We start from the raw sequence: 57,671 nt of genomic DNA, 5'->3' as shown, positions 1-57,671 counted from the left end.
CGCCCGCGCCTTGCCACCACCTATCAGGCGGGTGCCAATCTGGCGTGGACGCCTTCCGACCGGTTGACCGGCACGCTTGATTTCTCCTGGTCCAAGGCGAAGGACGATACCGGCGGCAACCAGGCGTGGTTCGAGAGTAACCTGGCGACGCCCAGCTATTCGCCCGCTGCCGTGAAGTTCGCGATCGGGCCTGCGGGCATGCCGGTTTATACGGGCCTCGGCAACATCCTCGACACGTCGAACGCGAAGGCCGGGTTCCTGACCTATGAAGGCGTCAGCGTCGAGGACGAGATTTATCAGGGCAATGCGAACCTAAAGTGGAACGTCGACAGCGGCATCGTCCGGCGGATTTCGGGGGGCGTGAACGTTTCCGACCGCAAGAAATCGCGTTTCTCGTTCAAGACGCCCGATGCGCTGCAATGCCTGTATTGCGGGGCAGGCGTGTCGATCCCGTCGAGCGTGTTCACCGGGACGGCGGATGCCACCAACTTCCTCGGCACCGGCATGTTCGACAGCGCCTATCCGACCTATTCGGCCGCCGATCTTGCCAAATATCTGCTGAGCGATGCGGCGATCAACCAACTGGCCAATCCGGCGGCGGCGCGTGCGGCGCTGGCGGCGAATGGCGGCGGGTTCGGCGTCATTCCGGTGCCGGGCAATAGCGGGTCGGCGCAGGAACGCACCATCGGCGGCTATGTCGAGGCATCGTTCGGTGGCGACTTCGGGTCGCGGCCATGGAGTGGCAATATCGGGCTGCGCTATACCCGTACCGACGTCACCTCGCGCGGGGTCGGGCAGGAGATACTCGACATCACCACGCCGCAGGGAGGGGGCGATCCGATCGTGAACCTGTCGAACCCGCAGCCGATCACGGCCAAGGGGTCGTACAGCCAGTGGCTGCCCAGCTTGAACTTCAAGCTCGACGTGGCGCAGGACCTCGTGTTCCAGGCGGCGGTCGCCAAGACGCTGACCCGCGCGACGCTTTCGGACCTGCTGCTCATCCGCAACATCAACCCGCGCCCGCGCGAACGGGCGATCACCGACGGCAATCCGGGTCTGGAACCCATGATCGGGTGGAATTACGATGCGGCGCTGACTTGGTATCTCGACCGGTCCAGCTATCTGAGCGTCGCGCTGTTCGCCAAGGATTTGAGCAACATCTCCGAATCGACCACGACCACGATCCAGTTGCTGGGCCTCGATTTCCGCCGGACGCGGCCGGAAAATATCGGCAGCCGCAGCTACAAGGGTATCGAGTTTTCGGGGCAATATACCTTCACCGGGCTGCCCGCGCCGCTGGACGGGCTGGGGGTGCAGGCGAACATCAGCTTGGTCGATCCCGATGCGACGACCTACAACGCAGTCGCCTTTTATGAAAAGGGACCGCTCCAGGCGCGTATCGCGTATAATTACCGCAATGCGTACCAGCAGACCGAACAGGGCAATCGCGGCCAGCCGGTCAATGTCGATGCGTATGGCATCTGGGACGCGAGCATCAACTATGCGCTGAATGACAAGGTTACGCTGTTCGCGCAGGGGCTCAACCTGTTCAACGAAAAGACGTTTCTCTATTCGGTCTACAAGGAGCGGGTGATTTCGTTCGAAACCTATGGCCCGCGCTATGCGCTGGGGGTGCGGCTCAACTTCTGATCGGGCGGCGCGCGGAGAAACCATAGCGCCAGCAGGCACCCCGCGACCGGTAGCAGCAGGACGCTGCCCGCCAGCAGCGACCGGTCGTCGGAACCTGCCATCGGGGACGCCGTCATCGTGACGATCGTCGCCGAGAGCAGGTTTCCGACCGCGGCGGCCCCTTTCAGCACAGCGAGGAACAGGCCGACCGGGGTGGCTTCGTCCGCGGCGGCTTCCCCGGCGGGGCGGTGTACCGCAAGCGTCAGCATCGCCCAGATCGCGATGTTTATCGCGGCGAGCGCACCACCGAGCAGCAGGAGCAACAGCGTCCCGGCGATGCCGCGCGATCCGATCATCAGGCCGACCATCGCGACGACCGCCACGCCATGCCCGATCCGCGCGATCGCAGCCGGGGGCAGGCGGCGGGACAGCGCCATCCAGCCGGGCAGCGACAGCGACTGGCCCAGCGTGATCGTCGCGAGCGCAGGGCCCGCCCAGCCCGCATCCTGATGGACCGCCTGTCCGAAGAAGGGGAGCGTGCGCAGGAACAGTGGTACCAGCCCGGCCTGCACCGCGACGACCAGCAGCGTCCCGCGAAACGGTCGGTGGGCCCACAGCCCGCGCAGCCTGACGAGCGGTGACAGCGCGTGTGGCGCACGAGTCCGCCCGCCCAGATGCCGCGTCGCGACCAGCGCGGCGGCCAGCGTCATGGCATAGAGCGCCCCGCCGATCACCGCGCCGCTCGCAAAGGCGTCCTGCTGTGCGGCCGCACTGGCCGGCGCGAGGCTCCAGGTGGATGCAAGCGCGACGAGGCCCGCGCCGCACGCGCTGAAGATCAGGCGGTAGCCCGACACCGACGTCGCATCGGCGGGCGTCCGCGCCACCCGCACCAGCAGGGTATTGTGCCCGACGTCGCACAGCGAATAGCCGATGCGGCACAGCAGGATCGCCCCGGCGATCGCCAGCGGCCGGTCGAGGGCGAAGACCAGCCAGAACCCGATCGCGCACATCGGCGCACCCATGACGATCAACCGTCCCAACCGGTCGCCGCCGCCATGCGCATCGGCCCATAGCGCGATGCCGAGGTCGAACAGCGCGTCCCATAGCATCGCCGCCGCCAGCAATCCCCCGGCCAGCAGTGGTGGCAGCCCGGCGATGGTCACCAGGTAGAACAGCATGAAATTATCGAAGCTGGTCCACACCACGCTCTTGCCCAGATTGCCGAGGCTGTACCCGATTTTGGTCGGCAGGGACGATCGGGAAGGGGCGGCGGCGCTCTGCATGGACCCGGCCCCTACTGGCAGGCGATTTCATTTATTTGACACGCTGCAACTATATCGCGGCCGGATGACCCGCCCAAACCGACCGCCGATCCCGCTGAGCGAGCCGCAACGTCGCCTGTTGATGCAGTTGCGGATCGAAGGGGCTGCGCCGCGCACCCGGCTGGCACAGGCGCTGGGAATGAACGGGGCGTCGGTAACGCGATTGACGCAATCGCTGCTGGCGCTGGACCTGATCGAGGAACTGGAGACGCCGGAGGCGGTGGCGCGTGGCCGGCCGATGGTGCCGCTGACCGTGTCGGGGCGGGGCGGCTGGGCGATCGGCGCGACGCCGCATCTCGGCTGGCTGGAACTGGTGCTGGTGGATTTCCGGGGGCGGCCGCTGGTCCACGACACGACGCCGTTCGACAGCCCCGATCCGCGTGTCTTTGCGCAGGTCGTCGAGACACGGTTGCAGGCATTGGCAGCGACGCACGGTTTCATGCGCGGCAAGTTTCTGGGGCTGGGGGTCGCCGTGCCGGGCTATGCGTTGCCGGGCGATCGAAACCGCCGGGCGGTGGTCGACCGGCTGGCGGGGTGGGACGATGTGCCGCTGGCCGACATCATCGGCGACGCGCTGGGCATGCCGGTCTGGATCGAGAACGACGCGAGCGTTGCGGCGCTGGCCGAATATTACCAGGACGGGATCATCGGCCGCTATCGATCGGTGCTGACGCTGTTTCTGGGACATGGCGTCGGCGGCGGGTTGATCGCCGAGCGCGACCTGTTCCTGGGCGAACATGGCAATGCCGGCGAGGTCGGTCGGCTGTTTCCGGGGCAGGACGCGCGGCCGTCGGGGATCGACCTGCTCCGGACCCTGCGCGAGGCGGGGATCGACGTGGATTCGCTGGCGGACATCGACGCGCTGATGGAGACGCACCGCCCGGTGATCGACCGCTGGACCCGGCGGGTGATCGAACAGCTGGAACAGGCGGTGCTGAGCGGTATCGTCTGGCTGGACCCCGGCGCGATCATCCTGTCGGGTGCCTTGCCACTGCCATTGCTGCAGACCATCGCCGCGGGGCTGGACGAGATCGGTCGGCACCGCGACGAAAACTATCGCGCCGCGCTACCGCCGGTGCTTGCCTCGCCGATCGGGAGCAAGGCGGTGGTGATCGGCGCGGCGATGATCCCGATCCACGCCGTCACCGCGCAACACACCCCGGTGTGAGCGGGCGATTTAATTGCGTGTAAGCAAATAAAACTGTCATGCAACGCGACCAAGGGGCCTCCATCGAAATGACCGGGGGTTTACCAATGCACACCAGTTTCCACGGGGGCGTCGCGCTTATCGCGCTGCTCGTCAGTACCCAGACCGCCGCCGCGCAGACCGCGCAGACCGCGCCGGCGGCACCGACCACCACGGCCGAAGCCGCCGACAATGCGCCGCCTTCGGACATCATCGTCACCGGCTCCGCCCGCCAGCAGCGCCGGTTCGACGTATCCTATGCGGTCAATTCGCTTAGCCAGGCCGAAATCCAGAAGATCGCGCCCAAGAGCACGACCGACCTGATCGGCACGCTGCCCGGCATCCATGCCGAAGCGACCGGTGGCGAAGTGCAGAACATCACCCGCGTGCGCGGCATCCCGACCGATCGCGGGTTCCTGTATTACCAGCAGGACGGCCTGCCGCTGTTCCAGGAACTGGACGGTTATTTCTTCAACCAGGGCGACGGCATGAACCGCCTCGACCTGATGACCGACCGGATCGAGGTCGTTCGCGGTGGTCCGGCGCCGATCTATGCCAGCACGGCGGCGGCGATCGCCAATGTCATCACCGTCACCGGCACCGCGACCACGCGGGGCAAGGCGCAGCTGACGCTGGGCGATACCGGCCTTTACCGGCTAGAGGCCTATCAGGCGGGGCCGGTGTCCGACGACACCTATTACGCGGTCGGTGGTTTCCTGCGTCATCATGACGGCTATCGCGACTCGGGCTTTCCGTCGGATCGCGGCGGGCAGATCCGCGCCAATATCCGCCATGACCTGTCCAACGGGTTCGTGAAGCTGTCGGGGCAATATACCGACGACCACAATGTCTTCTACCTGTCGATCCCGACCGCCGATCCGCGCGATCCTTCGGTCAGCCTCGACAAATATATCGACTATTTCAACGGCACGTTGAACAGCCCGTCGTTGCGGCAGGTCAACATCAAGTATCGCGACGGCGCGGGCGTGATCCAGAACCAGCGGGGCGACCTGGCCAATGGCCGGCACCTCCGCTTCGGCAATGTCGCGCTGAATTACGAGGGTGATTTCGGCGACTGGCATGTGTCGGCGAAGGGCGGCGTGACGCAGGGCAAGCTGCATTTCGACGCCTTTTATTCGACGTCTAACCCGGTCGACGCGACGACGTTCGCCAACAACTTCCGTGCGGCGGCAACCACCGCTTTCGGGGCGAACGTCAGCCGGCTGGGCTACAGCGTCGCTGTGACCAACGGTGCGTCCGCCTATGATCCCGCCGCCGATTCCGGGCTGGTGATGCAGGCGCAATATCGTTCGATCGAAAACGATTTCCATTCGACGCAGGGCGACCTGTCGGTCACGCGCAAGGTCGACACCGGCTTTGGCAGCCACGACCTGCGCGCAGGCATCTACACGTCTTTCTGGGGCCAGAAGACGTTCAACGCGTATCAGAATCTGCTGGTCGAGGTGAAGTCGCGGCCGCGCACGCTGGACCTCGCCGCCTATGACGCCGCCGGCAACGTGCTGGGCTTCGTCACCGACAAGGGCGCGTTGGCGGAAGCATCGACGCTGGGCGGCGGCGCGGCCGACGGGCAGTTGATCGCGCTATACGGCACCGACACGTGGGACGTGACCGACCGGCTGCGCATCGATGCCGGGCTGCGGCATGAATGGTACAGCTATGACGGGTTCGGGCGGATCGCGGCGAACTATAATCTGGGCGATGCCACCACGCTGGCCGACAACAGCACCCGCGGGTTCACCGGCGCGATCGGTACGCTGAAGCTGAAGCAGCAGGCGACCAACTGGACGATCGGCGCCAATTACGACGCGACCGGCAACATCGGCGCGTATCTGCGCGCGTCGCAGCTGGAGGTGCCGCCCAACACCACCATCACGCTCACCTATCCGACGGCCGCGATCGTATCGACCAAGGCGAAGCTGTATGAGGCGGGCGTCAAGTTCGCGGCCGGGCGGTCGTACCTGTACGTCACCGGTTTCTATACGAAATTCGATCCGCTGAACGCCAGCTTCGCCGCGTTCAACCCGGCGACCGGCCGCGCAGATCAGGTGACGAACTTCATCGGCACCGCCGAGACGAGGGGGCTGGAGGCCGATGGGCAGCTGCGCGTCGCCGGGCCGTTCTCGCTTGCCGGATCGGTCACGTTCCAGAACCCGCGCTACCTGAACTTCAGCAGCAATACCGGCGCCGATGGCAGCCGGGCGAGCGGGAAGCAGATCATCCGCGAGCCCAAGCTGTTCCTGAACGTCCGTCCGACCGTTGACCTCGACGTCGGTGGGGCAGCGGTCAGCGTCTATGGCCGCTACGATTATGTCAGCCGGCGCTACACCGACTTCTTCAACAGCACCGCGCTACCCGCTTATGGCGCGTCCGGCCTTGGTGCGACGGCCACCAGCGGCGATTGGCAGGTGCAGGTCGTCGGCGACAACATCACCAACGCACATGGCTTTACCGAGGGCAATACGGCGGGCGACCGGTTCGGACAGGGCGTGCCGACCGCGATCTTCGGCCGGCCGCTGTTCGGGCGCAATTTCCGCCTGATCGTGAGCCGCAAGTGGTGATCCGGTCGCTGATCGCCACGCTGGCTGCCTGTATCGTCGCTTCGGCGGCACAGGCGGCCCCGGCCGACACCATGCGCCGCATCGGTGACCCCGGGGGTGGGATCATCGCGATCGCGCATCGCGGGTGCCATGCCGCGGCTCCTAGGCGCGGCCTTGGCACCGCGCCCGAAAATTCGCGGGCGGCGCTGCTGCGCTGTGCCGCGATGGGCGTCGAGGTGATGGAAACCGACGTCCGGCGCACCCGCGACGGGTATCTGGTGATGGTCCATGACGAAGGCGTCGACCGCACGACCGATGGCAAGGGGCGGGTCGCCGACCTGACGCTGGCCCAGATCCGCGCGCTGCGGCTGCGCGACGATGAAGGCGGCGCCGGCGCGCGGCTGACCGACGAGCGGGTGCCGACGCTGGACGAACTGCTGGCGCTGGCCAGGGGGCGGGTGGTCCTGAACCTCGACGTCAAGGACGCGATCTATGCCGAGGTGGTCGATGCTGTCCGCCGGGCGGGCGCCACCGACCGGGTGATCGTCAAGACCTTTGCCGGGATCGGGTCATCGCCGCTCGCGCCGATGGCGCCGTACGATAGGGTACCCTTTGCGATCATCCCGATCACCGGCGCCCCCCAGGCGGGCGACGTGCCGGCGATCATCGCCGCGCAGGCGCGAGGGCCGCGCAAGCCGATTGCGGTCGAACTGCCCCGCCTGCCGCTGGCGACGTTGCCCGCCAGCGTGGCGGCGGCGCGGCGGGCCGGCGTGACGGTGTGGGTCAACACCCTGTTCGAAGGCTTCGTCACCGACCTGGGCGGCGATGTCGAGGCGGCGCGCGATCCCGACGCGATATGGGGTCGGCTGGCGGACAGCGGCGTGCGCCTGATCCAGACCGACGCGGTCGAGGCGTTCATCGACTGGCGGCAGCAGCGGAGCCGATCGCCGCGCCGATAACGACGCCGGACAGGGGCGTCCATGCGGCGTCCCTGTCTTTTCGCCACGCCCACCGCGCGCTACGCCACGTATCGCCCGGTGGTTCGAAAGGCGAAGACCCATGTTGATGACCCAGACGATGCGGTGGTTCGGGCCGAAGGACCCGGTTCGCCTGCGCGACATTCGCCAGGCCGGCGCGACCGGCATCGTCACCGCACTGCACGACGTCCCGAACGGTGCGATCTGGGAACGCGACGCGATCGCTGCCCGCCGGGCGATGATCGTCGCGGCCGGCCTGGAATGGCGGGTGGTCGAAAGCCTGCCGGTCGCCGAGGGGATCAAGACCCGCTCGGCCGACTGGGACCGGCTGATCGACCATTATCGACAGAGCCTGACCCATCTGGCGGCGTGCGGCATCGATGTCGTCACCTATAACTTCATGCCGCTGCTCGACTGGACGCGCACCGACCTTGGCTGGGAATTGCCCGATGGCGCGCGGGCGCTGCGGTTCGATCCGGTGGCGGTCGCGGTATATGACCTGTTCATCCTGCGCCGGCCCGGCGCGGCGGCCGATTATCCGGAGGCGATGCGTGCGGCGGCCGAGGCCCACCATGCGGCGATGGATGCCACCGCGCGGGAAACGCTGGAGCGCACGATCCTTGCCGGCCTGCCGGGCAGCGAGGAGGGGTTCACATCCGCGCAGTTCCTGAGCGCGATCGAAACCTATGCCGGGATCGATGCCGCCCGGCTGCGCGACAACCACGTCGCATTTCTGGAGGCGGTATGCCCGCTTGCCGATACGCTGGGCATCCGGCTGGTCGTCCATCCCGACGATCCGCCGTTCCCGATCTTTGGCCTGCCGCGTGTGGTCAGTACCGAGACGGACGTCGCCGATCTGTTCGCGCGGGTGCCCCATGGATCGAACGGGCTGTGTTTCTGCACCGGATCGTTCGGCGTGCGTGCCGACAATGATCTGCCGGGCATGGTCGACCGGCTGGGTAGCCGGATCGGTTTCCTCCACCTGCGATCGGTCCAGCGCGAAGCGGGCGGTGCGTTTCACGAGGCGGAGCATCTGGACGGCGATGCCGACATGGCGGCGGTGATGGCGGCGGTCCACCGGCTATCGCTGCGCGAGGGGCGCAGTATCCCGATGCGCCCTGACCATGGCCACCAGATGCTCGACGATCTGCACCGGATCACCAATCCCGGCTATTCGCTGCTCGGGCGGATGCGCGGGCTGGCGGAGTTGCGCGGTCTGGAGCGTGGCATCGCCTATCGGGGCGGGTAGCCGGGACGCCCCGGCCGTCTGCGCATCGCGGCGCCTGGGGCAGCAGCTTTTCATAGGACGCGGCGGATTGCTTCGCTACAGGCGGGGAAAATCAAGGCAGTCAGATCGAACCATGGCACGACGTTCCAAGCAGGACCCCTACGACCATCTCCCGCAGGAGGACGACGCACCGCCCGCGCCGGTCCCGTGCTGGCTGTGCGGCCGCCCGACCGGCAAGACCATCGTCTGGCACCACCCGGTGCCCAAGAGCCGTGGTGGTCGCGACGTCGTGCCGATGCATCCGATCTGCCAGCAGACGGTGATCTCCAACTTCACCAATTCCGAATTGCAGCGCCATGGGATGGACGTGACGGGCCTGCTGGACAATCCGAACGTCCGCAAATTCGTCGATTGGGTGGCAAAGAAGGACCCGGACTTTACCGCGACGATCACCAAGAAGCAGCGCTGATCGCCCCCTTGGCATTCCGCCCCGCCGCGATAGGATGTATTATCTTATAAAAAGGGGCGGGGATGATGATCGGTCGAATGGCACAAGCCGCGTTGCTGGCGGGCGCGATGCCCGTGGCGATGGTCGGCGGGGGCGTGGCATGGGCCGCGGCGGCGGTGACGGCACCGACCGGACTGGATGTGAACGGCCATCCCAACGCCGTCCCGACCCTGCCATCCGGTGCGTTCGGCCATGTCCGGCTGCAAAACGGCGTGCAGCTGCGCGTGAACGGGGTGGTGAAGACGATCCTGTTCTATGGTCCGGCGACGGTGCGGATCAACAGCAATACCGGGCGCAACCACTGGACCGCCCGCAGCCTGGTCGTGCTCCCGCGGCCGGCAGACGTGCCGTTCACCGTGACCGAGGCGGCGGGGACCCTGACCATCGCGACCGCCAGATTGCGGCTGTCGGTCGACAAGCGCAGCGGCGCGACCAGTTTCTTCGATGCGGGTGGCAAGCTGTTCACGCGGGAGGATGCCGCGCAGCCGCAAACGGTGAAGCCGGTCACGATCGCCGACGCGCCGAGCTACGAAGCCGAAAACCGCTTCACTTTGCGCCCGGACGAGGCGATCTATGGCTTCGGCTTTACCGACGATGCGACGATCAATCGCCGGGGCACGGCGCTCGACCTGGTGCAGACCAATATCGGGATCATCATTCCGGTGATGGTGTCGAGCCGCCGATACGGCGTGCTGTGGGACAGCTATTCGCACATGCGCTTCGCCGACGACGCACGTGGCACGCGGTTATGGGCGGAAAGCGCGCCCGGCGGGGTCGACTATTATTTCATGGGCGCCGATACGATGGACGGGGTGATCCAGTCCTATCGCGCGCTGACCGGTGCCGCGCCGATGGTGCCGAAGCAGGCGTTCGGGCTGTTCATGAGCAAGGAACGCTATCCGACGCAGGACCGGCTGCTGGAGGTGGCCGAGACGTTTCGCCGCGAACGCTTCCCGCTCGATTACATCGTGCAGGACTGGCAATATTGGGGCGGCAACGACGGCAGCTGGAGCGGGATGACGTGGGACAAGACCCGTTTCGCCGATCCGGAACGCACCATCAAGCGCATCCATGACCTGAACCTGAAGCTGATGGTGTCGATCTGGCCATCGGTCGGCAACGATACCGCATTGGGCAAGGAACTCGACCAGCACGGGCTGCGCTTCGCACCGCTCCATTGGATATCGAAGCAGGCGCGGATTTATGACGCGTTCAGCCCGCTTGGCCGGCAGATCTATTTCAAGCATGCCAAGGCCGGGCTGCTCGACAAAGGCGTCGATGCGCTGTGGATGGACGGGACCGAGGTGGAGGTCAGCACCGCCATGCACGATGCGAAGGCGGCAGTGACCGATATCAAGTCGCTGGGCCGAAACACGCTTGGCAACTTCTCGCGCTATCTGAACGTCTATTCGCTGATGACGACGCAGGGCACCTATGACGGACAGCGCGCGAGCAGCGACAAGCGGGTGCTGACGCTGACCCGATCGGCGTGGGCGGGGGCGCAGCGGACCGCCGCCGCGTCGTGGTCGGGCGATACGCTGGCCAGTTGGAAGACGCTGCGTCACCAGGTTGCGGGCGGGGTCAATGTGACGGTGACCGGCAACCCTTATTGGACGCAGGATACCGGCGGCTTCTTCGTCGGGGGCTATGGCGGCGGGCATCGCAACCCGATCTATCGCGAGCTGTTCGCGCGCTGGTTCCAATATGCCGCGTTCAACCCGCTGATGCGGGTGCACGGCACCGACATCGAACGCGAGCCGTACCTGTTCAAGACGCTCGATCCGCAGGTCTACGCCTCGCTCCTTGGCGCGGTGAACCTGCGCTACCGGATGCTGCCCTATATCTATGCGAACGGCTGGCAGGTGACGGCCAACGGCTACACGCTGATGCGGCCGCTGGCGATGGATTTTCCCGACGATGCGCGGGTCCATTCGGTCAACGATGCCTTCATGTTCGGCGGGGCGCTGCTGGTCCATCCGGTGACGCGGGCGATGTACCGACCCGAACCCGAACCGGCGACGACCGTCCCGGCGAGTGCGCTGACGACGCCCGACGGGCAGCCGGGGCTGGCCGGCACCTATTTCGCCGACACGGCCTTCGAGAAGCCGGTCGGCAAGGTGATAGATGCGACGATCGACAAGCGCTGGCCCGCGCCGCCGCTGGAGGCGATGCCGCCGGGCCTTACCAGGCTCGACGACTTCTCGGCCCGCTGGGAAGGGATGCTGGAGGCGCCGGAGGATGGCGATTATGAGCTGGGCCTGCAGGGCGACGATGGCGTCCGCCTGTATGTCGACGGCCGCAAGCTGATCGAGGACTGGGCCAGCGGCCGCTCGCGCTACAGCAGCGCGAAGGTGACGCTGCGCAAGGGGCAGCGCGTGCCGGTCAGGATCGAATATTATCAGGGCACCGGCGAGCGTGACCTGCGCTTCGCATGGCGGCGGCCGGCGGAGCTGCGCGCGGCGGCGGCGAAGGCCAGCGGCGGGCCGGACCTGTCGGTGCGAACCTATCTGCCCGCCGGGGGCTGGTATGATTTCTGGACCAACGAACGCCTGTCCGGGGGGCGTGACGTCGCGCGCAACGTGCCGCTGGATATCGTGCCGCTCTATGTCCGGGCCGGGGCGATCCTGCCGCTGGGGCCGCTTCAGCAATATGCGACGGAAAAGCCCGATGCCGCGTATGAAATCCGCGTCTATCCCGGCGCGAACGGCGCGTTCACGCTGTATGAGGACGATAACGAGACTTATGCCTATGAGCGCGGCGCGCGTGCGACCTACACGCTCGACTGGAACGATGCGCGCCGGACGCTGACGATCGGTGGCCGACAGGGCAGCTTTCCCGGCATGACCGCCACGCGCCAGCTGAAGCTGGTCCTTGTCCGACCCGGCACGCCCGGCGGAACCGCCGACATGCCGGCGACGCGGACGGTGACCTATACCGGGCAGCCGATGACGGTACGATTCTAGCGCTGCCGGACGGGGCAGCGCAGGCAGCCGTCTGGGATTGCCGGCCTGCTCAGGGCAGGATCGTCCATTCCCAGACGCCGGCCCCGCGATCCTCGGTACGAAGCCGCAGATAGCGGGCGGTAACGGCGTGATCGAGCGTGATCGGCGATCCGCTGCGCGTCGCGGCCGCGACGATCGGTCGCCAGCGGCGGCCATCGTCGGACGCATCCACCGCGAAGCGATAGGGCCGGGTGGCATATTCGGGCCGGACCAGCGACCGGGCGACGGCCCGGCGCCGACCGAGATCGGCAATGACCTGTCCCGAGCCATCGGCAGGCGCGCGCCACAGCGTCGCGTAATTGTCGTCGGCGGCGCGGGACGGTGCGTTGCCGGGCGTGGTCTTGGTGCCGCTCGCCCGCCATGCCAGCCCGCGCGCACGGTGCGCGGCAAAGCCCACGACCGGCCCGCCATGGCCGGGCGTGACCCGTGCGATCGAACCATCGGCACGCAGCTCGATCGGGTCGACCGCGACCTGGCGCAGCACCGCATCGCCGCTTTGCGGCCATGGCAAAGCCTGTCGGTGATACAGGATGTAGCTCTGTGCGCCCGAACGGAAGATCGCGTGGTGACCGGGACTGACGATATCGCGCTCCCGGTGTGTTTCGAGGATCGGGCTGTTCGGGCTTTCGGTAAACGGGCCGAACGGCGTGGTACCGACCGCATAGCGGACCTTGTAGGTGTCCTTGGTCGTGTTGCCGTCGCTATAGGTCAGCAGGTAGCGCCCGCCGGCCTTCACCATGAACGGCGCCTCGAAATAGCCGCGCGGGGTGACGTCGCGCGGCGTGCCGTCGAACGTCACCATGTCGGGCTTCAGCCGCACGACGAAGCAGTGGCCGTTGACCCAGTTCAGTCCCGATCCCCAATAGAGATAGGCCTGTCCATCGTCGTCGACGAACGCTTCGGCATCGATCATGTGATAGGCCGGCGCAAAGTCGCGCGCGATCAATGGCTTGCCGCCATTCGCGTCGCGCCACGGCCCGGCGGGCGAGGGGGCGGTGCCGACCCACACCTCGCTGCCGACGGAGACGTACATGTACCAGCGTCCATTGGGCGCCTTCACGACCGAGGGGGCCCAGACCTTGGCATCGCCCGAGGTCGGACTGGTCGCGGCGCGCTTGGTCGGCCAGTCGGGCATCGAAAAGCGCCAGTCGCGGCCATTGTCCGATGTCCATAGGCCCAATCGGTCGTCGCCCCACGGATCGATCGTGGCAAAGACATACCACCGCCCGTCATCGTGCACGATCGAGGGATCGGCGAAATAGCCTGGCAGCAGCGGGTTGCCCGCGCCGGCCGCGTCCCAGCGCGGCACGTCGGCGGCCGGTGCCGCCCCGCCGAGCAGCGCGGCGGCCAGCACGATCAGGCGGCGGCGCATCATTCCTCCCCCGTCGCGCTGGCCGGGCGGGCCTTGTCGGGCGTGGTGCCGGTACCGGCGAATGGCGTCAGGAGGAAGGCGACGCGGGTCGGCACGGTGCCGATGCGATAGGCGGGCAGCGGCTTGCCGAACTCGCTCCACTGCGTATCGCCGCCGACGCCCCACTGCGCGGAATCGACCAGCAGCGTGACCTGATCGTGCGGCACGATATCGGTCGACTTCCACGTGCCCGGCGCATGACGATCGAGATCGGCATAGGGGAAGGCGAGCGCGTTCATCATCAGCGGCCGATCGCCCTGCACCCGCAGCCCGCGCCCGGCACCCGACAGCTCCATCCAGCGGACATCGACCTTGTTGCCCGTTTCCTGCGGACGGATGAAGTCGTGATTCTGTTCGGCGATGCGCCCGCGCCACAGCCCGATCGGGGCCGAATCCTTGCGGTCGACATAGCTTTCATGCGGCCCGCGGCCATACCATTCGACATCGGTGATGTCGGTCGGCAGGGCAAAGGCGAGCCCGACGCGGAACGGCGGGGGCAGGTCGGCCTTCAGGGGGGTCAGCGTGCCGTCGATCGCGACCGATCCATCGGCGGCCATCGCGTAACGCGTGTCGAACTGCGCCGCGCCATCGCCCAGGTCGTAGCGGACGGTGACCGTGCCGGCGTCGCGATCGGCGCGGATCGTCGCGACGCGGCGGGTGTCGCTCATCGCCTTCCACACGGCCAGCTGCTTTTCGGTGCCGATGCCGATGTCGTTGTCGGTCACCGCCCGCCAGAAATGGGGGGTGCCCCCGGTCGCCAGCGCGCGTCCGTCACGGGCATAGCGGCGGATCAGCCCGGTCTTGCGATCGATCTCCAGCGTCGCCGGCCCGGCGGTCAGGACAAAGGCGTCGCCGCTCTGGCGCAGCGCCGCGACCCCGGCGGGTGGCGCGACGGCAGCGGGGGTGGGCGAAAGCGCGAATTGTTCGAAACCAACCAGCGTGTTCGCCGGCACCAGCGGCACCGCCCCGTCCTTTGTCCGCACGTTGACGGTCACGAAATATTCGGCGTCCGCCCGGCGCGGGATGGCCGACAGCGGCAGGGCGATCGTCTCCGCCCGGCGCGCGGCGGTGGTGAGCGCGGGCATCACGCCCTTCGCGATCGACACGCCATTCTCGGTCACGTCCCAGTCGAGCACGAAGCCCGACAGGTCGCGGAAATCGTGGCGGTTGCGCACCGTGACCCGGCCGGTCGCCGGATCGAATCCGTCCAGCTGGACCGGGGCATAGGCTTTCCGGAGTTCGTACAGCTGCGGATTGGGGGTACGGTCGGCTTGCAGCAACCCGTCGCCAAACTCGATTTCACCCCCTGGATTGGGGCCGTATTCGCCGCCATCGCCCCAATAGCGACGACCGTCCTTGGTATAGCGGTACATCGACTGGTCGACCCAATCCCACACGAAACCGCCCTGCAGCTTTTCCGGATAGGCGTAGATCGTGTCCCAATATTCCTTCAGGTTGCCGCCCGACTGGCCCATCATATGGCTGTATTCGCACTGGATCAGCGGCTGTTTGAAGTTCCAGTTCCGCGCATAGTCGGCGAGCTTCACCGCCGGATCGTACATCGGCGCATAGATATCGGCATACCAGTTGGGCCGGTGGTCGTGGATGCCGTCCCACGTGCCCCAGCCGAGATAGCTGACCAGCCGGTTCGGGTCGCGCGCCTTTGCCGCTGCGGCGGCAGCTTCGAAATTGGGGCCGATGCCCGCTTCGTTGCCCAGCGACCAGAAGATGATCGAGGGGTGGTTCTTGTCGCGTTCGACCATGTTGGTCACGCGGCTGACATGCGCGTCGCGCCACGCCGGATCGAAGCCGATCTGCAACCGGCCGCGTTCGTCCGGATGCTTGTTGGCGTAATCCATGTACGCGTGGCTCTCGATATTCGCTTCGTCCATCACGTACAGGCCATAACGGTCGGCCAGTTCGTAGAGATACGGGTCGTTCGGATAATGCGAGGTGCGGATCGCGTTGATATTGTTGCGCTTCATCAGCCGGATATCGTGCTCCATCGATTCCCGGCTGACGACGTGGAAGGTTTCGGGGTCGTGTTCGTGGCGGTTTACACCGCGGATCGTGATCGGCTTGCCGTTCACCGATACCAGCCCGTTCTTCATCTCGACCGTGCGGAACCCGATCCGGCTAGAGGTCGACTGGAGGATCCGCCCTTGCGCATCATATAGCTCGACCAGCAGCGTGTAGAGATTGGGCGTCTCGGCGGTCCACGGCTTCACCCCCGGCACCTTTCCGCTGAGGGTGACCGTACGTTCGGTCTTGCCCGCGGGCACCGCTGTCCGCCCCTCGATCACCGTGCGATCGCCGTCGAGCAGGACATAGCGCGCGCTGGTCGCCGCCCCCGGCGTCACCGCCAGATCGACCGCGAGCATGCCATCCCGATAGGCGGCATCCAGCCCGGCATGGACGAAGAAGTCGCGCACCCGCGTGGCGGGCGCCGCCATCAGATAGACTTCGCGCTCGATCCCCGACACGCGCCAGAAATCCTGGTCCTCCAGATAGCTGCCGTCCGACCAGCGGATGACCTGGATCGCGACGACGTTCCTGCCCGGCTTTACGAACCGGGTGACGTCGAACTCGCTCGGCAGCTTCGAATCCTCGGCGTATCCGACCTTCTGCCCATTGACCCAGACATAATAGGCCGCACCCGCCGCGCCGATATGCAGCACCACGTCGTCGCCGGCCCAGCCCGCCGGCAGCGTGATGTCGCGGCGGTACGATCCGACCGGATTGGTCGCATGCGGGATCAGCGGGCGATTGGCGGGAAAGGGATAGGTGATGTTGTTGTAGCGCGCTTGGTCGTACCCCTCGGTCTGCCACATGGCCGGCACCTTGATGCTCTTCCACTGAGACACGTCATAGTCGGGACGTTCGAACCCGGCGGGCACGTCGGTCGTGTTGGGCGAGAAGGCGAATTTCCAGTCGCCGTTCAGCGACAGGAACCGTTCGGACTTGGGACGGAGCCCGACCAGCGCCTTTTCCCGGCTTTCGAACGGGAAAGCGGTCGCCCGCGCCGGCATCCGCCCGACATAGTTGACCGCCGGATTTTCCCAGTCTGGGCGGCTGGCATCGACCTGTACCGGATCGACCCGCGGCGCGTCGCTCTGCGCCGATGCGGACCCGGCAACGGCCATCGCCACGGCGGCGGCACCGATCCTCAACATGGTACGCATCGACTTCTCCCCATTTTCGAACATTATGCAGGTCATGGCGTCACGCGCGCTGCCCGGTGGCGGCGGTGCAGTGGCGGGCGATAAAGGCTTCGTGCGGCGGCATCTGTGCGGCGGCGGCGGCGACGACCGCGCCGATCCGCTGCAACCGCGCGGCGGCGGCATCGATCGGCATGGCATCGGCCAGCGGATCATGGGTCGCTGCGGTCAATCCCTGTCCGTCCATCACCGCCAGCCAGCTCGTCTTGGTGAACAGTTCGTCGCCCTCGCGATAGACCCGGCCGGTGCGGGCATAGATGGCGAGGCGCTCTGCCAGCGTGTCGGGGATCGGGCGCGCGGCCTGATCGCGCCAATAGGCGGTGTCCCGCCGGGCGCTGGCATGGAAATGCAGGATCACGAAATCGCGTACCTGATCGAACTCGGCCGCCATCAACCGGTTGTAGCGCGCGCTGTCGGCCAGGTCGCAGGCCCGCGTCGGCAGCATTTCCAGCAGCCGCGCGATGCCCGCCTGCACCAGATGGATCGAGGTGGATTCGAGCGGTTCGAGGAACCCGCCCGACAGCCCCAGCGCGACGCAATTGCCGATCCAGAACCGGTCGCGCCGTCCGGTGCGGAAGCGGATGGGACGGGGATCGGCCAGCGCCTTACCCTCTAGCCCGGCGAGCAGCGTCGCCGCCGCCTCGTCATCCGACACATGCGCGCTGGAATAGACATAGCCGTTACCGGTGCGATGCTGCAGCGGGATGCGCCATTGCCATCCGGCATCGCGCGCGGTCGATCGGGTGAACGGGCTGGGCGGGCCGACATTGGCGCTGGGCACCGCGACGGCGCGGTCGTTGGGCAGCCAGTGGCTCCAGTCCTCGAACCCCGCGCCCATCGCTTCGTCGATCAGCAGGCCGCGAAAGCCCGAACAGTCGATAAAGAAGTCCGCCTCGACCCGGCCGCCATCGGCGAGCACCACCGCGTCGATGAAACCGCTCGCCCCGTCGCAGACGACCTCGACGATCCGCCCCTCGCGCCGCACCACGCCTGCCGCCTCGGCACGGGCGCGCAGGAAGCGGGCATAGAGTCCGGCGTCGAAGTGAAAGGCATAGCCGATCTGGGCGAGCGGCGTGTTGCCCGGCTGCGGTCGCTGGAACCGGCCCGCGCGCGCGGCGGCGGTGCAGATCGAATAATCGGCCAGCGGCCCGGCCTGTCCGGCGGCACGCAGGCGACGCCACATCGCCTCGAACGGGACCGCACCCGCATCGATGCCATAGACGCCGAACGGGTGGAAATACCGGTGCCCGACCTGGCCCCAGTCGTGGAAGTCGATGCCGAGCTTGAACGTCCCCTGCGTCGCCCGGACGAAATCATCCTCGTCGATGCCGAGCATCGCGTTGAACGCCTGTAGCGGCGGGATCGTCGCCTCACCCACGCCGATGGTGCCGATCTCCTCGGACTCGACCAGCGTGATCGCCGGGCCGTGCGGCCCCAATACGCGCGACAGCGCGGCGGCGGCCATCCAGCCGGCGGTGCCGCCGCCGACGATTGCGATCCGGCGCAACGGGCCGTCGGCGCGCGCGCTCATGCCGGGGTCCGGCATTGCAGGAAGAGGTTGCCGGTCAATCGCCCGCATCGCGGATCGGCGGCATCGGCCGGCAGCGTGGTGATCGCGCCCGAATGGAGCAGCGCCGCGCGGTACAGGATCAGCCGGTCGGGGGCGGCGTCGATCGTGTCGATCGCCTCGAACGGACCATCTTCGCCAGCCGGATAGACAGCGGGCATCGCGGCCAGTTCAGCATCCAGCGCTGCGCGATAGGCGGGCAGGCGATCGGCATCGATCGTCTCGAACCCGGTCGCGCGGTGGCGGAAGAAGCGGGTGCCGTCGCCATTGGTCGCCGACAGGAAATGGACCGTCGCGAATTGCAGCTGGTCGGCGGAATCGACATGCGGCACGCGTTGGTCGGGGACCAGCGCCTCGGGCGGCAGCGTGACGAGCGAAAAATTGCCTCGCGCGCGGGCGGGCCGGACCGGCGTGCCGGTGAAATGCGCGGCGATCAGCGGCAGGACCATGCGGACCATCGCATTGACATAGGCGGTCGGCGCGGGACCGAGCAGGCCGGGATAGAAGCTGCCGACGCTATCCGCCGGCGCGAAGGTGGATCGGGTCGCAGCGAAATCGACCAGCGCGTCACGTTGCCCGGTCGCGCGATCGATGACGACCACCGGCTCGCGTTCGCGGCCGACATGGCGAACGGTGACGACGGGCGGGGCGATGGCGATCGGAACGGACGACATGCAATAACCGATAGACCAAAAAGGGCCGGCGTGGCGAACCACGCCGGCAGGGAGGGACAGGGTTGGCGACGGGACGCGACAGGTGTCCCGCCGCCCGATCCTCAATAGGTCGCGCGCAGCGACAGGCCGAAGCGACGGTCGTTCAGCTGATACTGCAGCGGCGCCGATGGCGTGCCGATATAGAGCACGTTCATGCGGTTGTTCAGGTTCACGACGTCGGCCGACACTGCGACATGTTCGTTCAGATTGACGCTGATCGACGCATCGAGCGAGGCATAGGGCTTGGCGAACTGCCCCTGCCCATTGGCGCCGCTGCCCGTCGTTTGTTCGAGGTAGCTCGACCGGCCGTTATAGGCGAGGCGGGCGGTCACCGGACCCTTTTCGTACAGGCCGATCAGATTGTAGCTGTGCTTCGACAGCTTCTCGAGCGGCAGGGTCGAGGGCAGGTTGTTGCTCGACGACGAGAACGGATTTTCGACGTTGGAGTCGACATAGGTGTAATTCGCCTGGATGCCGAAGCCGCTGAGCAGTCCGGGCAGGAAGTCGAAGAACTGCTGATAGCCGGCTTCGAGACCCTTGACCGTGCCGTCACCCGAATTGAGCGTTGAATTGACGTTGTACTGCCGCCCGCCATAGGTGCCGATGAAGCGGCCGCTCGACAGGAAGCCGTTGACCTTCTTGTAGAACAGACCTGCGGTCAGCGATCCGGTCGGTGCGAAATACCATTCGGCGGTCAGGTCGAAGTTATCCGACTTGATCGGCCGCAGGAACGGGTTGCCCGAATTGGCGAAGGGCAGTCCGTTGTTCGGATCGACCTGGTTCGGGTTCTGCAGCGTCACGTTGGTCGACAGCACGTCGAAGTTCGGCCGCGCCACCCCCTTCGAATAGGCGAAGCGCATCTGGAACTGGTCGGTGAAGCGGGCGCGGATGTTCATGCTGGGCAGGACATTGGTATAGTCGTTGCCGAGCGAGATCGGCGTGAAGCTGCCGTCATTGTTGAACTGCGTACCGACCGACGTGGTGCGTGTCTTGACGATCCGCACGCCGGCACCGCCGTCGAAGCGAACGCTGCCGAGTTCGAAGGCGTAGTCGGCGATGCCCCATGCGGTATAGGTCTTCTCCGTCTGGCGATTGAGGTCGCCCGGCGTGAATGCGTCCTTCGTCTGGGCACCGAACAGGGCGTAGAGCGCCTTGGTCTGTTCCCACACGCCCTTGCCGGCCGGAAATGCCGGATAGAGGATGCCGCCGGTGACCGAGTTGCCGTCGAACCAGTTCTTCGACGGCCCCTTCATCGCCAACTGCGGGAAGCGGCTGAGCGGGATCAGCGCCGCGCCGGCGGGCACATCGCTGGCGCCCGGTGCATAGTCGCGAAACAAGCTGACGCCGTTCCACGTCCCGCGCAGGTCGATGCTGTTGTCGGAATAGCGCGCACCGCCACGCAGCTTTTCGAGGAAGCCGCCTTCGAAATCATATTCGATGTCGTACGCGAGCGCGAGCGTTTCGGCATCGTTGCGCTGAAGCGAGTCGGCGATGAACGGCAGCGAATAGTTCGCCGGGTTGTTGAGTACCGACGGGTCGGTGACGTTCCAGCGCGGATATTTGCCGCGCAGGTCGAACACGACGGTCGACGGGTGCGGGGCGACGGTGCCGCCATATTGCCCGGTCGCGTTCTGGTTGGTGCGGTTATACAGCGACAGGACGTGGCCGTTGCGGTCGGCATTGTAATAGGACGTCAGATACTGGACGTCGAAATTGACCTTTGCCCGGTCGGTCGCCTGCCAGCCGACATTGAACGTGTAGTTCTGGCTGGCGCTCCACAATTCCTGGTCGAAACGGCCGGTCTCAAAGGTCTGCGGCGACAGCGAGCCGCTGGTCGCATAGCCGTCCTTGTTGAAGGTGAAGGCCGCACCCGGCGTCGGCAGCGTATTGTACTGCGTTACCTGACCGGCAGAATTGTACTGGTTGCCCGGCAGGTTGTTGAAGTCGTAATAATAGGCGCCGGTACGGTTGAACCAGTATTTCGTGCCCTGATACTGCGCGGTGACCAGCACGGCATCGCTTGCCTGCCACTGCACGGCGGCGGCGATGCCGAAGCGCTTGCGGTCGCCCTTGTCGTCATAGACTTCGAAACCATACGGGATCTGCGCATTGCTCGGCGCATTGGCGATCGACCCCGGGCGCGATTCACCGAACGGCCCGGCCAGCAACCCGTCCTGGCGATAATGGCTCTTCGAATAGACCGCGTTCACCAGGAAACCGATTTCGCCGATGCCGGTGTCGTAGCGGTTGCTATACAGGCCCGAAACCGCATAGCCCGGCTTGTCGACGCGGTCGTAATAGTTGCCGCGCGCGGTCATGCTGATGACCTGGCCCGCCGAATCGAACGGCCGACGCGTGCGCAGGTTGACCGCGCCGCCGACGCCGCCTTCGATGATGTTGGCCGGCGCATTCTTGTAGACGTCGATGCCCGAGAGCAGTTCGGGCGGAATGCCTTCGAGGTCGAAGGCGCGGCCGCCCGATGCCGAATAGACCGCGCGACCGTCGAGGAAGTTCTGCACCTGCGTCAGGCCGCGCACGGTGACCGCCGGCTGGGTACGGTGATCGAAATCGGTGGCGCCTTCGCCATAGCGGCGCTGGATCTGCACACCGGTGATCCGCTGCAGCGCTTCGGTGGTGTTGACGTCGGGCAGCTTGCCGATGTCCTGGGCGCTGACCGAATCGACGATCTGGTTGGAATTCTGCTTGATCGCCTGTGCCGAACGCAGCGAGGCCCGAACGCCGGTGACGACGATATCGTCCCCGTTCTGGGCGGCGTCATCGGCCGGCTGTGCGGCGGCCGTCTGTGCCGAAGCGGTCGCGGCAAATCCGCCGACCGACATGACCGAAACCCCCGCCAACAGGGCGCACCTGATCGCTTTCATATTCCTCTCCCCCTTGTCTGTGCCCTGAATCGAGCCTTGTCTGACATATTACCGTATATCATTTGACTGACAATATGAAATCGAACGGTCGACGGACGCGATGCTTTCGGCCAAGATCGCCGAAACAAGGGAGAGGCGCCGACATGGCGGTACGTAAGGGTGGGCAGCCGGCGAACGTCGCGCTGGCACGCAGGATCGGCGTGGCGATCGTCACCGGCCGGCATGAACCGGGCAGCGGACTGCCGGGTGAGATCGACCTGGCCGAACGGTTCGAGGTTTCGCGCAGCGTGATTCGCGAGGCGCTGCGGATGCTGGCGGCAAAGGGGCTGGTCGAAAGCAAGCCCAAGGCCGGGACCCGCGTCCGCGAGCGGCAGGCGTGGAACCTGCTCGATCCCGAACTGCTCGGCTGGATGTTCGAGGGGGAGCCGCCGCCGCTCGCCTTTGTCCGCAGCCTGTTTCAGTTGCGGATGATCGTGGAGCCGGCGGCGGCCGAACTGGCGGCGGTATCGCGGACGTCGCGGCAGTTGACCCGCATGGGCCACGCACTGGAGGAAATGGCGACGCTCGGTCTCGACAGCGAGGCTGGTCGTGCGGCGGACCAGAGTTTTCACGCGACGATTCTGGAGGCGACGGGCAACGAACTGCTGGTCAGCCTGTCGGCAAGCATCGCCGCGGCGGTGCGCTGGACCACCTTCTTCAAATATCGCGCCGGTGCGCCTCGCGATCCCGTTGCCGAGCATCAGGCACTGTTTGAGGCGATCGCGCGCAGCGATGGTCCGGAGGCACGCGCCGCAACTGAAACGCTGGTCGAACTGGCGCGTCAGGATACGGAGCGGGCGATGGCCATCGCGACCGGTGATGAAAATATGTCGGGCAAATAGGGTCCGACACCGTTGTCGGAACGATCAATCACTTTGAATGCGGCTTCTTTTCTGCAATTGTCTGACAAGATAAACAGGGGAGGAGTCGATGATGTTCGTCGATCAACGCGTGCAGGGGCGCCGTATCAACGCCGCCAGGCGCGATGCATGGCGGCCGGTTTGGCGCATATTGGCCGGATGCGCCGCAGTGGCATTGTCCTGCCCCGCGTCTGCGCAGCACAGCCGGATGGTTGCGTCGAACAACGGCTCCAAGCCGACGCTGGAGGTCGATGGCGCGCCCTATCTCCTGCTCGGTATCCAGCTGAACAATTCGAGCGGCTTTCCGGCCGAGTTCCGACGGCTCGCCCCCGCCATCGCGCGCAGTCACGCCAATACGGTGATGGCCCCGATCGGCTGGGAAACGGTCGAGCCGGAGGAGGGGCGGTTCGACTGGAGCGTCGTCGACGGCCTGATCGCCGAGGCGCGCACGCAGAATGTCCGGCTGGTGCTGTTATGGTTCGGCACGTGGAAGAACGGCAATATGAGCTATGTCCCCGCATGGGTGAAGCGCGATACGGCGCGCTTTCCACGGGTGATGACGGCGGACGGGCGGCCGATTGAGGTGCTGTCGCCGATCGGGGCGGCCAGCCGCGATGCCGATGCCCGTGCCTTTGCCGCGCTCATGGCGCATCTGAAGGCGGTGGACGCGGCGCGCGGCACGGTCATCCTGGTGCAGGTGCAGAACGAGGCGGGGACGCTGGGCGCCGACCGCGACCATTCGCCCGCCGCAGAGGCGCTGTTCCGGGCGCAGGTGCCCGCCGACATGCCGGGCGCGGAGTCGGGCGAATGGACCGCCAACTATGCCGAACGCGCGCCCGAGGCGTTCATGGCCTATCACACCGCGCGCTATGTCGGCGCGGTCGCGGCGGCGGGGAAGGCGGCCTATGCGCTGCCGCTCTACGTCAATGTGTGGCCGCGCGAACAGCCGGGGCTGTTGCGACCGGGAGACAGCTCGCCATCGGGCGGGGCGGTATCGTGGCTGTTGCCGCAGTGGCGCAGGCTCGCCCCCGCGATCGATGTGGTTGGGGTCGATAATTACGACACCAACATCGCACCTTACACCGAGATCGCCGAGGCCTACGACGTGCCGGGCAACCCGCTGTTCGTGCCGGAGACAGGCGGAAGCATGGCGCACGCCCGCAACGCCTTCTGGACCGTGGCGCGGCCCCATGCGCTGGGCATCGGCAAGTTCGGCATCGGTCCCGATTTCGGGATGAAGGACGGCAAGGAGAGCGTGGAGCCGATCGCGCTCGATTACCGCCTGCTGGGCGATGTCGCGCCGCTGCTGCTGCCGCTGCGCGATGCGGGCCGGGTCCGGGTGGCGATCGAGCAGGATGGCATGGCGAACGTCCCGATGGCGTTTCCGGGCATGGAACTGGCCGCACGGTTCGGTGCGGTGCGCGACGGCTATGGCGGGCCACGGGGGCAGGGCAATGCCGACCTGTCGGGCCGGGTCATCGCTGCGCAGGTCGCGCCCGACCGCTATCTGCTGACCGGCGCGGGTACCAATCTTCGCTTCGCATTGCCGCTGGGACAGGCCGGGTCGGTGCAGTTGGTGACGGTGGAGGAGGGCCATGTCGATCGCGGCCGGTTCGTGCGCGATCGGCTGCTCAACGGCGACGAAACCGCGTTTGGATTGATCCTGCCGACGGAGGGGCGGACATTGATGGTGACTGTGCAGGTGAACCGGTGATGCGGTTCCGTCATTCCGCCGCCCACCGGGGCTTTGCGGGCGCGCTCCTCGCGCTGGGCATCGGCATCGCCGCGCCTGTCCAGGCACAGCGGGTCGAGCAGGGCGAGGTTGCGATCACCCTGCGTCCGGCGGTCGATCGACCGTCGACGGTGTTCGAGGGGTGGGGCACCGCGCTTGCCTGGTTCGCCGATGTCAGTGGCGGCTGGCCGGATGCGGAGCGACGCCGATTGGCCGATCTTTTCTACGGTCCCGACGGGCTGGGCTGGACCATCGCCCGCTATAACATCGGCGGTGGCAATGCGGCGGGCACGCCGCCCTATCTGCGTCCGGGCGGGGCGGTGCCGGGGTTCTGGCGACAGCCGCCGGGCGTGACCGGACGCGATTGGTGGCGGGCGGATGATCCGGCGATGTGGGACTGGTCGCAGGACGGGCGGCAGCGCTGGTGGCTCGACGCGATCCGTGACCGGGTGAAGACGCCGATCTTCGAAGCGTTCTCCAACTCGCCGCCCTGGTTCATGACCGTTTCGGGCCGGGTGTCGGGTGCGGAAAAGGCGACTGACGACAATCTGCGCCCCGGTTTCGAACGGCCGTTCGCGACCTATCTCGCGCGGGCCGTCGCCGAGTTGCAGCGCCGCCACCGCATCACCTTCCGCACGCTCTCGCCGGTCAACGAACCCAATACAGACTATTGGTTTGCCGCGAACAAGCAGGAGGGTGCGCACTGGAGCCCGGCGCGACAGGCGGCGATGATCGACGCGAGCGATGCGGCGCTGAAGGCGCTCGGCCTGAAGACGGTGATCGCCGCGCCGGATGAAACCAACTCGCACACCTTCCTTGCCGACTGGGCGGGCTATCCGGCGGCGACGCGGGCGCGGATCGGTCAGCTGAACGTCCACAGCTATGGCGCGATCCACCAGACCGGCGTGCGCGACGTCGCGCGGGCGAGCGGCATCCGGTTGTGGATGAGCGAGAACGATGCTCCGCTGGCGGGCGATCCGGAGGCGGTTGATGCGATGGAGAGCCCGCTGGCCTTTGCCGAGCATGTCGTGCTCGACCTCAAGCGGCTGGAACCGGCGGCGTGGATATTCTGGCAGGCGGTCGAGGATTGGAGCGCGCGCGGTGGTAACGCCGGGTCGAACTGGGGGCTGGTGAAGGCCGATCTCGCCGCCGGGCCGACCGCGCCGCATCGCATTACCGTCACCCGCAAATACTGGGCGATGGCGCAGTTCAGCCGCTATATCCGCCCCGGCTATCGGCTGGTGCCGGTCGATGATCTCGATACGGTGGGAGCCATTTCGCCGGATGGGCGGACGATGGCGCTCGTCCACGTCAATCCGGCGCCGGTCGCGCGGCGGATGACGTTGCCGGCGGGATGGCGGGCGCGGATGATCGTGACCGACGCCACGCGACAGGCTGCACCAGTGGCCGGCAGCGTTGTTCCAGCCCGGTCGATCGCGACCCTGATCCTCGAGCGCTGATCGCAACTGTCTGCCCCGCGCGCCGCATCGGGCGCGCGGGGCGGAAGGGTTCAGGTCAGCGGCCCGTTGGCGACCGGAGGATCGAACTGCGGCACGCCCGCCGCGTCATAGCGGATCGGCTGGACACGGGTGTGACGGTTCGGATCGAACAGTGGGTCGCCGGTGATCTTTTCGTAATCGCGGGCATGAAACACCAGCATGTCGCGGCCGCGTTCGTCGACCGTGAAGCTGTTGTGGCCGGGACCATAGATCTTGTGCGCGACCGACGTCTGCATCACCGGTACTGGCGATTTGGTCCATGCCGCCGGGTCCATAATGTCGGCATCGTCGCGCGCCGTCAGCATGCCCAGACAATAGCGCGCGTCGGTCGCGCTCGCCGAATAGGTCATGAACAGCCGGCCGTTCCGCGCCAGTAGCGCGGGTGCCTCCGCGACCTTGTACCCGCGCACCTCCCACGGCAGGGTCGGGACGGTCAGCCGTGCCGGCTTTGCGGCCAGCGTCAGCGGGGTGGCAAGCGGCGCGAGATACAGGTTGGAATTGGTCTCGATCCCCGGCTCGCGCTGTGCCCAGGCGAGGTAGCGGGTGCCACGATGGACGAAGCTGGTGGAATCGAGGTTGAAGCTGTCCCACGGCGTCTGCAACTGCCCCAGCACGGTCCAGCGGCCGGTCATCGGATCGGGGCCGTCGCACACCACCGCATAGGTGCGGATGCGGAACACATCCTCGCCGCCGCCGCTGGGGCCGGCGGCGAAATACATGATCCACCTGCCATCGATCCAGTGCAGTTCGGGCGCCCACAGGAACCCGGACATCGGCCCCTTCGCCTCGTGCCGCCACAACACCTTCTCTGGCGCGTTGGTCAAGCCGCCGATGGTCTTCGACCGGCGGAGCACCAGCCTGTCATATTCGGGCACCGATCCGGTCAGGTAATACCAGCCATCGGTGTGGCGGAAGACCTGCGCGTCGGCACGGTTCTTCACCAGCGGATTGACGATCCCCCCCGCCTGCGCGCGACGCTGGGCCAGCGAGGGCAGCGCGGCAACCGTGCCGGTGGCGGCAAGGCCGCCGAGCAGCGCGCGGCGCGACATAGGGTCGTTCATCGGCATTCTCTCCTTCATTGCGCCACCGGCCAGCCATCGGCATCCCAGGTCAGCGACTGAATCTGCAGCGTCGGCGCACCGTTCCGTTCGCGGTCATAGGCGTGATAGACGATGTGGTCGCCGGTCGTCTCCTGCAGCACGGCGACATGGCCGCGGCCGACATAGCGCGCGTTGGTGCCCTGTCCCGATGCCAGTACCAGGGTCCCGCCGCCGTCCAGCATCGATTTGCCCGCCTTGTCGACATAGGGCCCGGTCGGCGAGGCCGACCGTCCGACGACGGTGTTATAGGTGCTGTCCGCGCCCTTGCAGCAATTGTCGAACGAGGCGAACAGGTAATAGAAACCGGCGTGGCGGACGACGAACGGCGCCTCGATCGCGGTAGGGGCGGGGCGCGACGCCAGCGCATAGATTGTCTGGTCGCTGGCGAGCCGCAGGCCCGTGGCGGGATCCAGCCGCACCATCTTGATCCCCGACCAGAAGCTGCCGAACGCCATCCATTCGCGCCCGTCCGCATCGGTAAAGACGGCAGGATCGATCGCGTTGAAATTGTCGCTCGTGTTCGACTGGATCACTGCGCCCTTGTCGGTCCAGCCGCTGGACGGCGTATTCTGGTTCAGCGCGTTGCTGGTCGTCAGGCCGATTGCGGAGCGGTTGGAGCCAAAGGTCGAGACCGAATAATAGAGGCGATATTCGCCGCCACGCTTGACGATATCGGGGGCCCAGATGCCCGACGTGCCGGGCACCGCCGCCGTCGCCCATGCCGGCAGCGCGGTATAGGCGGGCCCGCGCCACGTCCACGCCTTCAGATCGGTCGAGGTGCGGGTGGCGAGCAGGCCTTCCTTGTCACCGACCGCGCCGGTGGTGAACAGGAAATAGGTGCTGCCGTCCCTGATGATCGCCGGGTCGTGGACCGGCATGGTGTCACCGGTGAGCGCGAGGCCGACCGGGGTTGCGGCGGCAGTCGGCGTAGGGGTCGGCGTCGGGGTGGGGGCAGGGGCGGCGGGGGCGGCGATGTTGCCGCTCGCCTCCCCGCCGGAAATGCCGCTGCAACCGGGAAGGGACAGGGCAAGCGCGACGAACGGAAGGGTGAACCGGGTCATGGATGGTCACTCCGAAAAGGGGATCGGGCAGTCGGCGGGAGGGGACGGGACATGATAGCCCCGCCCGGCACCGGATCAGTCGAGCGCGAAGCGCACCCCGACGGCGAAGGTCCGCGACAGCAAGGTGGTGCCGAGGTTGAACTGCTCGGAATTGCCCGCGTCCTGGAAGCGGTAATAGTTCTGCTGCGTCTGGTTGGTCAGGTTGACCGCATCCAGCGTAAGGCCGAGCCGGTCGGTGATGCCCCACGTCAGCTGGAAATCGAGGCTGCTTTCGGCGCGTCGCCATACGCCGATCGGGTTTGCGAACAGCCGCGCTTCGTTGTTCGCAAGGAACGGCTTGCGCCAGACATAGGACAGGCGTGCGCCAAGGCCGCCTTTTTCATAGGCCAGCGTCGCGTTGTACGACAGGTCGGACACCCCGAAGAAACCGGATTCGGTTTCGCCGACGATCTGCCCCGTCTGGTCCGAGATCGGGATATTCTGCTGGGAGTCGAGCAGGGTCAGGCTGCCCTGAAACCCGAACCCGTCGAGCAGCGAGGGCAGGTAGGTCGGGAAATAGGTCAGCCCCAGCTCCAGCCCCTTGAGCACGCCGTTCGACGCATTTTCCGGACGCGTGACGGCGAACCGATCGGTATTCAGCCCGGTACCGGGGATCACCAGCAGCGAGGTGAGCGGCACGACCAGCCCGTCGATCTCCCGCCGGAACAGCGTGGCGTAGATCGCGCTGTTGCGTTCGAAAAACCATTCGGCCGACAGGTCGTAGTTGCGCGAAGTGGTGGGGCGCAGATTGGGATTGCCCGATCCGCCACTGCCGCGCCCGACCCCGGTCAGATCGCCGACCAGATTGGGGTTGGGGTTCAGGTCGCCGAACGCCGGACGGCGCAGCGTTTCGCCGTAGTTGAAGCGCAGGCGAACATCGTCGGTGATCGCATAGCGCAGCGTGGCGCTGGGCAGGAAACGACTGGTGCCGTTCGACGCGCGCGACACTGTGCCGTTATAGCGATCGGTGAACACGAAATCGGTGTCGACATCGACATAGCGTATCCCGGCCTGCACATCGAGCGGTCGCCCGAACAGGGTGATCTGCCCGTCGGCCATCGCATAGGCGGTCATGGTGATTTCGTTGATGTCGAACACGTCGGTCAGCGCGAGCTGGTCCGACAGCTTGAAGTTCGGGGCGACGCTCCCCTTGTACAGCTGCCGGATGGCGTCGACATTATCGTAGATATAGCTGCCATTGGGTACCAGCCACGACGTCGGGACGCTGGCGCGCCCGTCGAAGAAGTTCTTGTTGGTCAGCTGCAGCCCCGGATCGAGCGTGGAGAGGCGCCGGCCAAGCCCGCGCGCATCCTGCGACCGCACCGAATCGGTCGCGTTGCGATCGTCGATGCGAATGCCCGCCTTTACCCGGCGCAGGAAGCCATCGTCCCACTTGTTTTCGCCATCGAGGTGGAGCGTGATCGCATCCCCCTTCGACCGGTTGGCATTGTCGTAGAATTCGCCGACATTCCACTGGGTCGGGTCGGTCAGCAGCGCATTGTTGTCGAAGTTGTACGCCGGGATGCCGTTGCGGGTATTGAAATCGACGTCGATCCGCTTTGCCACGCGGTCGATCCGCATTGCCAGGAATTGGGTGTCGAACTGGCTGTTCTGGTATGACAGGTCGGCGGTGATGCGGCCATTGTCGCCGACCTTCCAGTCGCCGTTCAGCGCGTAGATATAGCTGTTCGTCTTCGACCGGGTATAGTCGCCGCTGTTGAAGCCATAGACGTCACCGACCGACCGCGCCTTGATGATATTGGTGCCGGGATACAGCTCGAACGTCGACTTGGGGTTCGCACCCAGCCCGCCCCACCAATCGACGAAGCTGAAAAACAGGCTGTTCTGCGTGGTCGCGCTGAACTGGTTCCAGAAGAATTCGGCGGTGTAGGTCGAGCTGTTGTTCGGCGACCACTGCACCGCCGCGTTCACCGCCGGGCGTTCGCGCGTGCCGCTGACGTCCGGGCTGAACACCGCGTCGCGCGAGAGATAGTAGGGCACCTGCCGGCCATCGAGGAGGAACGTCGAGCCGGCAGCGGTCGGCAATCCGCGCTCCCTTCCCGGCTCCCAAGCCCCGGTTTCGGGGAAAACGCGCTGCAAGGGGGTGTAGCCCGGCGGCGGATTTTCCGTGACGAACGGCACCATCGCGCCCGACGTCACGCTCATGTCGCGGAACTTGGTGCGCGAATAGCTGCCGCTCACCAGCACGCCGATATCGCCGATGCCGGTTTCCCAGCGGTTGCTGATAAGTGCCGACACGTTCGGGTTAAACGAATCCGCCTGCTCGTTGTAGATGCCGCGCGCCACGCCCGAGATCGCGAACCCGTCGAAATCGAACGGGCGGCGAGTGAATACGTCGATCTGCCCGGCGATGCCGGTTTCGATCTGGTCGGCGGCGCGGGTCTTGTAGACGTCGATCCGCTTGACGAGGTTCGCCGGAATGTCGGCCAGCGCAAATGCCTGCCCCGACGCGGTAAAGATGTTCCGCCCGTTCATCGTGGTCAGCGCATCGGGAAGGCCGCGGATCGAGATGCCCGCCGCCTCGCCGCCGGTGCGGTTGGTCACCTGTATGCCGCTGACGCGCTGCAACGCCTCGATCACGTTATTGTCGGGCAGTTTGCCGACATCCTCTGCAACGATAGAGTCGACCACCTGCGTCGAATTGCGCTTGATGTTGAGCGCGCCGAGGATCGATGCGCGCACGCCGGTGACGACGATCTCGTCGTCTTCGGCAACGGTGCCGGCAGGACTGGCGCTGGACGGTTGCACTGCAGGGGTGGTGCCGTCGGGCTGATTGCCCGGCGCTGTCTGCGCCTCCGCCGCTACGGCGCTCAGCAACGAGCAAAGTGATACCGACGCCAGGATGGCGGTTCTGCTGAACACGATTTGTCCCCTCCGACGAACCCCTTCCGGGTTCTTATACTCGGACAAATATCGCGATATTCAGAACACGCAATTGGTAATTGTAGGAGTTATCGCTAACATCGAAAAAATTCTGGGGCTCAGCCGTGGCGGGGGTGGGCTCGACGGATGTGCCCGCCCCCGACAGCCTGTCCGATTCCCGAACCTACCAGTTTAGTCCAGCCCGGACATAGAGATAGCGGCCGTTGAACCCGAATGGCGAATAATAGGGGAAGCCCAGGACCCCGGTCGAGTTGTTGGCGGTCGGGGTCGCGCGGGGATAGACATCGAACAGGTTGCTGACGCCGAACCCCAGCTGCGCGCCCTTCGGACCGCTATAGCGCAGTTCGAGGTCGGTGATCGCGCGGTTCCCGGTCAGCACGTCGGCGGCGGGGGTCGTGCCGGGCTGGTTGACGTTCCCGTAATAGGTGACGCGGGCGAGCGCGCCGAGCCGGTCGAGCGACCAGTCGATCGTGCCGGTCACCTTCTCGCCCGGCGTTCCCTGTTCCAGCGTCAGGATACGGCTGCGCGCGAACAGCGTCGGCGCGGGATCGAGCGTGGCGGTGGAGGTCGGCACGCGGGTCACGTCGACCTTGTTGATGTTGCCGGCGACGGTGAAGTCGAAGGTGCCAGCGGCTGCGGTGCGGGTCCGGTAATGGGCGACGGCATCGATCCCCTGCGCCGTGCTGGCCAGCCCGTTGATGAAGAAGCGCGCCGCACTCGCCCCGGTGTTGGTCGCGGCAAGCAGGTTGCGGATCTGGGTCGCGACCGCCGCCGATCCCGCCGTCGCCGCGCTGATATTTTCGGACAGGCCGATCTGGTTGCGGATGTGGATGCGATAGGCATCGACCGTCAGGTCGAACCCGCCCGACCGGATCACGGTGCCGACCGACAGGTTCGTCGACTTTTCGGGTTCGAGCGGCAGGCCGCCAAGCGCCGATCCCACCGTGCTGACCGACGGGACGGTGCCGGTCAACACGGGCACGCCGTTGGTCACGACCGATGCGACCTGCGTGAAATATTGCTGTTGCAGCGACGGCGCGCGGAACCCGGTCGACGCGGTGCCGCGCAGCGCGAACCAGTCGGTGACGTCGTAGCGGGCGGAAACCTTGCCCGTCGCGGTCGATCCGAAGTCCGAATATTTCTCGCCCCGCGCGGCGAGGCCCACGAGCAGGCGATCAGTCACCTGCGCTTCGACATCGGCATAGATGCTGCCGCTGCGCCGGCTGCGCTGGGTGGCGTTGAGCGGGCTGAACCCGCCAAAGCCCTGCGCGCCGGGTGCCGCCCCGGTCGCACCGGTTACGGGATAGTCAAAGGATGCGCGCTCGCCCGGCGAAATCGTGTAGCCCTCGCGGCGCCCCTCGATCCCGAAGGCGACGTTCAGCGACTGGAACACGTCGAACTTGCGCGTCACGTCCAGCCCGGCGACATATTGGTCATAGGCGACCTGCCCGTCATAGAAATTGCGCGGGGTCGCGGCGCCATAGGCATAGTTGGCCGAATTGAGCGTGCGGAAATCGACGGTGTTGCGGCCATAGCTGAACGACAGGTCGACCTTGTACCCGCCAAAATCGCCGCGCAGCCCGACTGCCGAATTGATATCCTTCGTCTTGGTGTTGATGAGCGGCAGGAACCCGTTGGGATAGCCCGCGAGCGTCGTCTGCGCGCTGGCATTGCGGGGGAAGGCGGCACTGCGCGTGTCGCGGTCCTGATAGCCACCGAAGGCATACAGGCTGATGCTATCGGTCAGCGACGTGCCGGCGTTGATGAAGCCGGTATATTGCTCGACCGCCGGATCACCATAGCGGCCGGTCACGCGGTTGGGCGTGACGCGGCGATCGATATCGGCGCGGTTGGTCGGTTCCCGCCTGGTATATTCGCCCGACACGGTGACGAAGCCGTCGCTGCCGAAGCCGAACCCCTGCCACGCGGTCGCGGTGACGACCGGTTCGCCGGTCACGCTGCGCCGGTTGGCGGCGGTGTCGACCTGCGTATCGTAGAAGCCGTAGGTGACCCCCGCGCCGCCGCCCGAGCGGGCTTCGCGCAGGCGCAGGTTGACGACGCCCGCGATCGCGTCGGAGCCATATTGCGCCGATGCACCGTCGCGCAGCACCTCGATCCGGTCGAGCGCGGAGGTCGGCACGGTGTTGAGATCGACTGCCGCCGACCCGCGCCCGACCGTGCCGTTGGTGTTGAGATTGGCCGAGCTGTGCCCGCGAATGCCGTTGATGAGCACCAGCGTCTGGTCTGGCGCCAGGCCACGCAGCGTCGCCGGGCGGATCGCATCGGTCGCGTCATTGGCCGAGGGGCGGGGGAAGTTGATCGACGGGGCGACCGTCGCGAGTGCTGCAGCAAGTTCGGTCGTGCCCTGGCGTTGCAGGCTGGCACCGCTCAGCACGTCGACCGGCGAGGCGCTGTCGAGCCGGGTCCGGCCGGCGGTGCGGGTGCCGGTCACCACGATCTCGTCGCCCGTGTCGGCGGCGTCGGCGGCCGGCTCGCCCGTCCCGCCCTGCGGTGCCTGGCGTGCAAAGGCGGAGGTCGCGGCCAGCGTGAGCAGCGACGCGCCGAGAAGGGCGATGGTACGGCCCTGAGTCATTCCCTGAATTCCCTGTTCGATTCCGCACTGCGGAACGGTGCAAGGTGCCTCCCTATTCCAGGGAAGCGGAAAGGAAGCCAAAGAAAATCTATTAAGTGAATAGGAATTGCTCGGGGCCGCGATGGTGGTGCGAACGGGCAGGGCAGTCATCGTATTCTGGCGGCGGCGGGGATACCGCACATGCCCTCCCGACCGGCGCTATTGGACGTCGGCAAACGGCTTGGCCCGGCCGGTTTCATCGACCGAGACCATCGTGAACAGCGCCGTGGCGGCGTGTCGCCGCTCGCCGGTAATCAGGTCCTCCGCGCTGAGGTCCACGCCGATCCGCACCGAGCTGCGCCCGGTCATCCGCACCTCGGCGGTGAGTTCGACCATTTCACCCTCGCGAATGGGCGAGACGAAGTCGATCCGATCGGAGGCAGCCATCACCATCACCGCCCGCGCATGGCGGGTCGACGCGATGAAGGCCGCCTTGCCCATCATGCGCAGCGCATCGCCGCCATAGAGCGTGCCATAATGGTTGGTCTGGTTCGGGAAGATCATGTCGACCATCCGCAGCGGCGCGGCGGCATCCGGCTGAACCGCCTCCGCCATCGGCGGCAGCGGCTGTTCGGTGCCGACCGCGACCAGCGTGAAGCGGCCCCGTGTGCACAGACGGCGTTCGCCCGAAACGGGCACTTCGGCGATCAGTTCGACCTCGACGTCGAGCGATTTTCGCCCGACCCGCACGACCCGGCCCGTCACCTCGACCACATCGCCGATCCGCGCCGGTGCCGCAAAGTCGATCTTTTCCGAAGCGGCGGTGACGAAGGATGCGCGGCCATGACGCGACGCGGCAAGGAACGCCACCTTGTCCATATGCGCCAGCGCCACGCCACCGAACAGCGTTCCGTGGTGATTGGCGTCACCGGGGAATACCATGTCGACCAACTGGATGGGGGTGTGACGCGCGTCGTGTGGCATTCGGGTCCTCAATCATTCGCGGAGGATATCCAGACGCCAGAGGCCAGCGGGAAGAAGGCACCTCCTCCCCACAGCGACGCAGCGGCCAGACCGGGCACCCCGCCGGTGGTCGTTATGGCGTCGAAGGCAGGTCTCCTGGCTCGCGGGTCGTCATGGAAATCCCGGCCTTCCCGGTGCCGAAGCACCAGTGGCACACCAGGGGAAATCCACTCGCCGCTTACAGTTGCGGGGGCAGCATCGGCATCGCACCGATTTCCCGTCTTAGCCTTCGACCATGGGGCGAAGGAACCTTGACCGGACGGCGGTCGCAGAAAGTGGCCCGTCCCGTCAAGGCCGGCGTCGCGCCCCGCCGACCGCCGCACGGCATGCAATCACGCTACGATACAGCATATAAAGATATCTTTATATATGTGTGTTGACATGGGCAGGGGGATGATGTTGAAGGGCCAGGTCGAGGTTCCCCATCCCATGCAAGGCGATGGGGCTAAGACGGGAAGCCGGTGGTGTCCTTCAGGGCAGAATCCGGCGCTGCCCCCGCAACTGTAAGCGGCGAGCGGCGGCTCCATTTCGTGTCACTGGGTTCCCGCAAGGAGCCTGGGAAGGCCGGAGCCACCGCGTTGACCCGTGAGCCAGGAGACCTGCCTTTCGACGCCATAACGTTCCTCGGACGGGGGTTCCTCCGGTGGATCGCGCTTGATGTGTGCGGTCCATGGCTCGATGCCGTTCGGGCCCGTCCGTGCCTTGCGCGCTTTCGCCTGACTTCCCGCCCGCAAAGCCTGGGTGAGTCATGACGAATAGCGGCTTCACATTCTCGATCAGCAGCCTGCCCTTCGACGAGGAATATCGTCCGGGCGACAACACGCGGATCACCACCAACTTCGCCAATCTCGCACGCGGGGACAGCCGCCGGGAGAATCTGCGCAACACGTTGTTGATGATCGACCACCGCTTCAACGCGCTGATGCACTGGGACAATCCCACGGGCGATCGCTACGCGCTGGAACTGACCATCGTCTCGGCCGCGCTCACGCTGGGGGATGGCGCGGAGGCGGAGGCGTTCCCGCTGATCGAGATCCTGCACACCACCGTCACCGACCGGACCAGCGGCGAGCGTAGCGACGGGATGATCGGCAACAATTTCTCGTCCTACATCCGCGACTATGACTTCAGCGTGGTTCTGCCCGACCACCGCAAGGCCGGGGGTGCCGACGCGCCGGAGGGCTTCGGCGACCTTCACGGCAATCTGTTCAAGCATTTCCTGGCGTCGAGCGCCTACCGCGACAATTTCCGCAAACCCCCGGTCATCTGCCTCAGCGTATCGAGCAGGGAAGTCTATCGCCGCACCGCCAACGTCCATCCGATCCTCGGCGTCGAATATCGCAACGACAATTTTTCGCCGACCGACCGCTATTTCGCGAAGATGGGCATGAGGGTCCGCTATTTCATGCCGCCGCACAGCGTCGCGCCGTTCGCCTTCTATCACATCGGCGATCTGGTCAGCGATTACACGAACCTCGAACTTGCCAGCACGATCGCGACGATGGAGACGTTCCAGAAAATCTACCGGCCGGAAATCTACAACGCCAATTTGGTCGCGGCGGAGCAATATCAGCCGAGCCTGACGTACCAGGACTATTCGCTGACCCGCATCGTCTATGACCGCGAGGAACGCAGCCGCCTCGCCGCGGAGCAGGGCAGGTTCGCCGAAGAGCATTTCATCAAGCCGCACGGCGACGCGCTGCAGCGCTGGTCCGCGACCTGCGGCCTCTGACCCCCACGCCTACGAAGGTATTCCCATGACGATATTGTTGCCGACGACGACCGCGGGTAGCCTGCCCAAGCCTTCCTGGCTCGCCCAGCCCGAGACCTTGTGGTCACCGTGGCGGCTGGAGGGTGAGGAGCTGGTCGCGGGCAAGCGCGACGCGCTGCGCCTGGCGGTCGACGACCAGCGGCAGGCCGGGATCGACATCGTGGGCGACGGCGAACAGACCCGCCAGCACTTCGTCACGACCTTTGTCGAGCATCTGGACGGCGTCGATTTCGAGAAGCGCGAGACGGTGCGTATCCGTAACCGCTACGACGCCAGCGTGCCGACCGTCGTCGGCGCCGTCTCGCGTCCCCGATCGGTGTTTGTCGACGATGCCCGGTTCCTGCGCGTGCAGACCGACCAGCCGATCAAGTGGACGCTGCCGGGCCCGATGACGATGATCGACACCCTGTACGACGCGCATTACCGCAGCCGCGAGAAGCTGGCCTGGGAGTTCGCCTGTATCCTGAACGAGGAAGCGCGCGAGCTGGAGGCAGCCGGCGTCGATATCGTCCAGTTCGACGAACCCGCCTTCAACGTGTTCTTCGACGAGGCGAACGACTGGGGCATCGCCACGCTGGAGCGCGCCGCCGAGGGGCTGAAGGCCGAGACCGCCGTCCATATCTGCTATGGTTACGGCATCAAGGCCAATACCGACTGGAAGAAGACGCTCGGTTCCGAATGGCGCCAGTACGAGCAGACTTTTCCCAGGCTGCAAAAGTCGACGATCGATATCATCTCGCTCGAATGCCGCAATTCGCGTGTGCCGATGGACCTGATCGAACTGATCCGCGGCAAGAAGGTGATGGTCGGCGCGATCGACGTCGCGACGGACGCGATCGAAACGCCGGAACAGGTCGCCGACACGCTGCGCAACGCACTGCGCTTTGTCGATGCCGACAAGCTCTTGCCCGCAACCAATTGCGGGATGGCACCGCTGTCGCGCGACGTCGCCCGCGGCAAGCTGGCGGCGCTGGGGGCCGGCGCGGCGATCGTTCGGGGCGAACTGACGGCCTGACCCGGTCGCCGTGCCCACCCATTCACGACCGGGCACGCACGGCGTAGGGGGGCGCATGGACAAAGCGGAAGATCGATTATGAACGCCATCCTCCGTCGGCTGAGGATCGACATCTATATCCTCGCGATCGTCGCCATGGTGGCGGTCGCGGCGATCGTGCCTGCGCGGGGTATTGGCAAGAACGTGCTCGACGTCGTGGTATACGCCGCGATCGCGCTGCTGTTCTTCATCTATGGCGCACGGATTTCGCGACAGGCGATCTGGACCGGTATCCTGCACTGGCGGCTGCAATCGCTGGTATTCGCGACGACATTCGTGGTGTTTCCGCTGCTGGGCCTCGGGATCACGGCGCTCCTGCGCGGGCATCTGGACGACGGACTGGTGACCGGGCTGCTGTTCCTGTCAATGCTGCCCTCGACGGTGCAGTCGTCGATTGCCTTCACCTCGATCGCGCGGGGCAATGTGCCTGCCGCGCTGTGCTGTGCGTCGCTGTCGAACCTGGCGGGGGTGGTCATCACGCCGCTGCTGGCAACGCTGTTCCTCAGCGCCGGTACGGGCGGCATGTCACTCGATTCGGTACGCGACATCGCGCTGCAGATCCTGCTGCCGTTCGTGGTCGGGCAGTGCGCGCGGCCCTTCATCGGCGACTGGCTGAACCGGCAAAAGACACTGACCATGCTCGTCGATCGCGGTTCGATCCTGCTGGTCGTCTATTCCGCGTTCAGCGCGGGTGTCGTGGCCGGTATCTGGAGCAGGGTGACGCCGCAAAGCCTCGGGCTGGTCATCGTGCTCGACCTCGTGCTGCTGGCGGTCGTGCTGATCGCCACCACGGTGGCGAGCCGCCTGCTGCGCTTCACCACCGAGGATGAGATCGCGATCGTGTTCTGCGGATCGAAGAAGAGCATGGCGAGCGGGCTGCCGATGGCGAACATCCTCTTTCCCGCCGGCGCGGTCGGGCTGATCGTCCTGCCGCTGATGCTGTTTCACCAGATGCAGCTGATGGTCTGCGCCGCACTTGCCCGGCGCTATGCCCGGCGGGTCGCAGACGGTGTTGCGGTTGATCTGGCGGTTGGGGAGCACAAGCGATGAACGTGTTGACTCCCATGGGCGACGAAGCCGACCTGCGCCGCGTGTTCGGTCGGTTCCCGACCGGCGTCACCGCGCTGTGCGCGATCGATCGGGGCACGCCCATCGGCATGACCGCCAGCGCGTTCGTCGCGATATCGATCACGCCTCCGCTCGTGTCGGTTTGCATCAGGCATGGTTCGGCGACGTGGCGGCAATTGCGCGGCCTCGGCCGGATCGGCATCTCGTTCCTCGGCGCGGGGCATGCCGCCACGGCGCGGCAGCTGGCGCAGAGGGGCGACGATCGCTTCCGGGGGCTGGAATACGAGACGACCCCCGACGGCGCACTTTTTCTCAGCGATGCCGGTGCTTGGCTGGACTGTACGGTCGAGCAGGAGATCGCGGCGGGCGATCACGACATCATCCTGTTCTGGCTCCACCGCGCAGCGACCGCCGATGCGGTGATGCCGCTGATCTTTCACGCCAGCGGCTTTCACACGCTGATGCCGATCGGGCAGCGCTGACAGCTGGACCATCAGGCCATCATCGCCGAATGATAGGGCGAGGTGACGACCAGCTGCCGCACCTCGGTCGAGGGCACATCCTGTCAAACGACCGCATGGGGGCAGAGCGACCCGCCGACCCAAAATGAAATGAGACAACATATCATTTGACGATGTTACGTCATATCGTCATGGGACGCTTTCGATCGGCGACAGGCCGGCGGGGAAAAGGGATCTATGACGAGGCGTTCGATGATGCGTGGGATGCTGCTGGCCGGGGTGGTGCCGCTGGTGCTGGGCTGCGGAGGCGCAGCGGCGCAGGTGGTTGCCTCCGATCCGGCCGACGGCGCCCGCGATCCGGCACAGGACATCGTGGTCAATGGCGTGCGTCAGGCCTATCGCGGCGACTTCGCGCTGTCCGAAATTCCGCAGGCGATTGCGCAGATCGACGCCAGGACGCTGGAAGCCAACAACCTCCTGCGGATCACCGATGCGCTCGATCTCAACGCGTCGATATCGCGCCAGAACGCGCTGGGCGGACTGTTCGACAGCTTCGCGGTGCGCGGCTTTGCCGGCGATGAGAATATTCCGACCGGCTATCTGGTCAACGGCTTCAACGGCGGGCGTGGCTTTGGCGGGCCGCGCGACGTCGCCGGGATCGAGCGGGTCGAGGTGCTGAAGGGACCGGCAGCGGCATTGCTCGGGCGGGGCGAGCCGGGGGGGACGGTCAACCTCGTTACCAAGCAGGCGCAGCTTGGCCGCACTTTCGGGTCGGCGTCGATCCAATATGGCAGCTTCGAACGCGTCCGGTCGGAAGGGGACCTGAACCTCGCCATCAACGGTGGATTGACCGCGCGCCTGATCGCCTATGCCGAGTCCGGCGACACGTTTCGCGATACGGTGCACCAGCAGCGATGGGGGTTCCTGCCGTCGATCGGCCTGGCCTTGGGCGACCGCACCCGGTTGACCTACGACCTTGAATATACCCGCACGGAGGTACCCTTCGACCGGGGCATCGTCGTGCTGGGCAATGATTTCCGCACCGTGCCACGCGAACGGTTCCTGGGGGAGCCGGGCGACGGCGATACGGTGGCACGCGCGACCGGGCATCAGCTGCGCCTGCAACATGATTTCAGCGATCGTTGGAGCATGCTGGTCGGGGCGACGCTGCGCGATACGCTGCTGACCGGCTTCTCGTCGGACGCGGAGCTCGCCACGGCGCGGCAGAAGCTGTTCGTGGACGGCCGATCGCTATCGCGGCAGCGCCGCTCGCGCCGCTATGATTCGCGGCAATGGGTGATCCGGGCCGAGCTGTCGGGCCGGTTCGATACCGGCGCGCTCGAACACCGGGTGCTAATCGGTGCCGATCACGACGTGTTCGACAACGACCAGCAATTCGGCCGTGTCCGCCCGGCGGTGGTGACGGGGACGACGACCGACCGGGCGGGCAACGTCATCGATATCGCCGCGCCGGTCTATGGCCGCTTTCCATTGCCGGTGCCGGCGGCGCAGAACGACCGGCTGGACGTGCAGCGCTCCACCGGAGTTTTTGTCCAGGACCAGATCCGCCTGACCGACCGGTTGCAGGTACGGCTCGGCGGACGCTACGACGACGTCCAGCTACGCACCGACAACCGGCTGACAAAGGTTGAGAGCCGCCGTCGCCGCAGCCGTTTCAGCCGGCAGGCGGGGATCGTCTACGAACTGGCCGATCCGGTGTCGCTCTATGCCGCCTATGGCGAGGGGTTTCGCGCCAATATCGGCACCGACGTCACCGGCGCGATCTTCGATCCCGAAACCAGCAGGTCGAAGGAAGTCGGCATCAAGCTGACTGCGCTCGGCGGGCGCCTGAACGGCACGGTTGCGGTGTTCCAGCTCGACAAGTCCAACGTGCTGGCAAGCGACACCAACAATCCCGGCTTCTCGGTCGCGATCGGCAAGGCGCGCAGCCGGGGCGTCGAGCTGGACCTGACGGGGCAGCTGCCGGGCGGCGTGGAGATGCTGCTGAGCTACGCCTATATCGACGCAGAGGCGCGCTCCAGCGTGCTCGACCCCGGCTTCTCGGCCCAGATCCGGCCGGGCGATCCGCTCATCAACATTCCGGAACACAATATCAACGTCCAGCTGGCGAAGCGCTTGTCGGTGGGGAAGCGGGCCGGGCAGGTCGGTGCCGGCGTCCAGACCGTCGATCGCCGCCTGGGGGAGACGGGCACGAACTTCTTCCTGCCGTCGCACACGCTGGTCCGGGTGTTCGGCGATATCGACGTGACGCCGGGCGTCACCGCCTTTGCCGCGGTGCAGAACCTGTTCGACGAACAATGGTATGCCAGCAGTTATGCGCGGCTGTGGGTGCAGCCGGGAACGCCGCGCACCGCGTCGGTTGGATTGCGCGCGAGCTTCTGAGCGGCGACCACGATGCCGGAGCCCGCACGGCTCCGGCGCGATGGATCGGATCAGCCGGTCGTCAGCGGATCGAGCGTCAGCACGAGGCGGCGTTGGCCGTAAGGTCGAGCGACACGTCGTCCACCGTGTCGAGGTCGAGTGCCGCAAGCGCGGTCGCAAGCGGGTCGGCCAGCGATCGCCACCAGATCGCAAGCGCAGCCGCGGGCCGGGCGATCGGGTCGAGCGACGCCCGGTCATAGCCAAAGGCAACCTGGTCATCGAGCATGGCGAGGCTCATTCGGCGGCCTCCGTCTGACGTTCGCCCCACGCCGGCAACGGATCGCGCAGGTCGTTCGACAGCGTCGGCATGAAGGCGGCGGCGTGGACGAGGCAGGTATCGAGCTGCCAGCGGATGCGGGCCTCATCCATGCCGATGCCGATGAAAACCAGCTCCTGCCGCCGGTCGTCCCAGATCCCATCCCAATGCTTTGCGACGAATTGGTCGAACCGGCCATCGCCTGGCCAGTGATGCTTGGGCAGCGCCGCCCACCATTTACCCGTGCGCGCGGCCATCGTCCGGTTGCCCGCCACCCCCAGCTTGCCGACATGATCGAGCCCGCCATCGGTCAGGAATGCATGCAACTTCGCCGGATCGAACGGCATCCGCGCACGCTAGACGAAGCTCTCGATGCCATATTCCTCCATCTCCGGCTGATGATGGGCCTATCCGTACAGCTCCTTGACCCAGAGCGGATGGCGCGCGGCGGTTTCCTCGTCGAACAGCCCGGTGGCGAGTACGCGATCGAAGTCGACCCAGCCATGGTCGGTGGCGACGATCACCGTGCCGTCGGTTCCGGCGCTCACGCATCGGCGAACAGAGGGCTGATGTCGCACGGGCGATCGAACGTCGCCGCCAGCGCTTGTGCCAACGCCGTGACGCCTTCGGGATCGGATGACTGGGTCAAGAACAGCGTCTTGTCGGGCACATCGGGACTTAGCGTCCGGCACCGGACCTGCAGATAGGATCCGCCCGGCCCTTTGGCGCGGTGCAGTCGTGTGATCGTGAAGCTCAGCACGTCCTCTCGCGGCACAACGAACAGCTGGTGGGTGCAGAAGATCAGCGCGGCGAGGTCCGGCGGATAACCGATCCTGCTCGCGATCCGGGTCACGTGCTTGCCGGGTTCCCGCGCATATTCCAGTTCGGTTTCGCCCGGCGCGATATCAGCAATACGATCCTGTGCGACCGTCCGTTGCGGATCTATCGTCGCGACCGGCTGGAACGCTTCTAGCCATGCCTCCTCGCGCGCGGTCAGGGGCAGGCGGAAGCCTGTCGTCGCGGTAAGATGGACGGCGGTGCGCAGTCGTGGTTCGCGTGCATGGGCGTCGTTGGACAGGCCGGGCGACTGGCGCGCGGGCGGCCAGGTCGTCATTTTCAACCCGGCGGCGCCTGCCTGCCACCGGCACACCTCGGTATTATATTCCGCCCCGATCGGTGCAGGGCCGATCCACTTGGCTACATGCGACGCGATCTGGCGCAAATTACCCTCCGCATCGTCGCATGTCCAGGTGATCGCGCTGAAACGAACGATAGGCAGCGTGGGGGCAAAGCGGTCAGAGACCCCCGCATTCCACGGTTGCAACACACCGGGCAGCGCCGCAGCGCCCGAAACGAGCATGGTGTCCCAGTCATATAGCGGATCGCGGCGAATGCCCTCGCGCGCTTCGACCGCCGCGCGCGGCTCACGCCACGGCAGGCCCCACGCGTCGAATAGCCGGTGCAGTGGATTGCCCTCTTCCGTCATCTCGAGCCGCGCCGGCTGCGGGCCGGGCGCAGCGACAGGAGCGGTCGCGGCCGGACGACCGCGAACAGCCATTTCAGCATGCCGCGTCGCCTTCCTTCGCAGCGGTGGCATGGCGCGCCATCGCCTGCCGGATGAACACATCGGTGCGGATGTGGTGCTCGCGGTCGAATGCCAGCAGATAGGCCACCAGCGCATCCTCGGACCCATGCAGCACCCTGTCGATCAGCGCTTCGAAGCCGGTTTGGGTCGCCGCCGGATTGCCGGCTACCGACGACCGCTGGAACACGGTATGCGTCACCACCTCCAATACCGCCCGGCGATAGGGATCGGACAGCAACACATCGACGTCGGATCGGCGGATCGGAAAGTCGATGCTGAAGGTGGCGTGGCCCGATGCCAGTGGAAAGGCATAGACATACCGCCCGGCGACCGCTTCGACATGCGGCTCCCATCCATCCCCCAGCAATCGTACCGGCGGCGGGAAGTAGCGGTCGTAATCGTTGATCGCATCGGCAAGGTCGGCGGGCGGATCGCCCCATGCCGCCACCACGGCGCGGAACATGGCGATGCTGCGACGCTGGTCCGCGACATAGGTGCTCCAACCCGGCGCGGTCAGCCCGCCGGGATAGCCCCCGCGGCCCTTTGCGATCCCCGCACTCACCAGTAATCCATGGATTTGACGCAGCAGCTGGGTCGCTGAGGTTGGCAGCGGCGGCCTGATCCGCCGTCGCAATTCGGCCTGCACGTCGTCAGGCAGGGGAGCCAGCAACGCATCGAATGCGGGGTTGGGGGCGGCGGGTTCCGTATCCGGTACCGGGGTTGGGGTCAGCCGGATCGCGATCCAGGCGGCGAGGCCGCCCAGCGCGAGCAATGCGCAGGCCAGCACCGTTCCTCCGACCAGGTAGACAGCCATTGCCATCCCCGTCGCGTCGATTTCTCCCGGTTTGGCCGGACCAAGCATCGCAACACCGACCGCCGCTGCGACCATCGCGGCGAAGGGTGCCGGCAGGATCACCGTCCAGAACACCCGCCGTCGCGACCATGCCGGGCGATACTGCAGCACCAGCGCGACCATGCCGCCGACCGCAACGCCGTACAGTAGCAAGACCAGATAGCCGATCACCTATGCCTCCCGCCGGTGTCGATACGATAGCGTCCGCGACGCCGCCCGGTTCCTCCAGCGACCGTCATCTTGCCGCAACATATTCCTACTATTGTAATAGGACATGGAAACGAACAGCCCCGCGCATCCGGCGCGAAGGGTCCTCATCGGGAGGATCGAAACCCTGGCTATCGGCCAGACCGACGCAACGCTCGGCTTCGAAGGGAGGCTGGCCGCAGAGAATGGCTGGAGCGAAGCCTTTGCGGCGCGGGTCGCGGTCGAATATCGCCGCTTCCTTGCGCTGATCGCCACTGGCGAGGAACCGCTCACCCCATCCGATGCCGTGGATCAGGCGTGGCACCTGCATCTGGCCTATACCCGCGATTATTGGCAAGGGCTGTGCCGCGATATCGTGGGGCACGCGATCCATCACGAACCGACCAGCGGCGGCCCCGATCAATTGGAACGGTATCGCGACTGCTATGCCCGCACCCTCGACCGGTATCGCGCTACCTTTGGCGAAGTCCCCCCGATAGATATCTGGCCCGACCCCGCCGAGCGCTTTGCCGGACGGTTCGTCCGCGTCGACATGACCCGGCCGCCCCATCCGGCTGGGGCGATCCCGACGGCGATCGGCGCCGGGGTGATGGCGATGATGGTGATCGCAGGGCAGCATCTGGTCGTCGCAGCGCTGCTGGCCGTCATCGCGGTCGTCGCGCTGTGCCGGTCGCTTGGCCGGTTTCGTCACGGCGACGGGGACGGGTTCGAATGGGACTTCGGCGGGTTCGACGGATCGGATGGCGGCGACGGTGGCGACGGTGGCTGTGGTAGCGGCTGTGGTGGGGGCTGCAGTTGAGCGAGCACCTGAGGCGACAGCCCAGCCCGGCCTAGCGCGCTTCCTCGTCGAGCGCCGCCGCACGGCGGGCATCGGCGGCAGCCTGCTCCGACTTGCCGAGCCGGGCCTGGACGATGCCGCGATAATGATAGCCGCGGCCATCGCGCGGGCTGCGCCGCACCGCCCGGTTCAGATCGGCGAGCGCACCCGCATCATCGCCGGCCGCCATCCGCAGCAGCGCACGGTTGACCAGCGCGTCGGCCGTCGCCTCGACCGCGATCGCCCGGTCCAGCGTCGCCAGCGCGCCGGCACGGTCGCCCTGCCACGCGCGCAGCACCCCGTCGCCGGTCAGCGCCTCCGCCCGTCCCTTCACCCCCGGCTTGGCCAGCCCAAACCGGGCACGACATGCGTCCATCGTGCGTCGCGGGTCCTCGACCGTGCACCGGGCCCAATCGTTTCGCACTGGCTCTCGTCGGCGCGCCACCCGCGCACCGGTGACCACCACGTCCTCCGCCGGCATCGCCGCCATCTGCTGTGGCGCGGCCGGAGCAGGCGGCGGTGGAGGCGATGGCAGGGGGGCGTAGACGGGTGGGGGCGTCGTCACCGATTGCACGACGACCGGCGGCGCCGGGGCGGTGCGGGCAGCCATCACGGCCTGGGGTGGGGGAGCCGACGTTTCGGCCGCCGCATCCGGTTTGGCGGCCGGGGAGGGTTCTGCTCCCTTGGCCACAGCGGCGGCCGGTGTGGCGACAGGACGAGCGACCTCGACACGCGGCGGTGGCGCGGCGGCGACCCGATCGCTCGCAGCGGCCGTGGTCGGTCGCGGCGCGGGCGTCTCGATCGTGCCCGACCGCCACACCGGCAGGCCGATGACGACGACCAGCGCGGTCGCGGCAACGGCCCCGATCGGCGGCCCGATCCGTGTCCAGCGTCGCCGTGGCGGGATTGGGCGGGCCGGTGCCGCCTCGCCCCTGAAGCGGGCGACGGCGGTGTCGATCGCTGCCTCACGCCGGTCGGGCCGGGGCGGCGGGGGATCGGGCAATTCCCGGCCAAGGTCGCGATCATCCGCCATCAGCGCATGCCCCGCCGCGTCGCCGCAGGGGGCGACAGGGTTCGATCGAGGGGCGGGCGGCTGGCGGACATCGGTTCCTTATACCTGCAACGCTCGGCGGGTCGACCGTTGCCGATCGACCCGCCCGTGCGGCTATCGTTCGAGGGGGGTGAGGCCGGGCGCGGTCCTGGCAGCGCGGACCATCTGCACCAGTTCCGAGCGATAGCCATAGGGATCGTCGCCGCGCGCGCCGTTCACGATCGCCAGCACCCGGTCGTAATCGATCGACCCGCTATATTTCCCCCCGCGCAGCAGATCGGCGAACGCGGCGACACCGGTCGCGAACCGGGCATCGCGCGGCGCGTCGGCGAACCGGGCCACCTCCCGCGTCCGGTCGATCGGGGTCGACAGCAACTGGCTCTTCGCCGACTTCGGCAGCTTGTAGCGGATTTTCACGAAGCCATATTCGCCGGTGCCCCGTGCCGCCGCCTTCGCCGGGGCATAGCGCAGCGGGCCAGCCGTGCCGGGGCCGCCTGCGGGCACGATCTCGTACAACGCCGTCACAGACTGGCCCGATCCCACATCGCCCGCATCGACCCGATCATTGTCGAAATCCTCGCGCGCCAGCATCCGCGTCTCGTAACCGATCAGCCGATATTCGGCGACGGTCGTGGGATTGAACTCGACCTGGATCTTCACATCCTTTGCGATCGGGATCAGCGTGGCCGACGCCTCCTCGACCAGCGTCTTGCGCGCTTCGCCGATCGTGTCGATGTACGCGGCGGCGCCGTTGCCGTTCTGCGCCAGCACCTGCATCAGCGCGTCGTTATAATTTCCCATCCCGAACCCCAGCACCGACAGGAACACCCCCTTGCCGCGTTCGCGTTCGACAAAGCCCTTCAGCTCGTCGGTATTGGTGATCCCCACGTTGAAGTCGCCATCGGTCGCGAGCATCACCCGGTTGACCCCGCGCGGATCGAAATTCGCCGCGGCCAAGGCATAGGCCTGGCGGATGCCCTCCGCACCGGCCGTGCTGCCGCCTGCCGACAACCGGTCGAGCGCGGCGAGAATGCGGCCCTTGTCACTGGCCGGCGTCGGTGCCAGCACGGTGCCCGCCGACCCGGCATAGGCGACGATCGCCACCCGGTCGCGGGCATCGAGTTGTTCGACCAGCATCGCCAGCGATTGCTTGAGCAGGGGCAGCTTGTTCGGGGCCTGCATCGACCCCGACGTATCGATCAGGAAGACGAGGTTCGCGCGGGGACGTTCGGCGGGGCGGACGGCATAGCCCTTGATCCCGATGCGAACGACCTTGCGCCCCGCCGTCCACGGGCTGGGGAACACCGCAATGTCCGAGTTGAACGGCCGTGCCGCCGATGTCGGCGCAGCATAGTCATAGGGGAAGTAATTCACCATCTCCTCGGCGCGCACCGCCGCCGGCTGCGGCAGGACATTGCGGGTCAGCGAGGCGCGGACGAAACTGTAGGACGCGGTGTCCACGTCGATCGAAAAGGTCGACACCGGTTCCTGCCGCACCTGCCGGAACGGATTTTGCGCCGGCGCGACGAACCGGTCGCGACCCACCGTGGGCGGCGGGGGAAAGTACGGCTCGCGCCGCCCGACAAACCGTGCGCCGGTCACCACCACCTCGGCCGATGGCGCGTAGCTGGGCGGTGGCGTCGTGATCGACTGGATAACGACCGGGGGTGCGGACGCGGGCGATACCGGCATCGGTGCGCGCGTCGTCATGGCGTCGATGCTGGGCGCGGGCGGGGGAGGCGGCGGCGCGACGGCGGCCATGTCCTCCGACGATCGCGGCGGCGCGATGGCGGTCGACCCTTGCGGACTTGCGCAGGAGGCGAGCAGCATCGCGGTCAGGCCGATGGCGATCGGGGCAGGATAGCGGGACATGGCAGGTTCCTTCGGGCAACGGCGGAACACCATCGTCCGCCTGTACCTTCGACGCCGCTGCAGGCACATTCCTTTGGACCCTTGAAGATTTTTTCTGACGTGCGCGCTCACCCACCGTCTCCGACGCCCAGCATGCGCCGCGCCTGATGCAGCCGCCACGCAATGGTCGCTTCGGCCACGCCCAGGATTTCGGCCGCTTCGCCATGGCTCAGCTGTTGTCCGGCCACGAGGATCACGACGTCGCGATAGGCGGGTTTCAGCTTTGCGACCGCGCTGCGCACCCACATCGCGTCATGCAGGTCGCGGCCGTCGGGTGGCGGCGACAGGCCGGCCAGCACGGCGAGCCGTTCGGTCAGGCCGAGGAACGAGCGCCGCCGGCGCCGTTGATCGCGACACGCGTTGAAGACGACGCGGCACAGCCACGTCGTGAACTTCGCGTCCCCGCGAAAGCTGCCGATCCGTTCGACCAGCGTGCAGCATACGTCCTGCGCGATATCGTCGGCATCGGCCCGCGTGCCGGTCAACTGCCACGCAAGCCCGTGGATACGATCATAATGACGCCGCAGCAGCTGCTCGAACGCCGCGGCATCGCCGGCAATGGCGGCGGCGACAAGCTCCGTGTCGGATCGGTCGGCATCGCTCACGTCAGCGCCCGCCCCCGGTACCGGGTCGATCGACAGTCCTGCCCCAAGCGATCGCCCCGTTTGTCACCGCCGCGCCTTGTGCCGCAAACCGGGGGGCGCTGTCACCACCTTCCCGTACTGGATGGGCGGAGGGACGGGTTGCCGCTTGTCAGGGGTGGAGGATGTCGCTCACGCCGCCAGCCTGCCGTCGCCCGCGATAACGCTGCGGTACAGTGCCTCGCATCGGTCGAGCCAGCGGTCCTGCGTAAACAGGGCCAACACCCGCTCGCGCGGCACGGATGGTGGGATCGACAGCGCCGCGCGCATCGCCGTGGCCAGCCCTGCGACATCGCCGGGGGGTGCAAACCGGCCCGCTTCGCCCACGACTTCGCGCGCGGCGCCCATGTCGAACGCAGCGACGGGCAGGCCGCACGCCATCGCCTCCGCCGCAACAAGGCCGAACGGCTCGTCCCAGCAAGGGGTGAAGACGAACAGCGACGCGTGGCCCAGCGCCACCGCCAGTTCCTCGGCGTTGCGATGCCCGGCATAGCATATGGTCTCGCCGAGCAGCGGCGCGACCTCCGCCGCGTAATATTCGGGGTCCTCGATCACGCCGAACAAGGTCAGGGGGATGCCGGCGACACGGGCGGCCTGCGCAGCGAGGTGCGGCCCCTTGTTTGGGGTAATGCGGCCGCACCACACGGCCTCGCCATTGCCATGCGGGGTGTACCGCCAGCGCTCGATATCGATACCGTTGTGCAGTACCGACACCTCCGCCGGTGCGCCGCCCGGCCACCACGCCTCGCGCTGGCGCGCAGAGGTAACGGTCAGCCGGTGGCGCGGCGACGGACTTTCCCGCACGAACCAGTGCAGCGCATCATAGGGCGGCACATGCAGCGAGGTGACCGTCGGCACCACTGCCGTTCGCCGTTGTTCGAGCGGAAAGCGATGCAGGCTGTTGTTGTGGACCACGTCGAACCCGCCCGCCGCAATCCGATCGCACGCCGCCGCATAGCCCGCATCGAGATGGGCGATCAGCGGTGCGGAGCCGCGATGCTCGGCCCAGGGGAAGGTCTGCTCATAATGCTCGTCCAGCACCGGATCGATCACGAAGCGCGGATCGCTGTCGCCCGATGCGAACAGCACGACGTCGTGGCCGCGATCCTGCAATCCTGCCGCCAGCTGCCAGCAATGCGCCTCCATGCCGCCGGCGAAGGGCTGGGCGATCGGCTGGCGCACATGGGCGAGGATGGCGATCCTCACGCGGCCGCCGCCGTCGTGGGACCGGCGGCGGCGGCCGCCTCCAGTTGGCGGAGCACGCGTGCGGTGTTCGCATAGGGCTGGTGGCTCTGCTGGCCGGTCAGGGCGCGATCGTCCTCGTCGGGCGCGCGCAGGATGCGGATCGGCCGACCGGGCAGATCGTCGATCAACCCCATCAGGCTAAACGCCCGCAGCCAGTGTCCCATGGTACGATAGCCCCATTTCGCCTCGAACAACTGCGCGTTGCGCACGACACTGTCGAGATGATGAACCGGCGGCATATGGTGGGGGTGATACTGGTGGTAGGCGAGGCCGCCCTTGATCCACGCGATCGGCACCCCCGCCTGATCCAGCGTCTTGCCGAAATCGGTATCCTCGCCGCCATAGCCGACATAGCGGTCGTCGAACCCACCGATGCGCAGGAACGTGTCGCGCCGCATCGCGAAATTGAGCGACCAGAAGCAGCGATAATCGTTGCAGAGCTCCAGCCCCTCGGACGGCGGGCCGCGGCGATCCGAATGCCGTTCGGCGACCGCGGCGAAACCGGGATAGGACCAGTCGCCTGCCGTCGCGCCGCCGGGCAGGTACATCACCTCACCCATCAGCAGGCCGTCGAAGCTGGTGGCGAAACCGGCATATTCCGCGACCAGTTCCGGGGTCGGGATACAATCCATGTCGAGGAAGACGAGGATCTCTCCCTCCGCCGCGCCCGCCGCGACGTTGCGGGCCATCGCGAGTGGCAGCGCATCGGCCTCGATCCGGATCTGCCGGATGGGAAAGGGCGCGTGCGGCAGGTCGTAGAGCACATCCTGCATCACCGCGACGATCAGCTCGGTCGGCCGCATCGTCTGACGCGACAGCCCGCGCACGACATTGACGAGATGATCGGGGCGGCCCTTCGCCAACGTCACGACGGAAACGGAAGTCATAGGGTGGCAGGCTCCAGGGAGAGGGAATGGGGTTTTGCGATCGGCGTCCACAACCGATCGGCGAGCGCTTCGAGCCATAGCGCGGCACGTTCGGCAGGCGCGTCGTCGATCATCGCGCGCTGCCGATCAGGCCGATGGTCGCGCAAAGTCTCAGCCAGCGCCGCGGTCCAGCCATGCGCCGACGAGGGCAGATGCGGTCGAACGGTCGCGACACCGGCGGCGGCCAACGCATCGGCCTTGCGATGCTGTTCGTCGAAATAGCGCCATTCGGGCACCGCGAGCCAGGGCCGGCCGGCGGCAAGGACCTGCTGGCAGGTGGTGTTGCCGGTCGAGGAAATCACGCAGTCCGCCGCCGCGATATGGTCTGCGGCGTTGTCGACCCAGCCGCGATGCTCGACATTGGCAGGTTCGGTCGCGTGCCAGTCGCGTTGCACCTTCCCGATCGTGATCCAGCGCGCGGCCGGACATGCGCGCGCACCGACGCCGATCGGCGCCTGTGCAAAGCCATCGCCACCACCGCCCGACAGGACGAGGATCATTTCCTCGCCCGCGCCGATGCCGATCCGCTGCCGGGCGACGTCACGCTCAATCGAGCAGGTTTCGACGCCCAGGCCGCCGGCAAAGCAGGTCCGCGCCCGCAGCGATGCATCCCAATCGGGCTGGGCAAGGTCGGCGTGGAACGGGGCGAGCAGTCCCGCCGCCCCGTCATAGGCGGCGCGGTGCCCGGCATCGCCGCGATCGCCATGTTGCAGGATCTTGACGTGCGGCACCGAACAGATGCGCGCCAATTGCGCAACCTCCGCCGAAACATCGCAGATCATCAGCGCCGGATCGGCGGTATCGAACCACCCCGCCAGCACCGCCATCGCGCGACGGATGCCCGGCCAGCCGAGCGGCGCGCAATGCAGCGTCTGCGGCGTCGGCACCCAGTCCATGGTCGTCGCCTCGTCGCCCGTCGCCTCGAACAGCGAGGGCAGGCGGACGATATCGACTTGCGGGGGCAGCGCGGGGAATATGTCGTCTCGCGCGCAGAAGATCGTCATCGGCCGCGTCGGCGGCAGCGCGTGGGCGATCGCGGCGCAGCGTTCTGCATGGCCGCGACCCTGATGATGCACGAAATAGCCGAAGGGACGCATCATGCCGCCGCCGACACGTTCAGATCGGTCGAGTTTCCTGCCGCCAGTCCCAGCATGACCAGTCCCTCCAGCACGCCGCCGGCATGATGGCGCCTGACCCGCAACAGGCCTGGTCGCGGGGGCAGATGGTCCAGCTCATCCCCCGCATTGCCGACGACGATGGCATGGCCACAAGCCGCCAGCATGTCCGCATCGTTGCCGCTGTCCCCCGCCGCGAAACAATCCGCCAGCGTCAGCCCGCACCGTGCGGCATAGGCGGCGATCGCCCGGGCCTTGCCGCCGGCCGGCGCGAGCACGTCGATCAGCCGACCGTGCGAGAAGATGACGCGGGCGGACAGCCCCTCGGCCGCCAAGGCCGCGCGGATGCGGCGGGAGTCGTCAACGTTACCGTAAAAGCTGATCTTGTGGGGTCCTGCCGTCGCGGCGGGCTGCGGCGTCACGCCCAGCGGCGCGAGCGCCGCGACGACACCCGCCCGATCCCAGCCCGCGTCCAGCGTTCGCGCATAATCGGTGCAGGCGTGCCATCCCCCCAAGCCATCGGGCAGCATCAACCGGGTGCCGACATCGACGATGAAGGCGTCCGGCAGCGGCAGCCGCCAACGCTTCAGGATCATCCGTGCCGCATCGAAGCCCCGACCGGTCGCAATGACGAAGGGCAGGGGGCTGGTCCCGCGCCACGCCGCGAAGGCACGCGCACCTTCGGCACAGCCGGTCAGCGTATTGTCGATATCGCAGGCCAGCAGGCGCGGGTATGCCAGACCGGCATAGAGTGCGCGGGTCGCGGCGGCGTAGCGATGCCAGCAATATCGATCCGCGTTGGTGCGGGCTGCGGTCGCAAACGCGCGCTGACGGTCGGGATCGCCGATGATCGACCGGATCGCTTCGCCGATCGCCGCCGCGTCCTCCGGATCGACCAGCAATCCGTGGCCGATCGTCGCGACGATATCGGCCGGTCCGCCGTTGCGCGTCGCGACCACGGGCACACCCGCCGCCGCCGCCTCGACCAGCGTCAGGCCGAACGGCTCGTGCAGCGCGGGGTTGACGAAGACGCCCCCTTGCGCCGCCCGCGCATACAACGCGGCGACGTCATCGGCATCGTGATGAGGCGGCAGGGCAATCCGACCGCGCAAGCCCGGCGCGGCAGCGATCGCGTGCAACTCGTCCAGCGACGCGCGCTCTTCGCCCGAAACATGGGCGTGCTGCCCGGCAAGGATGACGAGGTTCGCCTGTGCCCGCAGCACGGGGTCGGCGGCATAGGCGTGGACAAGCGCGCTGAGGTTCTTCTTGGCAACCGGTCGCGCGATGGCGAGGATGATCGGCAGTTCCGGACGGTCGAGCCAGTCACCCAGTCGCTCGGCCAGCGTATTCGGGCCAGCCATACGGCCGCGACGTGGCACGCCGGGCGCGATAACCGTTACCCGGTCGCCGAAATCGACGCCATAGCCACCGATCTGGCGCGACGCTTCCTCGCCGGTCGACACGACGATGGCGGAGGCACCGACGATCGCGGCGCGTTCCGAGGCGATCCGGGCGTCGAGGCCGGGACACTCGATCCGCTGCGTCCGCTTGTCGATGCCAAGGGCATGCGGGGTGTAGACGAAGGGAATGCCGAACCGGCGCTGTGCCGCCATTGCAACCGCAGCGGCGTCGGCGAAGTGCGCGTGGATCACGTCCGGCAACCGGTCCATCCGCGTCAGCATGTCGCAGAAAGCATCGATGAGCGCGGGCAGTTCGGCGGCGAGCGCCTCCTTTTCCAGATAGCGCCGATCTGACGTGGCGAGGCGGCGGATGCTCACCTTGGGCGCGACCGCTTCCTCGATCTGCGCATGAACTGGATCGAGCCGCGTATCCGCGAACGCGCGGGTGACGATCAGCACCTTATCGACGTCAGGCCGCAACGCCTGATGCGTCGCCGCATCGAGGACATAGGCGATATGCCCACCGGTATCCGCCGTCACACCGAAACGCACTGGGGGTGCCTTCAGGCAACCGCCGAGCGCCAAATGAATGATAATCACGCCCGCCCCTTTTGCTTCTCGGGCCTCAACGTGGATTTTATATAATTGTATCCGAGGATTTTATTTTAAATCTTCAGCTTGTCAGGATTTCGTTTCATCACGAGTTGTAACAATAACATGGATCAGTAATTGTCTATTTTCCGATGATATTGCGCATCGTCGGACTTAAAATATTATCCCTTATCAGATTTCTTCCGCGATGTGCGCGATTGTAGAATGTGAGAAGATGCCCGGAACCCAGTTCAAAGCTCAAAGCCGGAATCGTGGCGATATGGTTCATGCTAAGCGAAGGGGCGGAAGAACGACCGGTTTTGGCTGATGGGCGGGCAGATTGAGCGGCTGCGGTCGTTCTCGCGGAAAGGCCACTGGAAGTGTCGGCCGGATCAGCGGCGGGCGCTACGCGGTATCATCGAGCGTTGCTGCCCCGGCGGCTGAGGCCGATCGCCGGCCGCAGCCAACCGACCCGCCTGCCTACCAAGTAAAAGGCCCAGCACCCCAGTATCGTCACCACGAGCAGAATGACAAAACGGGCAAGGGGGCCGGTTGCCGTGAACAGCAGGGCATAGCCGGCCACGACGATGATCGTCTGGTGGATCAGATAGAAGGGGAACACCGCCTCGGCCAGCATGGGACGCCAGCGATGGTCGATGTTGGCGAAGCGGTCAGCCATGCCGATCAGCGCGATGATCGCGCACCAGCTCTCGACCGCACGGGCAATCTGGAACGACGTCCACGCCCATTCCGGTGCGACCGTGTTGCCCGGCCACAGCAGTTCGGTGCCTGCCAGCACCAGCCAACCACCAAGGGCGGCCACGGACGCCACAGGCCACCAGCGACCGATCGCAGGCAGCAACCTGTCCGACCACCGCAGCGCCGCGCCGAACAGGAATGCGGGCAGGTACGTGGCATGGGCGCTCCAGTCGCCGACCAGTGCGTGGTTTTCTTCCCACCCGGTGCCGATGCTGCGCGCGGCATACACCCATATGATACCCGCCGGGAGCAGCAGTGGCCCCGCGAGCATTCGCTCGGCCACACGGAGGCAGGCGCGGCGCCAACGGATCGGCAGCGAAAGCAGGCCGACGAGCAAGACCGTGTAGACCAGCAGATAGACGACGAACCAGAGGTGCATCCAGGTCGGCATCGCGACCCCGTCGATCTTCTGGAACCGGTAATAGTCGTGGACGACGAAGTAGCCGAAGCCATGACCATAGTCGAAGTGCGTGACCAGCCACACCCAGGGCTGCGGCACCACGACGACGGCCATGCCGAACATCAGCGGGATGCCCAGCCGCGCCATCCGTGACCGTAGGAAACCGGCCCCGCCACCCTGCTTGGCGTACAGGGCCGCGCTGGCGTAGCCGGACACGACGAACAGCAGCGACAGTCGCCACGGGTTCAACAGGAACATCGGGATCGTCGCCCACGCAATGCCGGGCGTCACCAGCTTCACCTGATAGTCCCACGGCACGAATGCCATGCCGACATGGTATAGAATGAGGAGCTGGAACGCGCCGATGCGTAGCCAGTCCATCCCGTAATGCCGCCCCGTCATATGCCTGCCGTCCTCCTGCTATCGATGCAGCGGCGGCTAGCGAAACCACCGGCGCTTCGGTAAGTGCGCCGGGGTAAGGCGTGGGGCGGCAGGGACGGTGGTGACGGAGGCCGGGGCGAACGGCGGGTGGACAGGGATGAGCGGCGGGCAGCGAAAACTGGCCGCGGTGCTGCTCGCCGGCTTCCTGTTGATCTGGGGCGTGGTGACCATCGGCAACGCCGAATCCACGATCAGCGATCTGGCGGCGGCAGGGGTGCGCGAAACGCGCACGCACGTCTGGATCTGGGAACTCAGCAGCGTCGTCGCCTGGTTGAGCATCATGCCGCTGATCTGGTGGTGCGTCGTGCGGGTCCGCCCCCCTCGCATGGGCTGGCCGGTGGCGGCGTTCATCTTTCTGCTGGGGTTGCCAGTCGCGTCTGCGTGGCATGTTGCCCTGATGATCGCCCTGCGCCACCTCGCCTATTGCGCGATGGGGGAGGGGTATCATTTCGCTGGCAGCATCGCCCATCCGTATCTCTACGAACTCCGCAAGGATGCGGCGACGTACCTGCAGTTTACTGGACTGGCGGCATTGGCCCAGTGGCTGCTTGCCCATGGCGATCCGCTGCCGAGGGGCGAACCGAACCCGACAGCAACGCCCCTCAATCGGCAAACCATCACCATCGTCGATGGCACGACGCGGCACCTGCTGCCGATTGGCGCCATCGACCACATTTGTGCGGCGGGCAATTATGTGGAGGTGCATGCGGAAGGCCGGGTATTGCTGCACCGTGCGACGCTGACCGGCGTCGAGACCGAATTGGGGGAGGCCTTCGCGCGTATCCACCGCAGCCGCCTCGTCCGTCGCGACGCCATCCGCAGCGTTCAAACCGATCGCAGCGGCGACTTCGCTGTGAGTCTGGTCGATGGGACGGTGCTGTCCGGAAGCCGCCGCTACCGCGATCAGCTGACCAGAAGCGAATAGTTCGCGTTATCTATTTCGCTCCACGCTGGATCATCGATACGAACGCTAGCCACATCCCTACCGCGGACGCATCTCGTCCCCTTCGAACGCCTGCGCCATCCAAAGTAGCGGGTTCATGCGGATATCTGGTCATACCAGAAAACACGAGTCCGCGTAACAGATAGTTGACCACCCACCAAAATGCGCGGATTTTAGTCCTTAGGATACATATATGGTACTACCAGAATCTAGGGAGAGGTGCCGTGGCAGTTTGGGCGCAGAATTACGACCCTCTGGGCAATATCTGGTTGTCCAGTCTGGTCGCAGCTATTCCGATCATTTTCTTCTTTCTGGCGCTGACGGTCTTCCGCCTGAAAGGATATGTCGTCGGCACCATCACCGTTGCATTGACCTTGGCGGTCGCGATCGGGCTGTACGGCATGCCGATCAACAGCGCGCTGGCCGCTGGCGTGTTCGGGTTTTTCTACGGACTGTGGCCGATCGCGTGGATCATCCTCGGCGCGGTGTTCCTGTATAAGATCGCGGTCGCCACGGGCGCGTTCGATATCATCCGCCAGTCGATCCTGACCGTGACCGAGGACCAGCGGCTGCAACTGCTGCTGGTCGGCTTTGCCTTCGGCGCGTTTCTGGAAGGGGCGGCGGGGTTCGGTGCCCCGGTTGCCATCACCTCGGCGTTGCTGGTCGGACTGGGTTTTCGGCCGCTCTACGCCGCCGGGCTGTGC

Annotated in this window: 41 protein-coding genes, 1 pseudogene and 2 riboswitches (2 of these 44 running past the window's edge); of the genes and pseudogenes, 18 read left to right on the top strand and 24 right to left on the bottom strand. The window is 66.5% G+C overall.

Translation table 11 applies throughout. The features are described 5' to 3' along the window. A protein-coding gene (locus ASE58_RS10910) for a TonB-dependent receptor (protein ID WP_055820949.1) crosses the window boundary here: on the top strand, window positions 1–1,650 show its 3' portion. 1,044 nt of this gene lie to the left of the window's left edge; only the last 1,650 of its 2,694 coding nucleotides appear in the window; the start codon falls outside the window, past its left edge; its stop codon occupies window positions 1,648–1,650. Here the strand turns inward: ASE58_RS10910 and ASE58_RS10905 are convergent. After that, window positions 1,620–2,912: an MFS transporter gene (locus tag ASE58_RS10905; RefSeq protein WP_055820947.1), complete on the bottom strand. Its 1,293-nt coding sequence runs from the start codon at window positions 2,910–2,912 to the stop codon at window positions 1,620–1,622. The two genes, ASE58_RS10910 and ASE58_RS10905, sit on opposite strands and share 31 nt — an antisense overlap. Window positions 2,913–2,976: 64 nt before the next feature. Between ASE58_RS10905 and ASE58_RS10900 the strand changes: the two genes are divergently transcribed. The 6 genes from ASE58_RS10900 to ASE58_RS10875 all read left to right on the top strand — a co-directional run bounded on the left by ASE58_RS10900 (window position 2,977) and on the right by ASE58_RS10875 (window position 12,371). Continuing rightward, window positions 2,977–4,119, top strand: coding sequence for an ROK family transcriptional regulator (locus ASE58_RS10900; RefSeq protein ID WP_235513586.1), 1,143 nt, complete (start codon window positions 2,977–2,979; stop codon window positions 4,117–4,119). 86 nt (window positions 4,120–4,205) lie between these two features. After that, the gene (locus ASE58_RS10895) at window positions 4,206–6,716 is read left to right on the top strand and encodes a TonB-dependent receptor (RefSeq protein ID WP_055820942.1); all 2,511 of its coding nucleotides are present in this window, start codon (window positions 4,206–4,208) and stop codon (window positions 6,714–6,716) included. Continuing rightward, window positions 6,713–7,654: a glycerophosphodiester phosphodiesterase family protein gene (locus ASE58_RS10890; RefSeq protein ID WP_055821175.1), complete on the top strand. Its 942-nt coding sequence runs from the start codon at window positions 6,713–6,715 to the stop codon at window positions 7,652–7,654. Before ASE58_RS10895 ends, ASE58_RS10890 begins: the two co-directional genes overlap by 4 nt. Window positions 7,655–7,754: 100 nt before the next feature. After that, window positions 7,755–8,921 (top strand): mannonate dehydratase, encoded by a 1,167-nt coding sequence (uxuA, locus tag ASE58_RS10885; RefSeq protein WP_055820940.1) that lies wholly within the window; start codon window positions 7,755–7,757, stop codon window positions 8,919–8,921. Window positions 8,922–9,033: 112 nt separating this feature from the next. Continuing rightward, the gene (locus ASE58_RS10880; protein ID WP_055756816.1) at window positions 9,034–9,369 is read left to right on the top strand and encodes a hypothetical protein; all 336 of its coding nucleotides are present in this window, start codon (window positions 9,034–9,036) and stop codon (window positions 9,367–9,369) included. Window positions 9,370–9,434: 65 nt separating this feature from the next. Beyond that, entirely contained in the window at window positions 9,435–12,371 is a 2,937-nt protein-coding gene (locus tag ASE58_RS10875) for a TIM-barrel domain-containing protein (RefSeq protein ID WP_235513585.1), read from the top strand. A gap of 49 nt (window positions 12,372–12,420) precedes the next feature. Here the strand turns inward: ASE58_RS10875 and ASE58_RS10870 are convergent, their stop codons facing one another. The 5 genes from ASE58_RS10870 to ASE58_RS10850 form a co-directional block, all read right to left on the bottom strand. Further along, window positions 12,421–13,785 (bottom strand): family 43 glycosylhydrolase, encoded by a 1,365-nt coding sequence (locus ASE58_RS10870; RefSeq protein ID WP_055820934.1) that lies wholly within the window; start codon window positions 13,783–13,785, stop codon window positions 12,421–12,423. Beyond that, the gene (locus ASE58_RS10865) at window positions 13,782–17,003 is read right to left on the bottom strand and encodes a glycoside hydrolase family 2 TIM barrel-domain containing protein (protein ID WP_055821172.1); all 3,222 of its coding nucleotides are present in this window, start codon (window positions 17,001–17,003) and stop codon (window positions 13,782–13,784) included. The genes ASE58_RS10870 and ASE58_RS10865 overlap by 4 nt, the downstream gene beginning before the upstream one ends. Before the next feature lie 40 nt (window positions 17,004–17,043). Further along, complete coding sequence (locus tag ASE58_RS10860; protein ID WP_055821169.1) at window positions 17,044–18,570, bottom strand: tryptophan halogenase family protein; 1,527 nt, start codon at window positions 18,568–18,570, stop codon at window positions 17,044–17,046. Continuing rightward, window positions 18,567–19,280: a DUF6445 family protein gene (locus tag ASE58_RS10855; RefSeq protein ID WP_055820932.1), complete on the bottom strand. Its 714-nt coding sequence runs from the start codon at window positions 19,278–19,280 to the stop codon at window positions 18,567–18,569. The genes ASE58_RS10860 and ASE58_RS10855 overlap by 4 nt, the downstream gene beginning before the upstream one ends. Before the next feature lie 101 nt (window positions 19,281–19,381). Beyond that, on the bottom strand, window positions 19,382–22,201 hold the full coding sequence (locus ASE58_RS10850) for a TonB-dependent receptor (protein WP_055820929.1): 2,820 nt from the start codon (window positions 22,199–22,201) through the stop codon (window positions 19,382–19,384). A gap of 143 nt (window positions 22,202–22,344) precedes the next feature. On the opposite strand from ASE58_RS10850, the gene ASE58_RS10845 reads away from it, so the two are divergent. From ASE58_RS10845 to ASE58_RS10835, 3 genes are all read left to right on the top strand, one after another. Continuing rightward, window positions 22,345–23,082, top strand: coding sequence for a FadR/GntR family transcriptional regulator (locus tag ASE58_RS10845; protein WP_055820927.1), 738 nt, complete (start codon window positions 22,345–22,347; stop codon window positions 23,080–23,082). 88 nt (window positions 23,083–23,170) lie between these two features. After that, window positions 23,171–24,814 carry a DUF5597 domain-containing protein gene (locus ASE58_RS10840; RefSeq protein WP_200909335.1) on the top strand — a complete coding sequence of 548 codons (1,644 nt, stop codon included), beginning with the start codon at window positions 23,171–23,173 and terminating at the stop codon, window positions 24,812–24,814. Further along, window positions 24,814–26,292 (top strand): glycoside hydrolase, encoded by a 1,479-nt coding sequence (locus ASE58_RS10835; protein WP_082467906.1) that lies wholly within the window; start codon window positions 24,814–24,816, stop codon window positions 26,290–26,292. Before ASE58_RS10840 ends, ASE58_RS10835 begins: the two co-directional genes overlap by 1 nt. Before the next feature lie 56 nt (window positions 26,293–26,348). On the opposite strand, the pseudogene ASE58_RS10830 reads toward ASE58_RS10835, so the two are convergent. The 5 genes and pseudogenes from ASE58_RS10830 to ASE58_RS10810 form a co-directional block, all read right to left on the bottom strand. Beyond that, window positions 26,349–27,392, bottom strand: a pseudogene (locus tag ASE58_RS10830) (glycoside hydrolase family 43 protein); the annotation flags it as partial. Window positions 27,393–27,406: 14 nt separating this feature from the next. Then, window positions 27,407–28,492 (bottom strand): arabinan endo-1,5-alpha-L-arabinosidase, encoded by a 1,086-nt coding sequence (locus tag ASE58_RS10825; protein WP_055820924.1) that lies wholly within the window; start codon window positions 28,490–28,492, stop codon window positions 27,407–27,409. 75 nt (window positions 28,493–28,567) lie between these two features. Continuing rightward, a complete protein-coding gene (locus tag ASE58_RS10820) occupies window positions 28,568–31,369 on the bottom strand; it encodes a TonB-dependent receptor (protein ID WP_235515914.1) in 2,802 nt (933 codons plus the stop codon). Between the two features lie 229 nt (window positions 31,370–31,598). Continuing rightward, entirely contained in the window at window positions 31,599–34,028 is a 2,430-nt protein-coding gene (locus ASE58_RS10815; RefSeq protein ID WP_055820918.1) for a TonB-dependent receptor plug domain-containing protein, read from the bottom strand. Window positions 34,029–34,226: 198 nt separating this feature from the next. Then, the gene (locus ASE58_RS10810; RefSeq protein WP_055820915.1) at window positions 34,227–34,991 is read right to left on the bottom strand and encodes an acyl-CoA thioesterase; all 765 of its coding nucleotides are present in this window, start codon (window positions 34,989–34,991) and stop codon (window positions 34,227–34,229) included. A 108-nt stretch (window positions 34,992–35,099) separates the two neighbouring features. Next, window positions 35,100–35,299, bottom strand: a riboswitch (cobalamin riboswitch). Between the two features lie 129 nt (window positions 35,300–35,428). After that, window positions 35,429–35,651: riboswitch (cobalamin riboswitch) on the top strand. Between the two features lie 127 nt (window positions 35,652–35,778). On the opposite strand from ASE58_RS10810, the gene ASE58_RS10805 reads away from it, so the two are divergent. From ASE58_RS10805 to ASE58_RS10785, 5 genes are all read left to right on the top strand, one after another. Next, complete coding sequence (locus tag ASE58_RS10805) at window positions 35,779–36,762, top strand: DUF1852 domain-containing protein (RefSeq protein ID WP_055820912.1); 984 nt, start codon at window positions 35,779–35,781, stop codon at window positions 36,760–36,762. 25 nt (window positions 36,763–36,787) lie between these two features. After that, on the top strand, window positions 36,788–37,816 hold the full coding sequence (locus ASE58_RS10800) for a methionine synthase (RefSeq protein ID WP_055820909.1): 1,029 nt from the start codon (window positions 36,788–36,790) through the stop codon (window positions 37,814–37,816). A gap of 78 nt (window positions 37,817–37,894) precedes the next feature. Further along, the gene (locus tag ASE58_RS10795; RefSeq protein WP_055820906.1) at window positions 37,895–38,905 is read left to right on the top strand and encodes a bile acid:sodium symporter family protein; all 1,011 of its coding nucleotides are present in this window, start codon (window positions 37,895–37,897) and stop codon (window positions 38,903–38,905) included. Next, window positions 38,902–39,405: a flavin reductase family protein gene (locus ASE58_RS10790; protein WP_055820903.1), complete on the top strand. Its 504-nt coding sequence runs from the start codon at window positions 38,902–38,904 to the stop codon at window positions 39,403–39,405. Before ASE58_RS10795 ends, ASE58_RS10790 begins: the two co-directional genes overlap by 4 nt. Before the next feature lie 234 nt (window positions 39,406–39,639). Then, the gene (locus ASE58_RS10785) at window positions 39,640–41,787 is read left to right on the top strand and encodes a TonB-dependent siderophore receptor (protein WP_443024657.1); all 2,148 of its coding nucleotides are present in this window, start codon (window positions 39,640–39,642) and stop codon (window positions 41,785–41,787) included. A gap of 76 nt (window positions 41,788–41,863) precedes the next feature. Here ASE58_RS10785 and ASE58_RS10780 read toward each other — a convergent pair whose 3' ends face one another. From ASE58_RS10780 to ASE58_RS10765, 5 genes are read right to left on the bottom strand one after another with little or no spacing between them, the layout of a single operon-like run. Continuing rightward, entirely contained in the window at window positions 41,864–42,064 is a 201-nt protein-coding gene (locus tag ASE58_RS10780; protein WP_055820898.1) for a hypothetical protein, read from the bottom strand. Next, complete coding sequence (locus tag ASE58_RS18330) at window positions 42,061–42,429, bottom strand: GTP-binding protein (protein ID WP_055820894.1); 369 nt, start codon at window positions 42,427–42,429, stop codon at window positions 42,061–42,063. The genes ASE58_RS10780 and ASE58_RS18330 overlap by 4 nt, the downstream gene beginning before the upstream one ends. 60 nt (window positions 42,430–42,489) lie before the next feature. Beyond that, window positions 42,490–42,630, bottom strand: coding sequence for a hypothetical protein (locus ASE58_RS18325; protein ID WP_235513582.1), 141 nt, complete (start codon window positions 42,628–42,630; stop codon window positions 42,490–42,492). Then, the gene (locus ASE58_RS18320; protein WP_055820891.1) at window positions 42,627–43,640 is read right to left on the bottom strand and encodes a hypothetical protein; all 1,014 of its coding nucleotides are present in this window, start codon (window positions 43,638–43,640) and stop codon (window positions 42,627–42,629) included. The genes ASE58_RS18325 and ASE58_RS18320 overlap by 4 nt, the downstream gene beginning before the upstream one ends. A gap of 1 nt (window position 43,641) precedes the next feature. After that, window positions 43,642–44,691: a hypothetical protein gene (locus tag ASE58_RS10765; protein WP_055820888.1), complete on the bottom strand. Its 1,050-nt coding sequence runs from the start codon at window positions 44,689–44,691 to the stop codon at window positions 43,642–43,644. Between the two features lie 103 nt (window positions 44,692–44,794). Here ASE58_RS10765 and ASE58_RS10760 point away from each other — a divergent pair, with 103 nt between their 5' ends. Continuing rightward, window positions 44,795–45,526, top strand: a complete 732-nt coding sequence (locus ASE58_RS10760) for a glycine-rich domain-containing protein (RefSeq protein WP_055820885.1) — start codon at window positions 44,795–44,797, stop codon at window positions 45,524–45,526. A gap of 31 nt (window positions 45,527–45,557) precedes the next feature. Here the strand turns inward: ASE58_RS10760 and ASE58_RS10755 are convergent, their stop codons facing one another. The 8 genes from ASE58_RS10755 to ASE58_RS10720 form a co-directional block, all read right to left on the bottom strand. Beyond that, window positions 45,558–46,577 (bottom strand): hypothetical protein, encoded by a 1,020-nt coding sequence (locus ASE58_RS10755; RefSeq protein ID WP_055820882.1) that lies wholly within the window; start codon window positions 46,575–46,577, stop codon window positions 45,558–45,560. Window positions 46,578–46,709: 132 nt separating this feature from the next. Then, window positions 46,710–48,467 carry a vWA domain-containing protein gene (locus tag ASE58_RS10750; protein WP_235513581.1) on the bottom strand — a complete coding sequence of 586 codons (1,758 nt, stop codon included), beginning with the start codon at window positions 48,465–48,467 and terminating at the stop codon, window positions 46,710–46,712. Window positions 48,468–48,574: 107 nt separating this feature from the next. Continuing rightward, complete coding sequence (locus ASE58_RS10745) at window positions 48,575–49,111, bottom strand: RNA polymerase sigma factor (protein ID WP_235513580.1); 537 nt, start codon at window positions 49,109–49,111, stop codon at window positions 48,575–48,577. A 168-nt stretch (window positions 49,112–49,279) separates the two neighbouring features. Next, window positions 49,280–50,353 carry a glycosyltransferase gene (locus tag ASE58_RS10740; RefSeq protein ID WP_055820877.1) on the bottom strand — a complete coding sequence of 358 codons (1,074 nt, stop codon included), beginning with the start codon at window positions 50,351–50,353 and terminating at the stop codon, window positions 49,280–49,282. After that, the gene (locus tag ASE58_RS10735; protein ID WP_055820874.1) at window positions 50,350–51,279 is read right to left on the bottom strand and encodes a galactosyltransferase-related protein; all 930 of its coding nucleotides are present in this window, start codon (window positions 51,277–51,279) and stop codon (window positions 50,350–50,352) included. Before ASE58_RS10735 ends, ASE58_RS10740 begins: the two co-directional genes overlap by 4 nt. Then, window positions 51,276–52,418, bottom strand: a complete 1,143-nt coding sequence (locus ASE58_RS10730) for a glycosyltransferase (protein WP_055820871.1) — start codon at window positions 52,416–52,418, stop codon at window positions 51,276–51,278. Before ASE58_RS10730 ends, ASE58_RS10735 begins: the two co-directional genes overlap by 4 nt. Beyond that, window positions 52,415–54,433, bottom strand: coding sequence for an HAD family hydrolase (locus ASE58_RS10725; protein WP_055820868.1), 2,019 nt, complete (start codon window positions 54,431–54,433; stop codon window positions 52,415–52,417). Before ASE58_RS10725 ends, ASE58_RS10730 begins: the two co-directional genes overlap by 4 nt. A gap of 406 nt (window positions 54,434–54,839) precedes the next feature. After that, on the bottom strand, window positions 54,840–55,964 hold the full coding sequence (locus ASE58_RS10720) for an acyltransferase family protein (protein ID WP_156347709.1): 1,125 nt from the start codon (window positions 55,962–55,964) through the stop codon (window positions 54,840–54,842). Between the two features lie 157 nt (window positions 55,965–56,121). Here ASE58_RS10720 and ASE58_RS10715 point away from each other — a divergent pair, with 157 nt between their 5' ends. Together ASE58_RS10715 and lldP are read left to right on the top strand one after the other, a co-directional pair. Continuing rightward, on the top strand, window positions 56,122–56,949 hold the full coding sequence (locus ASE58_RS10715) for a LytTR family DNA-binding domain-containing protein (RefSeq protein ID WP_055820862.1): 828 nt from the start codon (window positions 56,122–56,124) through the stop codon (window positions 56,947–56,949). Between the two features lie 242 nt (window positions 56,950–57,191). Further along, window positions 57,192–57,671: the 5' end (the start) of an L-lactate permease gene (lldP, locus tag ASE58_RS10710; RefSeq protein WP_055820859.1), read on the top strand. It continues 1,194 nt past the right edge of the window; the window shows 480 of its 1,674 coding nt (coding positions 1–480); it begins with the start codon at window positions 57,192–57,194; its stop codon lies beyond the right edge, outside the window.

The organism is Sphingomonas sp. Leaf9 (assembly GCF_001421355.1).
Lineage (GTDB): Bacteria > Pseudomonadota > Alphaproteobacteria > Sphingomonadales > Sphingomonadaceae > Sphingomonas.
Note: the sequence above shows the minus strand (reverse complement) of the source record. Positions and strands in the feature narration are given on the sequence as shown.

Bases quoted from the DNA above. Each gene is read 5' to 3' on its own strand.
- ASE58_RS10905 (WP_055820947.1), bottom strand. From the start codon at position 2,912: ATGCAGAGCGCCGCCGCCCCTTCCCGATCGTCCCTGCCGACCAAAATC.
- ASE58_RS10900 (WP_235513586.1), top strand. From the start codon at position 2,977: ATGACCCGCCCAAACCGACCGCCGATCCCGCTGAGCGAGCCGCAACGT.
- ASE58_RS10895 (WP_055820942.1), top strand. From the start codon at position 4,206: ATGCACACCAGTTTCCACGGGGGCGTCGCGCTTATCGCGCTGCTCGTC.
- uxuA (WP_055820940.1), top strand. From the start codon at position 7,755: ATGTTGATGACCCAGACGATGCGGTGGTTCGGGCCGAAGGACCCGGTT.
- ASE58_RS10880 (WP_055756816.1), top strand. From the start codon at position 9,034: ATGGCACGACGTTCCAAGCAGGACCCCTACGACCATCTCCCGCAGGAG.
- ASE58_RS10875 (WP_235513585.1), top strand. From the start codon at position 9,435: ATGATCGGTCGAATGGCACAAGCCGCGTTGCTGGCGGGCGCGATGCCC.
- ASE58_RS10870 (WP_055820934.1), bottom strand. From the start codon at position 13,785: ATGATGCGCCGCCGCCTGATCGTGCTGGCCGCCGCGCTGCTCGGCGGG.
- ASE58_RS10865 (WP_055821172.1), bottom strand. From the start codon at position 17,003: ATGCGTACCATGTTGAGGATCGGTGCCGCCGCCGTGGCGATGGCCGTT.
- ASE58_RS10860 (WP_055821169.1), bottom strand. From the start codon at position 18,570: ATGAGCGCGCGCGCCGACGGCCCGTTGCGCCGGATCGCAATCGTCGGC.
- ASE58_RS10855 (WP_055820932.1), bottom strand. From the start codon at position 19,280: ATGTCGTCCGTTCCGATCGCCATCGCCCCGCCCGTCGTCACCGTTCGC.
- ASE58_RS10850 (WP_055820929.1), bottom strand. From the start codon at position 22,201: ATGAAAGCGATCAGGTGCGCCCTGTTGGCGGGGGTTTCGGTCATGTCG.
- ASE58_RS10845 (WP_055820927.1), top strand. From the start codon at position 22,345: ATGGCGGTACGTAAGGGTGGGCAGCCGGCGAACGTCGCGCTGGCACGC.
- ASE58_RS10840 (WP_200909335.1), top strand. From the start codon at position 23,171: ATGATGTTCGTCGATCAACGCGTGCAGGGGCGCCGTATCAACGCCGCC.
- ASE58_RS10835 (WP_082467906.1), top strand. From the start codon at position 24,814: ATGCGGTTCCGTCATTCCGCCGCCCACCGGGGCTTTGCGGGCGCGCTC.
- ASE58_RS10825 (WP_055820924.1), bottom strand. From the start codon at position 28,492: ATGACCCGGTTCACCCTTCCGTTCGTCGCGCTTGCCCTGTCCCTTCCC.
- ASE58_RS10815 (WP_055820918.1), bottom strand. From the start codon at position 34,028: ATGACTCAGGGCCGTACCATCGCCCTTCTCGGCGCGTCGCTGCTCACG.
- ASE58_RS10810 (WP_055820915.1), bottom strand. From the start codon at position 34,991: ATGCCACACGACGCGCGTCACACCCCCATCCAGTTGGTCGACATGGTA.
- ASE58_RS10805 (WP_055820912.1), top strand. From the start codon at position 35,779: ATGACGAATAGCGGCTTCACATTCTCGATCAGCAGCCTGCCCTTCGAC.
- ASE58_RS10800 (WP_055820909.1), top strand. From the start codon at position 36,788: ATGACGATATTGTTGCCGACGACGACCGCGGGTAGCCTGCCCAAGCCT.
- ASE58_RS10795 (WP_055820906.1), top strand. From the start codon at position 37,895: ATGAACGCCATCCTCCGTCGGCTGAGGATCGACATCTATATCCTCGCG.
- ASE58_RS10790 (WP_055820903.1), top strand. From the start codon at position 38,902: ATGAACGTGTTGACTCCCATGGGCGACGAAGCCGACCTGCGCCGCGTG.
- ASE58_RS10785 (WP_443024657.1), top strand. From the start codon at position 39,640: ATGCGTGGGATGCTGCTGGCCGGGGTGGTGCCGCTGGTGCTGGGCTGC.
- ASE58_RS10780 (WP_055820898.1), bottom strand. From the start codon at position 42,064: ATGAGCCTCGCCATGCTCGATGACCAGGTTGCCTTTGGCTATGACCGG.
- ASE58_RS18330 (WP_055820894.1), bottom strand. From the start codon at position 42,429: ATGCCGTTCGATCCGGCGAAGTTGCATGCATTCCTGACCGATGGCGGG.
- ASE58_RS18320 (WP_055820891.1), bottom strand. From the start codon at position 43,640: ATGGCTGTTCGCGGTCGTCCGGCCGCGACCGCTCCTGTCGCTGCGCCC.
- ASE58_RS10760 (WP_055820885.1), top strand. From the start codon at position 44,795: ATGGAAACGAACAGCCCCGCGCATCCGGCGCGAAGGGTCCTCATCGGG.
- ASE58_RS10755 (WP_055820882.1), bottom strand. From the start codon at position 46,577: ATGGCGGATGATCGCGACCTTGGCCGGGAATTGCCCGATCCCCCGCCG.
- ASE58_RS10750 (WP_235513581.1), bottom strand. From the start codon at position 48,467: ATGTCCCGCTATCCTGCCCCGATCGCCATCGGCCTGACCGCGATGCTG.
- ASE58_RS10735 (WP_055820874.1), bottom strand. From the start codon at position 51,279: ATGACTTCCGTTTCCGTCGTGACGTTGGCGAAGGGCCGCCCCGATCAT.
- ASE58_RS10730 (WP_055820871.1), bottom strand. From the start codon at position 52,418: ATGATGCGTCCCTTCGGCTATTTCGTGCATCATCAGGGTCGCGGCCAT.
- ASE58_RS10720 (WP_156347709.1), bottom strand. From the start codon at position 55,964: ATGGACTGGCTACGCATCGGCGCGTTCCAGCTCCTCATTCTATACCAT.
- ASE58_RS10715 (WP_055820862.1), top strand. From the start codon at position 56,122: ATGAGCGGCGGGCAGCGAAAACTGGCCGCGGTGCTGCTCGCCGGCTTC.